This is a genomic window from Hydrogenophaga sp. T2, from assembly GCF_049843535.1.
Lineage (GTDB): Bacteria > Pseudomonadota > Gammaproteobacteria > Burkholderiales > Burkholderiaceae_C > Hydrogenophaga > Hydrogenophaga crocea.
In genome coordinates this window covers 223493-274886 of record NZ_JBBHZJ010000004.1, presented here as the reverse complement: position 1 = coordinate 274886, position 51394 = coordinate 223493, and the positions used below count along the sequence as shown (strand labels likewise).

The 51394-nt window shown below is 68.3% G+C and carries 73 protein-coding genes and 3 tRNA genes (2 of these 76 cut by a window edge); 54 read left to right on the top strand and 22 right to left on the bottom strand.

Going from position 1 to position 51394, the window contains the following annotated elements; genetic code table 11:
* The 8 genes from tig to WDZ95_RS11505 all read left to right on the top strand — a co-directional run.
* Positions 1 to 381: the final stretch of a trigger factor gene (gene tig / locus WDZ95_RS11540; RefSeq protein WP_166225527.1), read on the top strand. The gene continues 930 nt to the left of window position 1, outside the view; 381 of the gene's 1311 nt are visible here — the last part of the coding sequence; its start codon lies off the left edge, out of view; its stop codon occupies positions 379 to 381.
* A gap of 186 nt (positions 382 to 567) precedes the next feature.
* Positions 568 to 1185: an ATP-dependent Clp endopeptidase proteolytic subunit ClpP gene (gene clpP, locus WDZ95_RS11535; protein ID WP_166225530.1), complete on the top strand. Its 618-nt coding sequence runs from the start codon at positions 568 to 570 to the stop codon at positions 1183 to 1185.
* A gap of 107 nt (positions 1186 to 1292) precedes the next feature.
* Positions 1293 to 2558, top strand: a complete 1266-nt coding sequence (gene clpX, locus WDZ95_RS11530) for an ATP-dependent Clp protease ATP-binding subunit ClpX (protein WP_166225533.1) — start codon at positions 1293 to 1295, stop codon at positions 2556 to 2558.
* Between the two features lie 17 nt (positions 2559 to 2575).
* Positions 2576 to 5008, top strand: a complete 2433-nt coding sequence (gene lon, locus WDZ95_RS11525) for an endopeptidase La (RefSeq protein ID WP_425778518.1) — start codon at positions 2576 to 2578, stop codon at positions 5006 to 5008.
* 85 nt (positions 5009 to 5093) lie between these two features.
* Positions 5094 to 5169: transfer RNA gene (locus WDZ95_RS11520), tRNA-Gly, on the top strand.
* 51 nt (positions 5170 to 5220) lie between these two features.
* A tRNA-Cys gene (locus WDZ95_RS11515) sits at positions 5221 to 5294 on the top strand.
* Between the two features lie 76 nt (positions 5295 to 5370).
* Positions 5371 to 5463 (top strand) — tRNA-Leu (locus WDZ95_RS11510).
* Positions 5464 to 5605: 142 nt separating this feature from the next.
* The gene (locus WDZ95_RS11505; protein ID WP_425778516.1) at positions 5606 to 6586 is read left to right on the top strand and encodes a tyrosine-type recombinase/integrase; all 981 of its coding nucleotides are present in this window, start codon (positions 5606 to 5608) and stop codon (positions 6584 to 6586) included.
* Here the strand turns inward: WDZ95_RS11505 and WDZ95_RS11500 are convergent.
* The 20 genes from WDZ95_RS11500 to WDZ95_RS11405 all read right to left on the bottom strand — a co-directional run bounded on the left by WDZ95_RS11500 (position 6563) and on the right by WDZ95_RS11405 (position 17376).
* Entirely contained in the window at positions 6563 to 6814 is a 252-nt protein-coding gene (locus tag WDZ95_RS11500; RefSeq protein WP_425778514.1) for a helix-turn-helix transcriptional regulator, read from the bottom strand. The genes WDZ95_RS11505 and WDZ95_RS11500 overlap by 24 nt on opposite strands.
* Positions 6807 to 7103: a hypothetical protein gene (locus WDZ95_RS11495; RefSeq protein WP_425778512.1), complete on the bottom strand. Its 297-nt coding sequence runs from the start codon at positions 7101 to 7103 to the stop codon at positions 6807 to 6809. The genes WDZ95_RS11500 and WDZ95_RS11495 overlap by 8 nt, the downstream gene beginning before the upstream one ends.
* Positions 7100 to 7294: a hypothetical protein gene (locus WDZ95_RS11490; protein ID WP_425778510.1), complete on the bottom strand. Its 195-nt coding sequence runs from the start codon at positions 7292 to 7294 to the stop codon at positions 7100 to 7102. The genes WDZ95_RS11495 and WDZ95_RS11490 overlap by 4 nt, the downstream gene beginning before the upstream one ends.
* Positions 7291 to 7494, bottom strand: coding sequence for a hypothetical protein (locus WDZ95_RS11485; RefSeq protein WP_425778508.1), 204 nt, complete (start codon positions 7492 to 7494; stop codon positions 7291 to 7293). The genes WDZ95_RS11490 and WDZ95_RS11485 overlap by 4 nt, the downstream gene beginning before the upstream one ends.
* 79 nt (positions 7495 to 7573) lie before the next feature.
* Positions 7574 to 7912, bottom strand: a complete 339-nt coding sequence (locus WDZ95_RS11480; RefSeq protein WP_425778506.1) for a hypothetical protein — start codon at positions 7910 to 7912, stop codon at positions 7574 to 7576.
* Positions 7909 to 8268, bottom strand: a complete 360-nt coding sequence (locus tag WDZ95_RS11475) for a hypothetical protein (RefSeq protein ID WP_425778504.1) — start codon at positions 8266 to 8268, stop codon at positions 7909 to 7911. Before WDZ95_RS11475 ends, WDZ95_RS11480 begins: the two co-directional genes overlap by 4 nt.
* Positions 8261 to 8545, bottom strand: coding sequence for a hypothetical protein (locus tag WDZ95_RS11470; RefSeq protein WP_425778502.1), 285 nt, complete (start codon positions 8543 to 8545; stop codon positions 8261 to 8263). Before WDZ95_RS11470 ends, WDZ95_RS11475 begins: the two co-directional genes overlap by 8 nt.
* Entirely contained in the window at positions 8542 to 8895 is a 354-nt protein-coding gene (locus WDZ95_RS11465; RefSeq protein ID WP_425778500.1) for a hypothetical protein, read from the bottom strand. The genes WDZ95_RS11470 and WDZ95_RS11465 overlap by 4 nt, the downstream gene beginning before the upstream one ends.
* Complete coding sequence (locus WDZ95_RS11460; RefSeq protein WP_425778498.1) at positions 8892 to 9974, bottom strand: hypothetical protein; 1083 nt, start codon at positions 9972 to 9974, stop codon at positions 8892 to 8894. The genes WDZ95_RS11465 and WDZ95_RS11460 overlap by 4 nt, the downstream gene beginning before the upstream one ends.
* Positions 9971 to 10885, bottom strand: coding sequence for a DNA cytosine methyltransferase (locus tag WDZ95_RS11455; RefSeq protein ID WP_425778496.1), 915 nt, complete (start codon positions 10883 to 10885; stop codon positions 9971 to 9973). The genes WDZ95_RS11460 and WDZ95_RS11455 overlap by 4 nt, the downstream gene beginning before the upstream one ends.
* Positions 10886 to 10887: 2 nt before the next feature.
* Positions 10888 to 11481 (bottom strand): hypothetical protein, encoded by a 594-nt coding sequence (locus WDZ95_RS11450; RefSeq protein WP_425778494.1) that lies wholly within the window; start codon positions 11479 to 11481, stop codon positions 10888 to 10890.
* Between the two features lie 102 nt (positions 11482 to 11583).
* The gene (locus tag WDZ95_RS11445) at positions 11584 to 13281 is read right to left on the bottom strand and encodes a YqaJ viral recombinase family protein (protein WP_425778492.1); all 1698 of its coding nucleotides are present in this window, start codon (positions 13279 to 13281) and stop codon (positions 11584 to 11586) included.
* Positions 13282 to 13283: 2 nt separating this feature from the next.
* Entirely contained in the window at positions 13284 to 14075 is a 792-nt protein-coding gene (gene bet / locus WDZ95_RS11440; protein WP_425778490.1) for a phage recombination protein Bet, read from the bottom strand.
* Positions 14076 to 14097: 22 nt separating this feature from the next.
* A complete protein-coding gene (locus WDZ95_RS11435) occupies positions 14098 to 14412 on the bottom strand; it encodes a hypothetical protein (protein WP_425778488.1) in 315 nt (104 codons plus the stop codon).
* A 106-nt stretch (positions 14413 to 14518) separates the two neighbouring features.
* The gene (locus WDZ95_RS11430) at positions 14519 to 14878 is read right to left on the bottom strand and encodes a hypothetical protein (RefSeq protein ID WP_425778486.1); all 360 of its coding nucleotides are present in this window, start codon (positions 14876 to 14878) and stop codon (positions 14519 to 14521) included.
* A gap of 151 nt (positions 14879 to 15029) precedes the next feature.
* Complete coding sequence (locus WDZ95_RS11425; RefSeq protein WP_425778485.1) at positions 15030 to 15449, bottom strand: hypothetical protein; 420 nt, start codon at positions 15447 to 15449, stop codon at positions 15030 to 15032.
* Positions 15446 to 15760 carry a hypothetical protein gene (locus WDZ95_RS11420; protein ID WP_425778483.1) on the bottom strand — a complete coding sequence of 105 codons (315 nt, stop codon included), beginning with the start codon at positions 15758 to 15760 and terminating at the stop codon, positions 15446 to 15448. Before WDZ95_RS11420 ends, WDZ95_RS11425 begins: the two co-directional genes overlap by 4 nt.
* Before the next feature lie 2 nt (positions 15761 to 15762).
* Positions 15763 to 16200, bottom strand: a complete 438-nt coding sequence (locus WDZ95_RS11415; protein ID WP_425778481.1) for a thermonuclease family protein — start codon at positions 16198 to 16200, stop codon at positions 15763 to 15765.
* Positions 16197 to 16508 carry a Rap1a/Tai family immunity protein gene (locus WDZ95_RS11410; protein ID WP_425778479.1) on the bottom strand — a complete coding sequence of 104 codons (312 nt, stop codon included), beginning with the start codon at positions 16506 to 16508 and terminating at the stop codon, positions 16197 to 16199. Before WDZ95_RS11410 ends, WDZ95_RS11415 begins: the two co-directional genes overlap by 4 nt.
* A 76-nt stretch (positions 16509 to 16584) precedes the next feature.
* A complete protein-coding gene (locus WDZ95_RS11405; protein ID WP_425778477.1) occupies positions 16585 to 17376 on the bottom strand; it encodes a LexA family protein in 792 nt (263 codons plus the stop codon).
* A gap of 18 nt (positions 17377 to 17394) precedes the next feature.
* On the opposite strand from WDZ95_RS11405, the gene WDZ95_RS11400 reads away from it, so the two are divergent.
* The 46 genes from WDZ95_RS11400 (at position 17395) to WDZ95_RS11175 (ending at position 50425) form a co-directional block, all read left to right on the top strand.
* Complete coding sequence (locus WDZ95_RS11400) at positions 17395 to 17658, top strand: hypothetical protein (RefSeq protein ID WP_425778475.1); 264 nt, start codon at positions 17395 to 17397, stop codon at positions 17656 to 17658.
* A gap of 99 nt (positions 17659 to 17757) precedes the next feature.
* Positions 17758 to 18126, top strand: a complete 369-nt coding sequence (locus WDZ95_RS11395; protein WP_425778473.1) for a hypothetical protein — start codon at positions 17758 to 17760, stop codon at positions 18124 to 18126.
* Positions 18123 to 18398 (top strand): hypothetical protein, encoded by a 276-nt coding sequence (locus tag WDZ95_RS11390; protein ID WP_425778471.1) that lies wholly within the window; start codon positions 18123 to 18125, stop codon positions 18396 to 18398. The genes WDZ95_RS11395 and WDZ95_RS11390 overlap by 4 nt, the downstream gene beginning before the upstream one ends.
* Positions 18395 to 19243 carry a YdaU family protein gene (locus tag WDZ95_RS11385; protein ID WP_425778469.1) on the top strand — a complete coding sequence of 283 codons (849 nt, stop codon included), beginning with the start codon at positions 18395 to 18397 and terminating at the stop codon, positions 19241 to 19243. The genes WDZ95_RS11390 and WDZ95_RS11385 overlap by 4 nt, the downstream gene beginning before the upstream one ends.
* A complete protein-coding gene (dnaB, locus tag WDZ95_RS11380) occupies positions 19236 to 20645 on the top strand; it encodes a replicative DNA helicase (RefSeq protein WP_425778467.1) in 1410 nt (469 codons plus the stop codon). Before WDZ95_RS11385 ends, dnaB begins: the two co-directional genes overlap by 8 nt.
* Entirely contained in the window at positions 20642 to 21148 is a 507-nt protein-coding gene (locus tag WDZ95_RS11375; protein ID WP_425778465.1) for an endonuclease domain-containing protein, read from the top strand. The genes dnaB and WDZ95_RS11375 overlap by 4 nt, the downstream gene beginning before the upstream one ends.
* The gene (locus WDZ95_RS11370) at positions 21145 to 21663 is read left to right on the top strand and encodes a hypothetical protein (RefSeq protein ID WP_425778463.1); all 519 of its coding nucleotides are present in this window, start codon (positions 21145 to 21147) and stop codon (positions 21661 to 21663) included. Before WDZ95_RS11375 ends, WDZ95_RS11370 begins: the two co-directional genes overlap by 4 nt.
* 8 nt (positions 21664 to 21671) lie before the next feature.
* On the top strand, positions 21672 to 21869 hold the full coding sequence (locus tag WDZ95_RS11365) for a hypothetical protein (protein ID WP_425778461.1): 198 nt from the start codon (positions 21672 to 21674) through the stop codon (positions 21867 to 21869).
* Positions 21866 to 22144, top strand: coding sequence for a hypothetical protein (locus tag WDZ95_RS11360; RefSeq protein WP_425778459.1), 279 nt, complete (start codon positions 21866 to 21868; stop codon positions 22142 to 22144). Before WDZ95_RS11365 ends, WDZ95_RS11360 begins: the two co-directional genes overlap by 4 nt.
* Entirely contained in the window at positions 22141 to 22593 is a 453-nt protein-coding gene (locus tag WDZ95_RS11355; RefSeq protein ID WP_425778457.1) for a recombination protein NinB, read from the top strand. Before WDZ95_RS11360 ends, WDZ95_RS11355 begins: the two co-directional genes overlap by 4 nt.
* Positions 22590 to 22850, top strand: coding sequence for a hypothetical protein (locus WDZ95_RS11350; RefSeq protein WP_425778455.1), 261 nt, complete (start codon positions 22590 to 22592; stop codon positions 22848 to 22850). Before WDZ95_RS11355 ends, WDZ95_RS11350 begins: the two co-directional genes overlap by 4 nt.
* Positions 22847 to 23401 carry a hypothetical protein gene (locus WDZ95_RS11345; protein WP_425778453.1) on the top strand — a complete coding sequence of 185 codons (555 nt, stop codon included), beginning with the start codon at positions 22847 to 22849 and terminating at the stop codon, positions 23399 to 23401. Before WDZ95_RS11350 ends, WDZ95_RS11345 begins: the two co-directional genes overlap by 4 nt.
* Positions 23398 to 23658 carry a hypothetical protein gene (locus tag WDZ95_RS11340; RefSeq protein WP_425778452.1) on the top strand — a complete coding sequence of 87 codons (261 nt, stop codon included), beginning with the start codon at positions 23398 to 23400 and terminating at the stop codon, positions 23656 to 23658. Before WDZ95_RS11345 ends, WDZ95_RS11340 begins: the two co-directional genes overlap by 4 nt.
* Positions 23655 to 23942 carry a hypothetical protein gene (locus tag WDZ95_RS11335; protein ID WP_425778450.1) on the top strand — a complete coding sequence of 96 codons (288 nt, stop codon included), beginning with the start codon at positions 23655 to 23657 and terminating at the stop codon, positions 23940 to 23942. The genes WDZ95_RS11340 and WDZ95_RS11335 overlap by 4 nt, the downstream gene beginning before the upstream one ends.
* Positions 23932 to 24570 (top strand): hypothetical protein, encoded by a 639-nt coding sequence (locus WDZ95_RS11330; protein WP_425778448.1) that lies wholly within the window; start codon positions 23932 to 23934, stop codon positions 24568 to 24570. The genes WDZ95_RS11335 and WDZ95_RS11330 overlap by 11 nt, the downstream gene beginning before the upstream one ends.
* A 14-nt stretch (positions 24571 to 24584) precedes the next feature.
* A complete protein-coding gene (locus WDZ95_RS11325) occupies positions 24585 to 24803 on the top strand; it encodes a hypothetical protein (RefSeq protein WP_425778446.1) in 219 nt (72 codons plus the stop codon).
* Entirely contained in the window at positions 24800 to 26251 is a 1452-nt protein-coding gene (locus WDZ95_RS11320; RefSeq protein WP_425778444.1) for a terminase, read from the top strand. Before WDZ95_RS11325 ends, WDZ95_RS11320 begins: the two co-directional genes overlap by 4 nt.
* A gap of 68 nt (positions 26252 to 26319) precedes the next feature.
* On the top strand, positions 26320 to 28374 hold the full coding sequence (locus WDZ95_RS11315; protein ID WP_425778442.1) for a hypothetical protein: 2055 nt from the start codon (positions 26320 to 26322) through the stop codon (positions 28372 to 28374).
* A 26-nt stretch (positions 28375 to 28400) separates the two neighbouring features.
* On the top strand, positions 28401 to 29516 hold the full coding sequence (locus WDZ95_RS11310) for a hypothetical protein (RefSeq protein ID WP_425778440.1): 1116 nt from the start codon (positions 28401 to 28403) through the stop codon (positions 29514 to 29516).
* Positions 29517 to 29816: 300 nt separating this feature from the next.
* Positions 29817 to 30866, top strand: a complete 1050-nt coding sequence (locus WDZ95_RS11305) for a phage major capsid protein (RefSeq protein WP_425778438.1) — start codon at positions 29817 to 29819, stop codon at positions 30864 to 30866.
* A gap of 64 nt (positions 30867 to 30930) precedes the next feature.
* Entirely contained in the window at positions 30931 to 31356 is a 426-nt protein-coding gene (locus WDZ95_RS11300) for a hypothetical protein (protein WP_425778436.1), read from the top strand.
* A 29-nt stretch (positions 31357 to 31385) separates the two neighbouring features.
* Positions 31386 to 32573 carry a hypothetical protein gene (locus WDZ95_RS11295; RefSeq protein WP_425778434.1) on the top strand — a complete coding sequence of 396 codons (1188 nt, stop codon included), beginning with the start codon at positions 31386 to 31388 and terminating at the stop codon, positions 32571 to 32573.
* A gap of 7 nt (positions 32574 to 32580) precedes the next feature.
* Positions 32581 to 32955, top strand: coding sequence for a hypothetical protein (locus WDZ95_RS11290; RefSeq protein WP_425778432.1), 375 nt, complete (start codon positions 32581 to 32583; stop codon positions 32953 to 32955).
* Positions 32952 to 33647, top strand: coding sequence for a hypothetical protein (locus WDZ95_RS11285; protein WP_425778430.1), 696 nt, complete (start codon positions 32952 to 32954; stop codon positions 33645 to 33647). Before WDZ95_RS11290 ends, WDZ95_RS11285 begins: the two co-directional genes overlap by 4 nt.
* A complete protein-coding gene (locus tag WDZ95_RS11280) occupies positions 33647 to 34684 on the top strand; it encodes a hypothetical protein (RefSeq protein ID WP_425778428.1) in 1038 nt (345 codons plus the stop codon). The genes WDZ95_RS11285 and WDZ95_RS11280 overlap by 1 nt, the downstream gene beginning before the upstream one ends.
* Position 34685: 1 nt before the next feature.
* Positions 34686 to 35294: a hypothetical protein gene (locus WDZ95_RS11275; RefSeq protein WP_425778426.1), complete on the top strand. Its 609-nt coding sequence runs from the start codon at positions 34686 to 34688 to the stop codon at positions 35292 to 35294.
* A gap of 2 nt (positions 35295 to 35296) precedes the next feature.
* A complete protein-coding gene (locus WDZ95_RS11270) occupies positions 35297 to 35716 on the top strand; it encodes a hypothetical protein (RefSeq protein WP_425778424.1) in 420 nt (139 codons plus the stop codon).
* Positions 35710 to 36579 carry a hypothetical protein gene (locus WDZ95_RS11265; RefSeq protein ID WP_425778423.1) on the top strand — a complete coding sequence of 290 codons (870 nt, stop codon included), beginning with the start codon at positions 35710 to 35712 and terminating at the stop codon, positions 36577 to 36579. The genes WDZ95_RS11270 and WDZ95_RS11265 overlap by 7 nt, the downstream gene beginning before the upstream one ends.
* Positions 36580 to 36589: 10 nt before the next feature.
* A complete protein-coding gene (locus tag WDZ95_RS11260; RefSeq protein WP_425778421.1) occupies positions 36590 to 37264 on the top strand; it encodes a hypothetical protein in 675 nt (224 codons plus the stop codon).
* A gap of 10 nt (positions 37265 to 37274) precedes the next feature.
* Complete coding sequence (locus WDZ95_RS11255) at positions 37275 to 38693, top strand: hypothetical protein (RefSeq protein ID WP_425778419.1); 1419 nt, start codon at positions 37275 to 37277, stop codon at positions 38691 to 38693.
* A 3-nt stretch (positions 38694 to 38696) separates the two neighbouring features.
* The gene (locus WDZ95_RS11250; protein WP_425778417.1) at positions 38697 to 41108 is read left to right on the top strand and encodes a hypothetical protein; all 2412 of its coding nucleotides are present in this window, start codon (positions 38697 to 38699) and stop codon (positions 41106 to 41108) included.
* Positions 41109 to 41275: 167 nt separating this feature from the next.
* Positions 41276 to 41764, top strand: coding sequence for a hypothetical protein (locus tag WDZ95_RS11245; RefSeq protein ID WP_425778415.1), 489 nt, complete (start codon positions 41276 to 41278; stop codon positions 41762 to 41764).
* Entirely contained in the window at positions 41764 to 42132 is a 369-nt protein-coding gene (locus WDZ95_RS11240) for a hypothetical protein (protein WP_425778413.1), read from the top strand. Before WDZ95_RS11245 ends, WDZ95_RS11240 begins: the two co-directional genes overlap by 1 nt.
* 10 nt (positions 42133 to 42142) lie before the next feature.
* On the top strand, positions 42143 to 42424 hold the full coding sequence (locus WDZ95_RS11235) for a hypothetical protein (RefSeq protein ID WP_425778411.1): 282 nt from the start codon (positions 42143 to 42145) through the stop codon (positions 42422 to 42424).
* A gap of 2 nt (positions 42425 to 42426) precedes the next feature.
* Positions 42427 to 44205, top strand: a complete 1779-nt coding sequence (locus tag WDZ95_RS11230) for an SGNH/GDSL hydrolase family protein (RefSeq protein ID WP_425778409.1) — start codon at positions 42427 to 42429, stop codon at positions 44203 to 44205.
* 3 nt (positions 44206 to 44208) lie between these two features.
* On the top strand, positions 44209 to 45231 hold the full coding sequence (locus WDZ95_RS11225; RefSeq protein ID WP_425778407.1) for a hypothetical protein: 1023 nt from the start codon (positions 44209 to 44211) through the stop codon (positions 45229 to 45231).
* Positions 45232 to 45240: 9 nt separating this feature from the next.
* Positions 45241 to 45522: a hypothetical protein gene (locus WDZ95_RS11220; protein WP_425778405.1), complete on the top strand. Its 282-nt coding sequence runs from the start codon at positions 45241 to 45243 to the stop codon at positions 45520 to 45522.
* Between the two features lie 63 nt (positions 45523 to 45585).
* The gene (locus WDZ95_RS11215; RefSeq protein ID WP_425778403.1) at positions 45586 to 46017 is read left to right on the top strand and encodes a hypothetical protein; all 432 of its coding nucleotides are present in this window, start codon (positions 45586 to 45588) and stop codon (positions 46015 to 46017) included.
* Positions 46018 to 46028: 11 nt separating this feature from the next.
* Positions 46029 to 46232, top strand: a complete 204-nt coding sequence (locus WDZ95_RS11210) for a hypothetical protein (RefSeq protein ID WP_425778401.1) — start codon at positions 46029 to 46031, stop codon at positions 46230 to 46232.
* Positions 46229 to 46477, top strand: a complete 249-nt coding sequence (locus tag WDZ95_RS11205) for a hypothetical protein (RefSeq protein WP_425778399.1) — start codon at positions 46229 to 46231, stop codon at positions 46475 to 46477. Before WDZ95_RS11210 ends, WDZ95_RS11205 begins: the two co-directional genes overlap by 4 nt.
* Before the next feature lie 3 nt (positions 46478 to 46480).
* Positions 46481 to 46738, top strand: a complete 258-nt coding sequence (locus WDZ95_RS11200; RefSeq protein WP_425778397.1) for a hypothetical protein — start codon at positions 46481 to 46483, stop codon at positions 46736 to 46738.
* Positions 46735 to 47193: a hypothetical protein gene (locus WDZ95_RS11195; protein ID WP_425778395.1), complete on the top strand. Its 459-nt coding sequence runs from the start codon at positions 46735 to 46737 to the stop codon at positions 47191 to 47193. Before WDZ95_RS11200 ends, WDZ95_RS11195 begins: the two co-directional genes overlap by 4 nt.
* On the top strand, positions 47193 to 47651 hold the full coding sequence (locus tag WDZ95_RS11190; protein WP_425778393.1) for a D-Ala-D-Ala carboxypeptidase family metallohydrolase: 459 nt from the start codon (positions 47193 to 47195) through the stop codon (positions 47649 to 47651). Before WDZ95_RS11195 ends, WDZ95_RS11190 begins: the two co-directional genes overlap by 1 nt.
* On the top strand, positions 47648 to 48139 hold the full coding sequence (locus WDZ95_RS11185) for a hypothetical protein (protein ID WP_425778391.1): 492 nt from the start codon (positions 47648 to 47650) through the stop codon (positions 48137 to 48139). The genes WDZ95_RS11190 and WDZ95_RS11185 overlap by 4 nt, the downstream gene beginning before the upstream one ends.
* Positions 48140 to 48418: 279 nt before the next feature.
* Positions 48419 to 49042, top strand: coding sequence for a DUF6806 family protein (locus WDZ95_RS11180; RefSeq protein ID WP_166225701.1), 624 nt, complete (start codon positions 48419 to 48421; stop codon positions 49040 to 49042).
* Between the two features lie 78 nt (positions 49043 to 49120).
* Positions 49121 to 50425 carry an MFS transporter gene (locus WDZ95_RS11175; protein ID WP_425778389.1) on the top strand — a complete coding sequence of 435 codons (1305 nt, stop codon included), beginning with the start codon at positions 49121 to 49123 and terminating at the stop codon, positions 50423 to 50425.
* Between the two features lie 4 nt (positions 50426 to 50429).
* On the opposite strand, the gene murI is transcribed toward WDZ95_RS11175, so the two are convergent.
* Together murI and WDZ95_RS11165 are read right to left on the bottom strand one after the other, a co-directional pair.
* Complete coding sequence (gene murI / locus WDZ95_RS11170) at positions 50430 to 51239, bottom strand: glutamate racemase (protein ID WP_425778387.1); 810 nt, start codon at positions 51237 to 51239, stop codon at positions 50430 to 50432.
* Positions 51240 to 51250: 11 nt separating this feature from the next.
* Positions 51251 to 51394 carry the end of a fumarate hydratase gene (locus tag WDZ95_RS11165; RefSeq protein WP_425778385.1) on the bottom strand. The gene runs 1410 nt beyond the window's last position, so only the last 144 of its 1554 coding nucleotides appear in the window; the start codon falls outside the window, past its right edge — the gene reads right to left on this strand; the stop codon is at positions 51251 to 51253.

Sequence of the window (51394 nt, the reverse complement as noted above, 5' to 3'; positions counted from 1 at the left end):
TCCGAGCTCGACCGCCTGGTCGAAGGCGCGCGCGCCGACCTCAAGCAGCGCGGCATCAAGGACGCCGACAAGGCCCCGATCCCCGAGGAGCTGTTCCGCCCGCAGGCCGAGCGCCGCGTGCGCCTGGGCCTGGTGGTGGCCGAGCTCGTGAAGGCCAACGAACTGCACGCCAAGCCCGAGCAGATCAAGGCCCACATCGACGAACTCGCCGCTTCCTACGAGAAGCCCGCCGACGTGGTGCGCTGGTACCAGAGCGACAACCGCCGCATGGCCGAGGTCGAGGCCATCGTGATCGAGAACAACGTCACCGAGTTCGTGCTGTCCAAGGCCCAGGTCACGCCCAAGACCGTCGGCTTCGACGAGCTCATGGCCCAGGCCTGATCGGTCTGCCTCAACCCGGTCGAAGAGGGCGGAGCGATCCGCCCTTTTTTTCGCCCGCACCGCCCCCAATTTCCCCTGCGGACCGCACCGCCCGCGCCATGGCCCCACGCGCCATGGGTCTGTGTGGCGGTTGGTTACAGTAGAGCCACCTCACCCGCCGACGAAACGGCGCATCCGGAGAAACGCATGAGCGCAATGGACATCCAGGGCCTGGGCATGGTCCCCATGGTCATCGAACAATCGGGCCGCGGCGAGCGCGCCTACGACATCTATTCGCGCCTGCTCAAAGAGCGCGTGGTCTTTCTCGTGGGGCCGGTGAACGACCAGTCGGCCAACCTCGTGGTGGCGCAGCTGCTGTTCCTCGAGAGCGAGAACCCCGACAAGGACATTTCCTTCTACATCAACTCGCCGGGCGGCTCGGTGAGCGCGGGCATGGCGATCTTCGACACCATGAACTTCATCAAGCCCGACGTTTCCACGCTGTGCGTGGGCATGGCCGCGAGCATGGGCGCGTTCCTGCTGGCTGCGGGCGCCAAGGGCAAGCGCTTCGCGCTGCCGAACTCCAAGGTCATGATCCACCAGCCCCTGGGCGGCACGCAGGGCCAGGCCACCGAGATCGAGATCCACGCGCGCGAGATCCTCAAGACCCGCGAGCAGCTCAACAAGATCCTGGCCGAACGCACGGGCCAGCCGCTCGAGAAGATCGAGCGCGACACCGAGCGCGACTACTACCTGAGCGCGGCCGAATCGGCCGAGTACGGCCTGATCGACAAGGTCATCGAGCGCCGACCGACGGCCGGTTGATCCAGCGGAACAGGGCGGCGGATCGCGGGATTCGCCGCCCTTTTCCCGCGTTTGGCCCGGTCGACCCTTGAACTATCATTCAATACCGTTTTTCCCCCCTAGCGACCATGGCCGACAAGAAAGCCGCCTCCAGCGAGAAAGCGCTGTATTGCTCCTTCTGCGGCAAGAGCCAGCACGAGGTCAAAAAGCTGATCGCCGGCCCTTCGGTGTTCATCTGCGACGAGTGCATCGACCTGTGCAACGACATCATCCGTGACGAGTTGCCCGGTGTCGAAGCGGTCAAGGCCTCGGCCGACGACCTGCCCACCCCGGCCCAGCTCAAGGCCAACCTCGACAACTACGTGATCGGCCAGGACGCGGCCAAGCGCGCGCTCGCCGTGGCGGTCTACAACCACTACAAGCGCCTGCGCCACAAGCAGGGCGCGCGCAAGGACGACGTCGAACTCGCCAAGAGCAACATCCTGCTCATCGGGCCCACGGGCTCGGGCAAGACCCTGCTCGCGCAGACCATGGCGCGCATGCTCAACGTGCCCTTCGTGATGGCCGACGCCACCACGCTGACCGAGGCGGGCTATGTGGGCGAAGACGTCGAGAACATCGTCGCCAAGCTGCTGCAGAGCTGCAACTACGACATCGAGCGCGCCCAGCAGGGCATCGTCTACATCGACGAGATCGACAAGATCACGCGCAAGTCCGACAACCCCTCGATCACGCGCGACGTGTCGGGCGAGGGCGTGCAGCAGGCCCTGCTCAAGCTCATCGAAGGCACCATGGCCAGCGTGCCGCCGCAGGGCGGGCGCAAGCACCCCAACCAGGACTTCCTGCAGGTCGACACGACCAACATCCTGTTCATCTGCGGCGGCGCCTTCGCGGGCCTCGAGAAAATCATCGAGAACCGCACCGAGGCCTCGGGCATCGGCTTCTCGGCTGCGGTGCGCAGCAAGCAGCAGCGCAGCCTCACCGAGGTGTTCAAGGAAGTCGAGCCCGAAGACCTGATCAAGTTCGGCCTGATCCCCGAACTCGTGGGCCGCGTGCCCGTGATCGCCTCGCTGGCCGAGCTCAGCGAAGACGCGCTGGTGGACATCCTGACCCAGCCCAAGAACGCCGTGGTCAAACAGTTCGCGCGCCTGCTCGCCATGGAGGGCGCCGAACTCGAGGTGCGGCCCGCGGCGCTCAAGGCCATCGCCCGCAAGGCCCTGGCCCGCAAGACCGGCGCGCGCGGTTTGCGCTCCATCCTGGAAAACGCGCTGATCGACACCATGTTCGAACTGCCTGGCCTGAACAACGTCGAGAAAGTGGTGGTCGACGAGTCCACCATCGACGAAAGCAAGCCGCCGCTGCTGGTGTACCGCGAAGCAGCCAAACAGGCCTGATACCCATCGAGGTTCCTATGTCCGGTCAGACCCCCTTGCCCAGTACCCCCATCGAGCTGCCGCTGCTGCCGCTGCGCGACGTGGTGGTGTTCCCCCACATGGTCATCCCGCTGTTCGTGGGCCGGCCCAAGAGCATCAAGGCCCTCGAGGCCGCGATGGAGGGGGAGCGCCGCATCATGCTCGTGGCCCAGAAGGCCGCGGCCAAGGACGAACCCTCGGTGAGCGACATGTTCGAGATGGGCTGCGTGGCGTCCATCCTGCAGATGCTCAAGCTGCCCGACGGCACCGTGAAGGTGCTGGTCGAGGGCGTGCAGCGCGCCAAGGTGCTGTCGATCAAGGACGACGACTCGCACTTCGTGGCCAACGTGAACCCGATCGACCCGGCGCAGGAACGCGCCGAGGCCCCGGCCAACGAACTCGAAGCGCTGCGCCGCGCGGTGATGCAGCAGTTCGACCAGTACGTCAAGCTGAACAAGAAGATCCCGTCGGAGATCCTCACCTCGATCTCGAGCATCGACGACCCGGGCCGCCTGGCCGACACCATCGCCGCGCACCTGCCGCTCAAGCTCGAGAGCAAGCAGGTCGTGCTCGACCTCGACCCGGTGGTCAAGCGGCTCGAGAACCTGTTCGAGCAGCTCGAGCGCGAGGTCGACATCCTCAACGTCGACAAGAAGATCCGTGGCCGCGTGAAGCGCCAGATGGAGAAGAACCAGCGCGACTTCTATCTCAACGAGCAGGTCAAGGCGATCCAGAAGGAGCTCGGCGAGGGCGAAGAGGGCGCCGACATCGAGGAGATCGAGAAGAAGATCAAGGCGGCGCGCATGCCCGCCGACGCGCGCAAGAAGGCCGAGGGCGAGCTCAAGAAGCTCAAGCTCATGTCGCCCATGTCGGCCGAAGCCACCGTGGTGCGCAACTACATCGACGTGCTCGTGGGCCTGCCCTGGAGCAAGAAGACCAAGATCAAGCACGACCTGGCCTATGCCGAGGAAGTGCTCAACGCCGACCACTACGGGCTCGAGAAGGTCAAGGACCGCATCCTCGAGTACCTCGCGGTGCAGCAGCGCGTGGACAAGGTCAAGGCCCCCATCCTGTGCCTCGTGGGGCCGCCGGGCGTGGGCAAGACCTCGCTCGGCCAGTCCGTGGCCAAGGCCACGGGCCGCAAGTACGTGCGCATGGCGCTGGGCGGCATGCGCGACGAGGCCGAGATCCGCGGTCACCGCCGCACCTACATCGGCGCCATGCCGGGCAAGGTGCTGCAAAGCCTGAACAAGGTCGGCACGCGCAACCCGCTGTTCCTGCTCGACGAGATCGACAAGCTCGGCACCGATTTCCGCGGCGATCCGTCGAGCGCGCTGCTCGAGGTGCTCGACCCCGAGCAGAACCATACTTTCGGCGACCATTACGTCGAAGTCGATTTCGACCTGTCCGACGTGATGTTCGTTGCGACCTCGAATTCGATGAACATTCCGCCGGCCCTGCTGGACCGCATGGAGGTGATCCGCCTCTCGGGCTACACCGAGGACGAAAAGACCAACATCGCGATGCGCTATCTGCTGCCCAAGCAGATCAAGAACAACGGCATCAAGGACGGCGAGGTCGAGGTGCGCGAGGACGCGGTGCGCGACATCGTGCGCTACTACACCCGCGAAGCCGGTGTGCGTTCGCTCGAGCGCGAGCTCTCCAAGATCTGCCGCAAGGTGGTCAAGGGCCTGCTGCTCAAGAAGCTCACGCCGACCGTGGTGGTCACGGCCGACAACCTCAGCGAGTTCCTGGGTGTGCGCAAGTACAGCTATGGCCGCGCCGAGCAGCAGAACCAGGTGGGCCAGGTCGTGGGCCTGGCCTGGACCGAGGTGGGCGGTGACCTGCTCACCATCGAGGTGGCCATCATGCCCGGCAAGGGCGCAACCACGCGCACCGGTTCGCTCGGCGATGTGATGAAGGAATCCGTGGAGGCCGCGCGCACTGTGGTGCGCAGCCGTGCCCGCGTGCTCGGCATCAAGGACGAGATGTTCGACAAGCGCGACATCCACATCCACGTGCCCGACGGCGCCACGCCCAAGGACGGCCCGAGCGCGGGCATCGCGATGACGACTGCCCTGGTGTCGTCGCTCACGGGCATTCCCGTGCGCGCCGACGTCGCCATGACCGGCGAGATCACGCTGCGCGGCGAGGTCACGGCCATCGGCGGCCTGAAGGAAAAGCTGCTGGCCGCGCTGCGCGGTGGCATCAAGACCGTGGTCATTCCCGAAGAGAACGTGAAGGACCTGGCCGAGATCCCCGACAACGTGAAGCAGGGCCTCGAGATCATCCCGGTGAAGTGGATCGACAAGGTTCTGGCGATCGCGCTCGAGCGCCAGCCTGTGCCGCTCACCGACGAAGAAGTGGCGGCCCAGATCGCGGCGGCACAGGTGCGCCCGGCCGCGGCCGAAGGCGATGCGGTGAAACACTGAAAAATTTTTCGAGCGGCTTGAAAGTCTCCCTTTTTTGCCGCTATACTTCTAGCTTCTGCAGAACACAACAAGTTGTGCAGAAAACGCGGGAATAGCTCAGTTGGTAGAGCGCAACCTTGCCAAGGTTGAGGTCGCGAGTTCGAACCTCGTTTCCCGCTCCAGATTCGCAAAAAGGGAAGCTCTGCTTCCCTTTTTTGTCGGGTGTCCGCACCGGCGCGTTAGCAAAGCGGTTATGCAACGGATTGCAAATCCGTCTAGGGCGGTTCGACTCCGCCACGCGCCTCCAGATTGCCTGTCAGACCCCGCTCGCTCGCGCAGCGGGGTTTGTTTTTTTCACCTGCGACAATCCCCTGGCGGACTTGGCCTCGATGGTGAAATTGGTAGACACAGCGGACTTAAACTCCGCCGCTTTCCCGCAAGGGAGCGTACCGGTTCGACCCCGGTTCGAGGCACCACAGCACTGCGCAGGATTGAACGCCATAGGCACAAACCTGCCCCATTCAGAGGGGGCGGGCTGGGGTAGCGGGCCGGTATAGTGCAGCCGTTGCGCAATTCTGCGCTACGTCTCCCCCCGAAAATCCCCCGCACTTTCCCCCAATGGCCACGGCCAAGAAGACGCCCCAGGGCACCTGGCGCATCCAGATCGAGATTCGCGGCGTGCGCGAGTCGGGCACCTTCGACACGAAGCGCGAGGCCGACGCCTGGGCGGCTCGGCGCGCTACCGAGATCCGGGAACAGGCGCGGGGGAATGCCGGGTCGGTGAAGACCCTGCGTGACGCCTTGCGGCGCTACGCCGAGGAGGTCAGCCCGACGAAGCGCGGGGAGGCGAAGGAGCTGATCCGGCTCAAGGCCTTCGAGCGCCAGGCGCTGCCCTTGGGCAAGCTGATCGGCCAGCTCACCACGGCCGACCTCGCGGCGTGGCGGGACTCGAGGCTGGCGGTCAACGCCCGCGGCTCCGTGCTGCGCGACATGACCCTGCTCGGGTCGGTGCTCGAGGTGGCACGCAGGGAGTGGCAATGGATCCCCGCGAACCCGATGCGCGACGTGAAGCGCCCGGCCAACCCTGACCACCGCGAGCGGATCATCACCGGGCCAGAGATCCGGCGCATGCTGCGCGCGCTGGGGCATGGGCGGGGCAGGGTGGCCAGCGTGTCGCAAGCGGTCGCCATGTGCTTCCTGGTGGCTTTGGCGACGGGCATGCGGGCTGGGGAGCTGTGCGCGCTGCAGTGGCCGGACGTGAAAGGAGACCACGTGCGGCTGCACACCAGCAAGACCGGGCAGGGCCGGGACGTTCCGCTGTCGGCCTACGCGCGGCGGCTGATCACGCGCATGAAGGGCTGGGATGCGGTGTCGGTGTTCGGCCTGCAGTCGCAGACCCTGGACACGCTCTTTCGGCGAGCGCGGGACCGGGCGGGGTTGGCGGGCTTCACTTTCCACGACAGCCGCCACACCGCGGCCACGCGGATGGCGCAGAAGCTGCACGTGCTGGACCTGTGCCGGGTGTTCGGCTGGAAGCGCACCGACCAGGCCCTGACCTACTACAACACGAAGGCGTCAGACCTCGCCCGGCGCCTCTAGGCCGCGCTGCTGGGCTTCCCAGGCCACGATCTCGGCCAGCAGCCACTTGCCGTCGGCGCCCGGCCGTGGGAAGTGCCCGGCCTCGATGCGGCGGGTCAGGGTGTTGCGGCTCACGCCCAGGCGCTTGCACACCTGATCGCGGGACAGGTGGGGGCCGATGAACTGGCACAGCGTCAGGACGGTCTGGCGCAGGCTGCGCAGTTCGGCGACGACGGCTTGGTCAGTCATCCCCGAGCCTCGCTTTCAGTGCAGCGATGGCGGCGTGTGCGCGTTTGCCTTGCGGGCCGCCTGTGAATCCGGTGTCTGTCAAATCCTCCAACGCCTCCAGCGCCTGCCGCATGGCTGCGAGGTGGGCTTCGTTCTCTGCCTTGGCTTTGAGGTATTGCTGATCAGACGATTCAACGCAGCGCCCCAAGTAGGCTGCGTGGCTTTTCAACACCTCGATCTCTGCCCGTGCTTCATCCGCCCGCACGTATAGGAAGCCGTGCACGGTTTCGTCTCTGGTGTAGGTTTTCACTTCTCAGCCCCCCAAATCAGCAGGAACGCACCTTCATTGCGCACCTCGTTGGCCCGCATGGCGTCCATCTCAGATAGCCACTGCTCCCAATCTCCAGCCTCGTCGGCCATGTGCACGGAGCGCAGGCAGACGCGCACTTCCTTGCCGGGCGGGTGCTTGCTCAGTTCGGCGATCAGCTCGGATGCGGTCACTTCTCAGCCCTCCCACGGATGGCGGCGGCGATGGCTCCGTCTGGGGAATAGTCCATGTCGTCAGCGATTTGCGCGCATTGCTCCCTCTCATGGGCAGCGACGAGGGAGGCGAAGCGTTCAAGCTTGGCCTCCATGTAAAGCGATTGCGGCTTGAACCCCGCCTCTCTCGCCCACGCAATGATCTGGTCGCGGTCGGTCATGCGAGTCCCCAAAAGCGGCAGCAGAGCAGCGGTGTTCCAACCAGACCGCCCCAAAAACAAACGTGGTCGAGGATGGCGGTCATGGCATGGCCTTTCCGAGTTCAGCAGCAGCGCGGACGATGGCGCGGCGGGTGGCGGCGTAGGGGTCGCTTGGTTGAGGCTCCCGAATTTCTCCGACTTTGCTTGCCGTATGCAGACCAAAAATCACAAGAATTCTGTCTTCCATGTCAGGGTCAATCCGCAAGCCCAACTTCACCGCCAGCCGCAGCGCATCGCCATCGTCGGTCAGGGGGTTCCAATAGAGTTGGCTCGGCTCCATGTAAAAAACGACGTTTCCGCCGTGCCGACCATCACCAACACATCGCACGGTGTACCCCGCCGCCTTAGCAGCCAACTCCAGCAGTTCGCGGTCGGTCATTTCCCCTCTCCTTCCCCGATGTCAGGTGCAGCAGGGAGCGGCATCCAGTGGGTGGGATCTCGGTGCAGCCGCTCGGGCATGCCGTAGGGGCGCCACCACTTCGCCGATACCGTTTGCGGGTTGAATTGGGCGATGTGCGTTTGCCCCCCGATTCGCACCAGATACAGGCCGTGCTCGGTGGGCGCACTCTCAATCGGCAGCCATTGCGGCTTGCGTGCGGCTTGCCATGCCTGCCAAAGATCATGCGTCATGGGGTTCCAAAACACCCAACGGCTGCGCTCCGTGTCGTACGCATGCGCGGTGTCGTATCCCGCCTCACCTGCCCACGCCTCAAACGCTTTTCGCATGTCACACATGGCTTTCTCCTTCCCCGATGTGGTGGGCGCGCTCGGCGTGTCGAATCCCGTTGATGAAGTCGGCTCTTTCCTGCGGCGATGCCTCCGAGTACCCTGCATCTGCAATGATGTTTTTGACTTCGGCACGCGTCAGCGGCTTGCGCTCTAGGCGCTCAAGCTCGGCGGCGAGTTGGCGCAGGAGGTTTTCAATCTCATCTGCTTCCAAGAGGTCCAGAGCGTCTTGCTCGCAAAACTCGATGACCCGGCGCGCCTGCTCGATCAGTTGTTGTGTGCTCATGGCTGCTCTCCGGTGGCTTTGGCGATGGCGTCCTCGACCACCTGAAGCGCTACACCCGGGGCATCGGCCAGCAGCAGCCGCTGCGCCTCGCGCAGTGCGAACAGCAGCTCGTCGCGCTGGGCGCGCATGTCGGAGATCGTCTGCGCAAAGTTAGGCAGGCCGTGCTGTTCGAGGTGTTCGGTGCTGATGCCATCGCAGGCGTTCCAGCAGGCGGCGAGGCGGCGGGTGTCGGCTACTGCACGGGCGCTGCCATCCTTCCCGCAGGCAATGAAGTTTCCGCCCTGGTCGCGGATTTCCGGCGTTGCGTACAGGTTGAAGGCTTTGAGCCGCCCCGGCGTGTGCTTGCTCATGCCGCACCCCCAGCACGCCGTGCGGCGTCGATGGCGGCAAAGAGCTTGTTGATGAAGGCGTCACTGCAACGCTTGGCCTCCGCGCTGCTCATGCCGCTGCGGGCGTAGTAGGAAAACAGGATATCGCGCAGCGTCGGCTCGGGGCCGCAGTCTTCCGGCGCGATTTGGAATTGGGTGGACAGAGCCCAGAGCAGCGTGTCTCGGCAGTCGCATTCCTCCGCATCCACTGCCTTCGGCTGGCTGGCCTGGGTGGGTGGGTCTGCATAGACGGCAAGAGTGAAGTTGCCAGCTGGGGTTTTGCGCATGGGCATATAGACCCCACCCATTTCGTCCGGGTCTTTGATGAGCGGGAGCTGCTTCGGCGACAGGTATCCAAGCAGCACCGCCTCTGCCTGCGGCTGGCTGGCGAGGGCTGCGCGGGCCATCATCTTTTGACGAATCACGTCGGGCGTGTCGCGCAGAAAGTCGATGCTCGGGTGGGCTCGGTTGTCTTGCGCTTCGCCGTCGTCCATGTAGGCGCTCGCCCCTGCGTAGGCCACGCAGAGCATGCGGCGAATCTCCCGCTCGCTCGGCGCTTCGGCTTGCGTGGGCTGGGCGGCAGGCTGCGGAGGTTCCTCACCGATTGCCGCGAACACCTCGGGGATGTGATAGCCCAGCGGGTAGCCCGGAAAGCACTTGGCGCGGTGGGCGATCATGCGCAACAGGTCGGTGTGATCTGCCTGCGCTGGCGCTTCGGGGGCGGCGGCGAGCATGGCGGCTGCGTCATCAATGTTCGCTAGCGCGTCTGACAGTTGCAACACACCATCCCAGGCGCTGTGCTCCATTGCCAATCGAAGCGAATCAATCCACCCCTGCGGCACCTGCCCCCCTGCGGGCTGTGCTGCCAGTGCTGCACGGACTGCGGACAGCGCCCCCTGCAGTTCCTCCGGCGTGGCCTCCAGCGCGAGCTGCAGCGCTGCGCGGATCGGGTCTGCCGCCTGGTGCGGTACCGGCTCGTCGCGCATCTCGCGAACGGGCAGGCGGATCGGCTCGCGCGGGTCTTCGGCCTCGCGGTCGCTGGTGTCTAGGGAGTCGGTCATGCTGCGGCCCTCAGTGCGTTGATCACGTCACGCGCCACGGGCGGCACCACGGCATTGCCGAGCATGTGCATTGCATCCTTGTGGCGCGCGGGGAGTTGGTAGGTGTCGGGGAAGCCCATGGCCGCCCGGGCCTCGCCCGTGGTCAGCATGCGCATGCGCTCTCCGTCGATGACGGCCCAGCGGTCCCGGGTGGTCACGGTGCCCAGCGGGCGATCCAGGCTGCGCCCGGTCTCCCCGCTGCCGCTGCCGTAGTAGGGCGCCACGAACCGGTGGCCGAAGCGGCGCCGGCCGTTCTCGATGCGATGCAGCGTGGCGCGCGAGCGGCGGGCATGGTGCACCGGCGTCCATCGGCCAGTGGCGAAGTCGATCACGCTGGCGGCGGGCACGTGCGTGTGCTGCTGCATGCGCAGCTCGATCGGGTGCTTCGAGCGCGTGCCCACGATGAACAGCCGGCGGCGGTGCTGCGCCACGCCATGGTCGGCTGCGTCCAGCACCATAGGCGCGAGCGCGTAGCCCAGCGCATTCATCGCCGCGCACCAGGCCGGGTACAGGGTCCAGCGCGCGAACTCGGGCACGTTCTCCACCACGAAGGCCGCGGGCTGGTGGCACTCGGCCGCCGACACCACGGCCCACGCGGTGGCGCGCTGCGCGTCGTGGTGCGCCCGTTCCTTGCCCCGGGCCAAGCTGTGCCCCTGGCAGGCGGGCGAGGCCAGCAGCAGATCGTGCGAGGGCACCTGCGTCCAGTCGGCCTGCTGCAGGTCTTGGCACACGTGCAGGGTGTCCGGGTGGTTGTTCGCGTGCACCTGCACGGCAGCGGGCCAGTGGTTGGCCGCCCAGACCACCTGAACGCCCGCCATGGCCGCGCCAGTGCTGAAACCGCCAGCGCCCGCGAACAGGTCGATCGCCTTCACGCTCAGCCCCCCGCAGCCTTCTCGAGCGCCTTCGCCGGCGTGAGCTGCTTGTCGTCGGCGCCGTCGTCGAGCGTGCCCTGGTTCACGGGCTCGGCCGCGATGAGCTCGATGTCGCGGTCCAGGCTCTTGAGCACGCCCAGCGCGCCGATCGTGTCCTGGTCGACATCGGAGGTCCAGACCTGCAGGTGGTAGTCCACCGCGCCGCCTTCCTTCGGGTCGATCTTCACCTTGCGCACGGTGCAGTCGCCCAGGCTGATGTCCTGGTCGCCGGTCACGCCCTGGTAGATCTTGAGCGTGGCGCCGCTCTGCTCGCCGTCCCAGTTCAGCGCGCCCAGGGCCACGGCCAGGGGCGAGAGGGAAGGGTGGTCGGACACCACGGGCACGCCGTCGAGCACCTGCTGCTGGGAGTGGTCGAGGCCCTTCTGGTACAGGAAGCCCAGCAGGTTCTTGTCGAGCATCGCCAGCGTGCCGTTGGCCTGCGTGATCTTGAGATGCAGGCACACCGCGGGCTCGACGTCGGTCTGGCCGCGCTTGAGCGACTGGATGTCGATGTCGACGATGGTGGCCTTGGTCTTGCCGATGAACTGGACTCGCATGAGGGTCTTTCTGGTTGGTGGTGGGGAAGAAGAAAGGCCGCGGGCTGGCAAAGGTTCAGGGAGGGAGGAGGTGCACCAGCGCGATCGGCCAGGGGAAAGGGGTCAGGCAGCCTGCAGCGCTGCTGCCATGCGCACGCGCTCGACGATGGCCGCGCAGATCGCGGGGAAGTCGGCCTCGCGGTAGAGCTTGCTGGCGCGCTCGGTAGCCACGGGCTCGAAGCCCAGCTCGGCCAGGCCGTCGGCGTTGATGGACAGCGGGGCGATCCGGTCGTTGATCTGGCCCAGCTTGATGCGCGCGGCGCTGTCGCTCGTTGCGGCCGGGCGCTGAACCACTACCGGAGCGGCCTGCTGCGGCTGGGCAACGGGCGCAGCGGCAGGCGTTGCTGCGGCGGCGATGGCGGCCTGGGCTTGGCGCTGAGCTTCCGCATCTGCAGCCGCCTGGCGATCGCGGGCTTCGCGGTCTGCGCGGGCCTGTTCCTCGGCCCGGATGCGCTCGCGCTCGCGCTCAAGGCGCGCGGCTTCGGCGCGCTCGTGATCGGCGATGCGGCTGCTCACCAGGGCGCGCAGATCGTCCGGTGCTTTGAGCACGATGGTCGCGGCGTCGGCAAACAGGAAGGGGTGCTCGCCGGCCTTCTCGCGCAGGTGCTTGAGGTTGGCGTCGATGCGGTCGGCGATCTCGCTGGCGGCGATCTTGGCGCGGGCCAGCTCGCTGTCCACGGCGTCGCGCAGGCTGTCGATGGAGCGCTTGCCCTTGATCACGCCAGCGAAGTCCGCGGGCACGTTCGGCATGTAGGGCTTGCCCAGGCGGGCATTGATCGCGGCGATGTGGTCGCGCAGGCCGGCCACGCCGCCGGCGACGATCTCGCCGCGGATGGCTTCCTTGCGCGCCTTCACCAGCTTGTCCAGGTCCAAGCGGACCCGGCGCGCCTCGGCGCTCACGGCGTCGATGGTTCGGAACAGCTCGTCGATGCTGGCCGTCTGGCTCAGCGCGTGCTGCTTGGCAGCGGCGAGCCGGTCTTCGACATCCTGGCACCATTTCACCGTCTTCTCGGCGTCGGCGAACTGCTGGTCGGTGGAGAGCTCGCGGTTGATGCTGCTGAACACCGCCAGCGCGTGCTCGCGGTAGGCCTGCAGGTTGCTGGCGCGCACCTCACCGCTGATCTCGATGCGCAGCGCCGGCAGGTTGTCCGGCGTGCGGCCGGTGGGCTTCGGCTCCACAGGCTCGGCGGGCGTGTACGCGGCCAGGTCGGCCTCGAACTGTTCCCAGCCGCGCTCCAGCCGCTCGAACCACGTGTCATCGGGCTCGACCGTGGTGGTCAGGAACTTCTCGCGCGTCCCATTCGACACAGCGAAGATCACGCGCTGGGCGCCGGTCACGTACAGGATCTGCTGGCACTGCGCCATGTGGTGCTCGGGCACCTGGCCGTCGCTCACCTGGGCGGCGAGCTCGGCGTTCCACTGCTTGTGCTCGAATGCAGTCAGGCGATCCATCGTCAGGCCATCGCAGCTCGCGGACAGCTTGCCGCGCGAGCAGGTCACCGGGAACAGGTCGTCGCCGATGATCTCCTCGACGATCGGGCGCGCCAGCGCCTCGACCTCGTGCCCCTTGTCCAGCACGCGCTCCTGCACGAACTGGCTGAACTCACGCGGCAGGCCGGTGTGCTTGGCCTTGAGCAGCTCCGTGCGGCGCGTGGTGGGCGAGATGCCGAGCATTGCCGCGGCCTCGCTGGCGCCGTGGTGCTGCCGGCGGAACTGGTCCCACTCGGGGGAGCCTTGAACGAGTTGGTGGATCTGGAACATGCTCACTCCTGGTTGAGTTCGGCGAGGAACTGGTCGGTGGATTCCTGCTGTGCCGCGGAAGGAGCGGCCAGGGCGTTGATCTCGGCGAGCTGCTGGGGGCTCAGCGTGTACTTGCTCTGCAGCATGGCCAGGAGGTCGGACACCTTCCCGCCGTCCTCGACTTGCTTGCGCCAGGTCGGCAGCTTCTTGGCGAAGTTGTCGGCGGGGCAAAGGGGCAGAGCGGTGCGCGCGGTCGCCGCGGCCTGTTGAACGACCTCGCCGGTGGTGGCGTCGATCACCGTGCTGCTCTCGACGATGCGCTCGGCCTCGTCTTGGTCGTAGATGCCGCCGTAGCCGAAGGCAAGGCGCGCGCACTGGATCATTGCCTTGTGGCGCAGCATGCGGCGCGGGTGGGATTGCCACGGGCCCACGTTCGTGCGGCGGCACTCGGCCATGTACTCGGTCACCCGGATCGGGTGGCTGCGGTCCTTGCGGTAGATCACGCAAGTGCAGGACTGCTCGTCCTGCTCGAAGTCCATGCCGTCGAACTGCGGGTGCTGGTTGATGATCCGGCTCCAGCCATCGACCCCCACCACCGGCACGATGCCGTTGTTCTTGTCGGGGAACGCATAGATTTCCTTCGTCCAGGGGTTCAGGCCGTACTGGTTGGCCACCACCATCAGGGCGGTCATCTGGGCGTCGGAGACCTGGCCTTTGAAGGCGGTGGCCTTGAGGGTGTCGATCAGGCCAGTGCCGTCGCCCATCTCCAGGCGGGTGGCCAGCTTGCTGGTCAGGGTTGCGAGTGCGGTGCTCATGGATACCTCGGTTGGGGGTTGATCAGTTCGCCCGGCGGTAAGCCCGCCAGGCATTGCGGAATGACTCGCGCACGCCGCACCCGGCGCGGCGGTAGATGCGCCACGTGTTCAGCGCCAGCAGCGCGGGATTGATGGGCTCGGGGTCGTGCAGCACGTGCTGGCCGGGCCCGTAGGCCTCCTGCAGCGTGCGGGGGATGCGCTGCTCGATGCGGCCCTTGATCGCCACGACGTTGTTGCGCGGCATGAAGGCGGTGTTGACGCGGTGCATGCAGGCCCCGCTGCATTCGCCAGACGGGTAGCCGCAGCCGGTGCTGGTGTGGGGGCAGTGCGCGCTCAAAGCCCACCTCCCGGCAGCCACTCGCCCACGGCCATGACCGCAAAGCACAGGACCGCGATGGCCACAGACGCCGCCACCGGGCGGTCCTCGGCGTTGATCCAGCGGCTCATCGCGCTTCCCCCATGTAGGCGTCGATCTCGCCCTGGATGCAGCGCTGCGTGTACTCATCGGCCAGATACCGCGCACGCAGCTCGCGAACCGTCGCCAGGATGAGGCCGTCGTCCTCGGCCTGCAGCAGCAGCTTGATCAACTCGGCGTCCGCCGTCGCGCCGCAGATGCGCGGTTGCTTCACCTGCAGCGGCTTGCGCGTCCAGTCCACGGTGGCGACCCACTCGGAGAACGTCTCCAGGCAGTAGTCCTCGCCGTCGGTGAGCTTCTCGACGCCGTAGCGCTGCGCCGCTTCCGATGGGATGCGCACGCGGTCCACTCCGCTGCTCTCCCGCTTCTCCAAGGTATCGATCCACATCGGCTTTCCTCCATCGGTTGGTGATGCGATGGAGAAATTAAACGCCACGTTTAATCAGATGTCAACATGATGTTTAGTCTTTTGTTCAACATGGCGTTGAACAGACGCAAAAAAGCCCGCTCGGTGGCGGGCTTGTTCGGAGCAGTTGAGGCTACTTTGCGGGCGCTGGCTGCGGCGCAGCAGTGGGCGACGCCGCTACCGCTGGGGGAGGCACGTTGATGATGACGGGCGGCGGGTTAGGCGAAGTCGCTGCTCTGGGCGTGGCGTTGTTCAGCACGAAGGTCATAACGGTGATGCCTGCGACGCCAAGGCCGACGGCGGTGCCAACCACCCACTTCACCAGGCCGTTCATGGCCTCGGAGAGGTCCGCTTTGGTCGCAGTTTGGTCCAGACGAGTTTCGATCCGCGTGAGCCGATCTCGCGTGTCCTGGGCGAACTCTTCAAGCTTGACGACCCGAGCTTCCATGCCGCCATTATCAGGTGGTCCGCCATCAATGCCACTACCCTGGCGCACCTTTGCCGCCTCATTGGTGTAGGCCAACTTGAGTCCGGCTCTCTGTTCGTCGCTCACGATTTCGCCCTCCTGTCGGTCTGCCTTTGGCGTAGAGTCTGCACGTCATGAAGCCTCATGTAGCCGCAGTTCTTGCAGGTCACGGTGACCACCGGGAATGCATGAGATAGGTCGGCGGAGCCGTCTTCATGCGCGCCAACCAGACCTGGATAGTGATCTCGCACGCCCGTCGCCTCGAGCCGCGCGACGACCCCCCAGCCATGGTTGCCCCCGCACACCGGACAGATCGCGTTGGCGTTCACGCTCTCCAAGAACGCCACCACCTCATCGAACCCCATGGGTAGCGGATACCCCCCGTTCTCGTCGGTCATGCTCAGCCTCCTTTCAATCGGTGTTGACGCCATCCCCAGGGCGGCTCTGGATTTGGGGCGCTCCACAGCCCCACGCCCGCGGCGTGCGCTGCCTCCTCCTGCACCTTGACCTCGGGGTCGGTCAGGTACTTCATGTAGGCCCAAGCCAGCCCAGCGCGCACCTGCTCCAGGTTCGCGTCCTGGCCCTGGCACTCCACGCGCGCCACAGTGCGGCCGTAGCGGTCCCGGGCCGTCGCCCGGATGGTGGCCATCTGCCGGAAGCAGAGCTCGGCCAGGTGCTGCCTGCTGCGCTCGCCGAAGGGCTGGGCCTTCTCTGGCGCGTCGATCTCGGCCAAGCGGACCTTCACCTGCTCGTAGGCCCCGGGCTCGCCGCAGCGCGCGGTGAGGGTGTCGCCGTCGGCGATGGCCACGACAAGGCAAAGCAGGGCGGCGGCGCTCATTCACTGGCACAAGGCCATGCCGACACCAACGCTCGCCGTGTAATCACATAGAAGTCTTCATGGTTGCGTTCGGGGTAGGAAAGGAGAGCCTTTTCTACGATTGCAGCGCCCTGCACCGCACTTGCTCCTCGAGGGATGCACATTGGCCTGATGTAGCGATCTGCCCCGGCTGCTTTCGCAGCGTCGCTGTTGATTCGAACGGCCGTTTCTGAGTGCATTACTGCCAGGACGTAGATCCCAAGGTTCTGTCGAGCAGACTCGCTGCCAGTAAATGCTTGGATGGCGTCGTTGCCGGTCATCTGTGCCATCGCTGATGTTGCGAGCAGCGCGCAGGTGACCAGAAAAATTCGTGACTTCAAAGTGCCTCCCGTCAAACCCGAAGGATCAAAGCTTTCCCCGCATCTGGTACTCGACCACCTTACCGATTACCCTGATGTCAGGGTCGTCAATCTCCACGGTGGGGTAGGTTGGGTTGAGCGGTTTTAGAAACCACCGGCCGCCATCGGACACGAGCCTCTTGAAGGTGGCCTTCTGCGTGGCCACGTCTTTGGCAATGACGAAGTCTCCGGGTCCAGCGGAGCGGCCCGGGTCCACGATGATGATCGTCCCCTCTGGAAAGCTCCGATCGCCCGGGATCGGACTCGTCATGCTGTCCCCGGTAACGCGCAGGGCGAAGGCGTTGTCCCCTGGGCGAGTGTCGTAGGCCTCGGCCCACTCGTCGGCCTCGCCCGGGTGGTATTGATCCTCCACTGCTCCCCAAAGACCTGCACGCACCCACGAGATCAGGGGAACGCGTCGTTTGACCTGCACGTGCTCCACGTTGGATGGTTCGCGCGGTTGATTGAGCAGTTGGGGCGTTGCGCCGCTGGCGGTGAGGCTGCCCGCTCGCATATCGCCTGTGCCCTGGGTGATCCAGAGGGCGCTGCAGCCAATGACCTCTTCTGCCGTGAGCGCGCCAGTCTTCGAGACCCCGCGCCCCTCCCAATTCTTCACCGCCTGCGGCGATGCGTTGAGCAGGCGGGCCACGGCCGACTGCCCTGTGACCCCCTTGAGTTCTTTGGCTGCCTGGTAGAGGCGCGCCATCGAGGGGTGGATCTGTGGATCTTCCATCCCGGTGATTCTCCCGAGACTAAACACCCTGTTGTTAAACGGCATGTTTGACGTTTGTTTAAACATGACGTTTAATTCGGGGTCATGAACACCCCCGACACCCCCATCTCCGACGCCGAGCTCATCAAGTCGCTCGGTGGGCCCACCAAGCTGGCCGAGCTGCTGGGCTACGACAAGGCCTCTGGCGGCGTGCAGCGCGTTCAGAACTGGACCACGCGCGGCATTCCCGCGGCCGTGAAGCTGCAGCGCCCCGACCTGTTCATCCGCTCCGTCGTGACGGCAGAAGCCGCACCCGCGCGCATCACAGGCGGGGTGGCAGTCGAGGAAGAAGGCGCGCAAGCGCGCTGAGGGCGATGGGGTCTGCATGGCCCGCATCGTCTTTTTTTCGCCCACCGCCGAGACGGCAACAGACGGCAACACGGCTTGCCATCTCACCCGGGAGCCCCGATGAACCAACTCACCCTGAACTTGGAGCCCTCCACCGCGGAGCGCTTCCCCACTTTGCGCGCGTTCATCGCGCACCGCGCGGCCGTGACCTCGAAGCACCTCAAGGTGCAGGCGGCCGACCTGGACATGGCGCCCTCGACCCTGAGCCGCAAGCTCAACCCGGCCGACGGCGACACCCAGCGCTTCAACGTCGACGACCTCGAGGCCTGGCTGGCGAGCACTGGCGAGGCCGCGGCCGTCATCGAGTACCTGGCCAGCAAGTTCATGGACAGCGACGAAGCGCGCCGGGCCCGGGCTCTCTCGCGCGTCGAGCAGACCATGAAGGAACTGGCGGCGCTCATCCCCTCGCTGAAAGCAGGTGCGGCATGAGCAACTGGCCCTTCCCCAGCGACCGGCCCGGCTACTCGCCGGCACGTGCTCAGACCATGACGCCGCAGGCGGCCTGGGTGATCGACCACCCCGACCACACGCCCGAGCAGCTCGAGATGGCCATCAAGGCCCAGGGCGACCTGGTGGAGTTCCATGGCAACTACGGCCGCATGGAGCCCGCGCGCGAGGCGTTGAAGGTGGTGCGCCAGCTCCACGCCATGCGCACGCCCGAGACCGTGGCGCGGATGGAAGGCGAGCGGGGGCTGGCTTGAACTACTACCCGTTCCACCTGGGCGACTATGCCGCCCACACGGCCCACTTGGAGCCGCTGGAGGATCTGGCGTATCGCCGCATGCTGGACGCCTATTACCTTCGCGAGGGGCCGCTGCCTGCTGAGGTCGGCGAGGTTTCCCGCCTGATTCGCATGCGCAAGAACCCGGCCGAGGTCGAGGCCGTGCTGCGCGAGTTCTTCACCCTGCAGGACGACGGCTGGCACCAAGATCGCTGCGACGCCGAGCTCGACCGCATGCGCGAAAAACAGGCCAAGGCTCAAGCTTCCGCTCAACTTGCGGTGGCGGCACGTCGTGCGAAACGACAACCGGACGGTTCATCGGACGCTGACCGTTCGATTGACCAGACGATGACCGAACGGTCAACCGAACGGTTACCGAACGGTCAACCGAACGGTGAGCTACCAACACCAACACCAACACCAACACCAGAGAGAGAGAGCCGGTCGCAAGCGACGCGGCCCCCCTCTCGCGCCAAGTCCGAAGCGATCACGCTGTCGACCTACTTGGCAAACTGCAAGGCCAGCGGGCAGAAGCCGGTGCCGGACGGCCACGCTATCCGCCGCTGGTGCGCTGATGCCGGCATCGTGCCGGAAATGCTGCAGATCGCCTGGGTGCTGTTCCGCGAGCGGTACACCGAGGGCGAGAAGGGCAAGGCGAAGCGGTACAAGGACTGGCCCGGGCACTTCGCCACCGCGGTGAAGGACAACTGGGCCGGGCTGTGGTTCATGGGCGATGACGGGAAGCCGGCATGGTCGTCCAAGGGCCTGACGCACAAGGCGGTGCTGGACGCTCGCATGGGCCAGCGGGAGACGACGCATGGATGACTTCGAGGCCTTCCCCGAGTCGGCTCAACTCCGCGTGCCGCCGCACTCCATCGAGTCCGAGCAGGCAGTGCTGGGCGCGCTCCTGCTGGACAACGAAGCCTGGGACCGCGTGTGCGATCTGCTCACGGTGGACGACTTCTACCGGCACGAGAACCGGCTGGTCTTCGCCGCGCTCGCGTCGATGATCAACGCCAACCGCAGCGCCGACGTGGTGACAGTGTTCGAACACCTGCAGCGCCAGGGCAAGGACGAAGAGGCCGGCGGCCTGCTGTACCTGAACCAGCTCGCGCAGTACCTGCCCAGCGCGGCCAGCATCCGGCGCTACGGCGAAATCGTGCGCGAGCGCGCGGTGCTGCGCCGCTTGGTGGCCACGAGCGACGAGATCGCCACGGACGCATTCAACCCGGGTGACCGCACGGTGGCCGAGCTGGTGAACGATGCCCAGCAGAAGCTGTTTGACATCGCGGTCTCGCGCGGAAGCCAGCAGGTGGTGGCCATCGGTGAAGCGCTCACCGGCTTCATGGACAGGATCAGCGACCTCGCCGATGGCAGTGTCGCGCCGGGCGTGAAGACCAAGATCCCGAGCCTGGACTGGCGCCTCGGGGGTGGGCTCAAGCCGGGCAAGCTCATCGTGATTGCCGCGCGCCCGAGCGTCGGCAAGACGGCGCTGGCCCTGCAGATCGCTCGCGCATTCGCCGAGGAGAACCACGGCGTAGGAGTGTTCTCGATGGAGATGGAGCGCCAGGAGCTGGTGGAGCGCTTCGTCGCTCAGGTGGGCGAGATCGACCTGGGTCACCTGGTCACGGGAAAGCTGACGAACGATGAATGGCCGGCGCTGACCGAGGCGGTGCCCACGGTCACAGCGCTGCCGATCTACGTGGACGACCAGCCCAGCCTCTCGGCGAGCGAGCTGCAGGCCAAGGCCAGGAAGCTCAAGCGCAGCCATGGCATCGGCCTTGTGGTGGTGGACTACCTGCAGCTCATGTCCGCCAGCGCGCAGAAGGCCAAGGACAGCCGGCACCACCAGATCGAGGAGATCAGCCGCGGCTTGAAGACCCTGGCGAAGCAGCTCGGCGTGCCGCTCATCCTGCTGAGCCAGCTCAGCCGAGAGGTGGAGAAGCGCACCAACAAGCGCGCCACTCTGGCCGACCTCAAGGAGTCGGGCGCCATTGAGGAAGACGCCGACATCGTGGTGCTGCTCAGCGACGACGCCGAGGAGTTGTCGACCGGCGCCAAGGTTATCCACGCCGAGATCGCGAAGAACCGCGGCGGGCAGAAGGGCTGGTTCAAGTTGGCATTCGAGGGCCGCTACCAGCGCTTCAAGGAGCTGGCGCGCAACACTGATTCCCCGATCAAACCGGCCGCACCGACGCGGCGATACGCGGAGGACTTTGACTCATGAGCACGCCCAACTGGTACGCGATCCGAGACCACTACAAGCACTTCGAAGCCAAGATCCTGGCAGAGCGCGCAGACGAGTGGGCCCTTGACCCCTACGCATGGAGCCAGTACCTGACGCTGACCCCCATCGAAGACTGGTTGTGGGTGCACATCCGAGACGCGAACGCGATCTTCTATCCCCAGTACCCCGTTGGGCGCTTCTTCGTGGATTTCGCCAACCCCAGAGCGAAGGTGGCCATCGAGTGCGACGGTGCGCAGTACCACAAGGACAAGGCCAAGGATCAGCGCCGCGACGATGAGTTGTCCGCCATGGGGTGGCGGGTGTATCGAGTCCCGGGCTACCTGTGCGTCCGCGACAACGACCACGACACCGGCCGGATCAGGGAGGCAGCCCGCTTCGTGTACCGCATCGTGCTTGAGCATGGCTTGAGCCGGAATCAAAGCATGAACGACATGATGCAGCAGGCGCTCATGGGCTTCGAAGGTCAGGGTGGTGGCGAATGATCGTCCTGTCCGTGGACCCTGGCCTCACGGGCGCATGCGCGGTGCTTAGCAGCGCGGGCCTGCGCGCCGTCTTCGACCTCCCCACGATGCCGATCCCCGGCGTCGGACCCAAGGCGCTGGTGCAGCGCAAGGTGGACGGCTACGCGCTGCGCCGCCAGATCCTCGACGCCTGCCCGGCCGACGAGCCGATCGCCGCGGTGGTGGAGGCCGTGGGCGTCATGGGCGGCAAGAACAACAGCGTGCAGACGCAGGGCTCGCTGCTGCGCACGCTGGGCGCTGTCGAGGCGGTGCTGGAGTGCTTGCGCCTGCAGGTGGAGTACGCCGCGCCGCAGACCTGGAAGCGCTTCTACGGCTTGATCGACGCGCAGCTATCGCCCACGGAGCGGAAGGCCAAGGCCCTGCAGGTGGCGCGCGAGCTGTACCCGGCGTGCACGGACATCGCCCGGGCCAAGGATCACAACCGGGCCGAGGCCATCCTGATGGCGCACTGGCACCTGCGGAGGGCGCTCTCGTGAGGTGTGTGATGTGCAACCGCTTCATCCTGCGCGCAGCGGTCGAGGTCGACTTGGGCGGCGACCGTCCGCTGCGCCCCTACGGTCCCAAGTGCGCGGTGAAGGCCGGACTGATCCCGGCCGGCAAGCGCCGCGAGGCACCGATTCACGCTTTCCGCCGGGTGACGCGCGACAAGCGCACGGCGGACCTGTTCGCGGAGGCCTCATGAATTGCAAACCGGGCGACCTCGCCGTGATCGTTCGCGCCAGTGACAGATTCGAGCATGCATGGGTGGGGCGTGTTATCAGGGTCACGCACCTTTCCGGCGTTGGTCTGACTGGCCTACCTTGTTGGGCGTACGAGGGACCGCGGCTCCATCACCGGCTTTTCGGCGATGCCACCGCGATCGCCGATGAGGTACTGCGGCCGCTCCGTGATCCGGGCGACGACGCCGTGGACGAGGTGCTGCGGCGCATCGGCTCGCCGAACGAGGTCACGGCATGAATGCCCAGCGCCTGACCATCGAGCTCTACAACCGCCCGCAGGCCTGGGCGGCCATCAAGGGCCAGCTGTTCCCCTTCCTCGCCGGCGTGATGCAGGGCGGGGCCACCTGGGTGCTGGAGATCAAGCGCAAGAAGCGCACGGCCGCGCAGAACCGCCGGTACTGGGGCCGCGGTGTGCTCGCGCAGATCGCCGAGCAGGCCACGGTGAACGGCCAGCGCTTCTCGGCCGAGATCTGGCACGAGCAGTTCAAGCGCCAGTTCATCGGCGTGATCGAACTCCCCAACGGCCAAGTGGTGGGCATGAGCAGCGCCGACCTGGACACGGCCGAGTTCTGCATCTTCTGCGACCAGGTGGAGGCCTACGCGGCGACCGAGCTGGGCGTGCGGTTCGTCGACCTCGAGCCCCACGCAAGCACGGCCCCCGCGCGCCAAGAGGCGGTCCCGGCATGAACAACAAGCTGACCGACCGCGAGCGCCGCCACCTGCAGCGCGTGAAAGAGCTGGACTGCTCGGTGTGCGACGCGCCCGGGCCCAGCGAAGCCCACCACATCCGCCAGGGCGACCAGTACACGGCCATCGCCCTGTGCCCCGAATGCCACCGCGGCCCGTCCATGGGCTGGCACGGCGGCCGCATCGCCTGGCGCGTCCGAAAGATGGACGAGCTACAGGCGCTCAACGTCACCCTGAAACGACTGCTGAACCCATGAGCTCCCCGAAAGCCTACCTTCCGAGCCCTGCTGCTGGCGCGCTGATTGACGTGCTGGCCAAGATCCGCGCGCGCTGCAAGCTCTGCCCCGCGTGCGTGACCCCTTGGCTCTGGAGCGGCAACCACCAGGACGCGATCTGGCATGCCCAGATCCAGCTGGAAGGCACGCGCTACAACGTCCGCAAGACCGTGCACGCCGCCCATGCGACCAAGCCGCTCGGGCCCGGCGAGGTCGTGACGACGCGTTGCGAGTGTCCCAATTGCCTGAACCCTGAACTGCTGGTGACGGAGACGAAGGGCGACGTGGTCCGCCGCCAGACAGCCCAGGGCCTCCACCACCACGCCCAGCACCGCGCCGCCATCGATCGCGCTCGCCGCGAGAAGCGCGAGACGAAGCTCGACATGCAGAAGGCGCGCGAGATCCGCGCATCCGAGGCGCCCCTGCGTGAGCTCGCCCAGCGCTACGGCGTCAGCGCCGAAGCCGTACGGCGGGTGCGGGCGAACCTGAACTGGCGCGAGACGACGCCGTTCTCTGGCCTGGGTGCCCGATGAAGAAGGGCTTCGAGCGCGTGGGCCGCGACATCCCCGTCGACCGGGCGGTGCGCGGCTGCTTCGACAAGAAGGTCTTCGACAGCAAGAACCAGGCGCGCGACTGGGCCGCGGGCAGCAAGAAGCGCTACGGCGAGGCCTCCCGCGGCACCGAGCCCTACCACTGCCACGTCTGCGGCAAGTGGCACCTCACGAAGCTGAGCAAGGAAGGCCAAAGCGCCGCGCGCGCTCGCAACTGGAAGGGGGCAGCACCGCCATGACCGCCGCCATCAACACCAAGCCGCCGATCGGCCACCTGCGCATCCACAACAGGCCGCGCGACGCCGACGAGATCCCCATCGGCACCAAGGTCCGGACACCAACCGGCGCGCTCGCGGTCGTCGAGGGGTACCGTGGCGGCCGCCGTGTCGGAGGGGGCGACAAGGACAACCACGAGCGGCTCGTCTGCCGCTACCTGAACCCGACCAACCGCCGCTGGGGCTACGTGCTGCTGCGCGCCGAGCTGGTCGAGGTCATCACCGAGGAAGCGAACCATGGGCCGTAAGGCAGCCACGAAATCCACATCGGAAAAAGACCTGCAGGACGCCGCCATGCTGTTGTTTCTGTCGGCGCTGTCCGATGGGGCGACCATCGGCGAGGCCGCGCACGAGGCGGGCGTTGACCGCACCACCGTCTACCACTGGAAGGAACGCGACGCCGACTTCGCCCGGGCCTGGGATGAGGCGCTTGAGGAGGGCACCGAGCGCCTGGAGCGCGAAGCAGTACGCCGCGCCATGGTGGGCGTCGAGGAGCCGGTGATCTACCAGGGCCAGCTCACGCCCGTGTGGGAGACGAACCCCGATGGCACGCCCAAGCTGGTCGAGGTCGAGGAGGTCGGCGACAGCGGCGCGCCCGTGAAGGTGCGCAAGCCCGTGCAGGCGCGCAACCCGGACGGCTCGCTCAAGTACCTGACGGTGAACCGCCCGAGCGACACGCTGATGATCTTCCTGCTGAAGGCGCGTCGGCCGAACACCTACCGGGAGCGCGGCAGCCTGCAGCTCACTGGCGCGGGGGACAAGCCCCTGGCCCCGGCTGTGGCCGCGGGCGGCGTGCTGGTGGTGCCGGGGATGATGGCCGACCCGGTGGCCTGGGCCGAGGCGGTGAAAAAGGCGACGCCAGGGGATGCTGAATGAGAAACGAGCTCTCCATGCTGGGGGTCAAGGTGGTGGTTTCACCGGACCTCCCGAAGATGGTCCTCTCCCAGGATGTTCCGGTCACCGATGAATTCCGGCGCGAGATCGATGCCTGGATGCTGGACTTCTTCGGCACGTGGAACATGCTGCCCGACGGCGAGTGCTACACGGCGGGTGCAGTCGTCTACATGAACCCGCGGACCTTCGCGCGGCTGCGCGCGGCTTCGCTGTGATCCTCCCGCCCGGCACGCCCATCGCCTGGAAGCCCCACCCCGGCAGCCAGACGCTGTTCCTCGCCTGCCCGGTGTTTGAGTGCCTGTACGAGGGCACCCGCGGCCCGGGCAAGACCGACGCCCTGCTGATGTCCTTCGCCCAGTTCGTCGGCCGCGGGTTCGGCCCCGAGTGGCGCGGCATCCTGTTCCGCGAGACCTACAAGCAGCTCGCCGACGTGGTGAAGAAGTCCAAGCGCTGGTTCCGCAAGTTCTTCCCCAACGCCCGCTTCCTGGAGAGCCACGCCGATTTCAAGTGGATCTTCCCCAGCGGCGAGGAGCTGCTGCTGCGCGTGGGCGTGACCGAGGACGACTACTGGGACTACCACGGCCACGAATACCCGTGGATCGGCTTCGAGGAGCTCACGAACTGGCGCGACCTGACCTTCTTCGAGATGATGCAGTCGTGCTGCCGCTCCAGCGTGCCGGGCATGCCCCGCATGGTGCGCGCGACCTGCAACCCCTACGGCCGCGGCCACGCCGCGGTGAAGGAGCGCTACAAGCTCGGCCGCGCCGGTGTGCCTCCCGGCACCATCATCAAGGACGAGAGCGGGCGCGAGCGCACCTACGTGCACGGCGACATCCGCGAGAACACCACGCTCCTGGCCAACGACCCCGAGTACATGGCCACGCTGGAGGGCACCAAGGATCCGAACCGCCGCAAGGCCTGGCTGTTCGGCGACTGGGACATCCACATCGGCGCATTCCTCGAAGGGGCCTGGGATCCGGAGCGCCACGTGGTGAAGCCCTTCCCGATCCCCGCGCACTGGAAGCTCTGGCAGGCCATGGACTGGGGTTATGCCAAGCCGTACGCCGTGGGCTGGTTCGCCAAGGACCCCGAGGGTAAGACCTACCTCTGGCGCGAGCTGTACGGCATCGCCAAGGACGATCGCGGCCGCGTGCAGCCCAACGTGGGCACGAAGGAGACGCCCGACCAGGTGGCCAAGCGCATCCTGGCGCGCGAGGCGCATGACGAGCGCCTGGGCTACGAGATCGGCCTGCGCTTGACCGGGCCCGACCTGTTCGCCCGCGGCGGCGCGCAGTACGGCGCCCAGAACACCCACGCCCAGACCTTTCGCCGCGCCGGGCTCAACTTCCGGCCGTGGTGGGCGGGGCCGGGGAGCCGCAAGGCCGGCGCGCTGCTGGTGAAGCAGGCGCTGGAGCTCGACGAACTGGCCATCTTCTCGACCTGCGAGCACACCATTCGCACCGTGCCCGCGCTGGAGCCGGATCCTGACGATCCGGATGACGTCGATACCGAGGCCGAAGACCACTGCTTCGACATGCTCAAGGCGGGGCTCATGCGGCGCACCAGCACGCCGGCCGAAGCGCCTGGGGCCGACAGCCCGGACCCGGGCAGCGCCGCGGCCGCGCGGGTGCTGGAAGACGGCCGCCACCTCGTGCCGCGCTGATCACTTTCCGGCCTCGGCCCAGGGGCGTCGGCAGACATTGCGCCGTCTGCTGAAACCACCGACCGACCATGCCGCAAGAACTCGACGGGCCCGCGCCCAGCATCAACACCGCCGTGATGTCCGCGCCGAACGCCGGAGCGAGCGAGCCCCAGGCCGATCCGCTGGTGAAGACGTGGCAGGCGCGCGCGAAGGCCAGCGAGAAGCACTGGTCTCGGTTCCACCGCCGCGTGGCGCACAACCGCGCGGTGGTGCAGGGCATCGACAAGGATGCCGAGCCGAACACGGCGGCCTACAACAAGCACCGCGCCAACCTGATCGCCTCGACCATCTCGGTGGTGCTCTCCAAGGTCTACGCCAAGAACCCGGAGATGTCGGGCGAGCCCACGAACAAGGCCCGGCCGCTGCGCCTGTTCGCCGACACGGTGAGCACGGTGACCCAGACCATGCTCGAGGACGCCAAGCTCAAGCAGAAGGCCAAGCGCGCGGTGAAGGCGGCCATGACCTGCAGCTTCGGCGTGGTGAAGGTGCAGTGGCAGCGCGACATCCGCGTCGACCCGGTGGTCAAGCAGCGCATTGAGGACACGCAGGACAACCTGCTGCGCATCGAGGCGCTGATCGCCGAGCTCGAAGACCCCCAGCGCCGCGCCGACGAGGAGTCGAAGAAGCGCGAGCTCGAGCAGGCGCTGGCCGGTCTGGAGGCGCAGCGCGAGGTGGTGGCGGCCGAGGGCCTGACCATCGACATGGTGCGCACCGAGCGCCTGCTGCCCGACCCCACCGTCGAGGACATCTGGGACTACGCGAGCGGCGACTACCTGATCGAGAAGATCCCGATGCGACGCTCGAAGGCGCGCGCGCTGTTCCCCGACCTGGCCAAGCAGGACGGCACGAACCTGCTGGATCACGCCACGTGCTTCAAGGTCGGCGCCGACATGAGCGACGAGAAGCCCCGCCGCGGCATGCTCGCTGGCGTGGGGCAGGGCGGCGACGATGACCCGCTGGTGCTGGTGTACGAGGCGTGGAGCAAGCTCGACAACACCATCTACACCTTCGTCGAAGGCATCAACGACCGCTTCGCGCGCAAGCCCTACCAGCCCGAGCGCCTGGGCGAGCGCTGGTATCCCTACTTCGTGCTGCCCTTCCAGTCGGTTGACGGCGAGTTCGTCTCGCAGAGCCTGGTCGACGTGCTGGAGAAGCTGCAGAACGAGCACAACGAGACGCGCGACAAGTTCGCCGAGGTGCGCCGCAACATCCGCCCGCACCATATCGCCTCGGCCGACGTGAAGGACTCGCACATCAAGGTGCGCACGCACCCCGAGATCGGCGAGATCGTGACCGTGGACACTGGCGGCGGGCGGCTCGAAGACGTCATCAAGCAGGCCAACCAGCTCACCATCGACCCTGCGGTCTACGACACCAGCCCGATCCGCAACGACTGGGAGATGGTCTCCGGCCTGCAGGACGCCGCGCGCTCGGTGGTGGTGCAGCCCAAGACGGCGACCGAAGCCGCGATCAGCGACCAGAGCCTGGCCGCGCGCGTGTCCGAGTTCCGCGACCAGATCGAAGACTGGCTGACCGAGATCGCGCAGTTCGCCAGCGAGGTGTGCCTGCTCTCGATGACGCCCCCGATGGTCGAGACGATCATGGGCGCGCCCGAGCCGGTCGAGCCGCAGATGGTGCCCACGCCCATGGGCCCCGTGCCCGTGCCCGGCCCTGAGCCCGCGCCCACCTACGAGTGGCCCGAGCAGCGCACGCCCGAGACGGTGTTCAACCTGATCAACATCAAGATCCGGGCCGGCTCCACCGCTGCGCCCAACAAGCTGCAAGCCCAGGAGACCTGGACGCGCGCGCTCCCGCTGATCCGCGAGATGGTGATGGTCATCCGCCAGATCGACGCCAGCGGCGGCGACAGCACGCCCGAGCGCGAGCTGGTGCGCGAGACGGCCGCGCGCTTCGACGAGACCATCGACGTCGACCGCTTCCTGCCGCCCAAGCCCCCCGCACCCATGCCCCAGCCGCCCGCGCTGCCGGGCATGGACGCCCCGCTTCCCCAGATTCCCGGCGCCGAGCCGGGCATGCCGATGCCAGGCGGCCCAGCCCTGGCAGCCCCACCCGCTCTGCAGTGAGCGGGCCTCGACCCTGACGAGTGACCATGCTGATCCACAAGCTCATCCGACGACTCTTCAACGACGAACCCGGCGCGGCCGGCGGCGGCTCTCCTGCACCCGCGCCTGCATCTGAACCCAGTGCCGCGCCCGCGGCCGAAGCGCCCGCGCCGGCTGCAGCCGAGCCCGCTGCTGCGCCTGCCGAGCAGCCCGAGACCTTCGGCGGCCTGAGCGACCTGCTCGACCAGGTGGGCGCCGAGGGCGGCGGTGCACCCGCGGCTCCCGCACCTGCTCCGGCTGCCCAGGCGCCCGCTCCCGCACCCGCCCCGACCCCGGCCGCCGCACCCGCCGCGCCGAAGCCTCCAGCGGCCGACGACCTCACGCCGCCCGAAGGCCTGAGCGAGCGCGCCGCTGCGCGTTTCGCCGACCTCAGCGCGCGCGTGAAGTCCATCCCCGAGCTGGAGCGCCGCGCCACCGAGGCCGAGCAGCAGCTGGTCAGCGTGCGCCAGATGGTGGCCAACAGCGGCTTGGCGCCCGAGGAATTCAACGACGTGCTCACCCTGGGCCGGCAGGTGAAGTCGGCCAACCCGCAGGACCTGCAGCAGGCCCTGCAGCGCATCGACTCGATCCGGGCCGACATCGCCACGCGCCTGGGCGCCGAGGTTCCGGGCGTGGACCTGCTGAGCCAGCACCCGGACCTCAAGGCCCAGGTGGAGGGCCTGACGCTCTCGCGCGAGCACGCGCTGGAGATGGTCCGCCTGCGCACGCAGAACCAGGCGGCGCAGCGCACCCAGCAGCAGACGGTCGAGTTCCAACAGTTCCAGGCGACCGTGCAACAGGCCGCGCAGCGCATGGACGCCACGCTGGCGCAGCGCGCGCACACGCCGGGCCACGAGGCGAAGGTCGCCTTTATCCGGTCGCAGCTGCAGGATCCGCAGCGCCTGCAGGCCTTCGTCACCACCTACCAGCCGCACCAGTGGGAGGCGGCCGTGCTGATGATGTACGACGCCTACACGCCGCCCGCGCCGGCTCCCGCGCCCGCGCCGGCCGCGCCGCAGCCGCTGCGCCCGGGCATGGTGGGCGCTGGCGCGCGTGTGCCCACGGCTCCGCGCAACGCCATGGACGCTGTGCAGAGCGCGTTCCAGGCCCACGGCCTGGGCTGAGGTCTCAGGCGGCCCGATCACTTTCCGGCCGGGCCGCTTGACGCGGGGCAAACACTGCGCCCCGCAGAAGCCGAGAAGGTCACGTCGTAAGCCGGTGTCGCGCCCGGCAGCCCTCTCGCTTCGCACACGCCGGGAATGTCGCATGTACGAGGGGTTCGCGTCCCTCAGCACCTTGCAGGTGCCGCCCCACAGGTCGTGAGCCGGGTTCACCGTCGGCAGGGCAGCGCAGGCAGAAGGCCTCTCACCACTGGTGCGGTGGATGGCGTGCAGAGCTCATCAACTTTGCACAGGAGAGGCACCATGCCCATTTCCGCACCCGACCTCGCAACGGTCACCGTCGCCGCGCTCGACAACTACATGCGCAACCGCCCGGTCGACCAGATCGGCACCGAACGCCCGCTCATCAAGATGCTGATGGGCAAGAAGAAGACGCTGATGCCCGCGCGCCAGTTCTCGGTGGAGACCGTGCGCGAGACCTACGGCTCGAACTTCGCCTGGTCGTTCGGCGAGACCGCCCGCACCTTCAACAAGCGTTCCACCGCCGCGCAAGCCCAGTTCCCCTGGCGCGTGGCCCTGGACGGCCTGTACCTCGACTGGGACATGCTGTTCGCCGCGGGCATCCGCGTCGATCCGGATCCGGCCACGAAGGGCAAGCTGGTGCTGGCCGAGAACGAGAAGGTCATCCTCTACAACATCCTGAGCGAGCACATGGAAGCGCTCGAGCTCGGCTTCATCGAGAAGCTCGACGTCGAGCTGCACCGTGACGGCACGGCCAGCGCGGACGCGGTGGTGGGCCTGGACGCTCTGATCTCGCGCACCCCCGCCGTGGGCACGGTCGGTGGCCTCAACGCCGCGACGAAGACCTACTGGCGCAACTACTTCGCCGGCGCGGTGGCCACGGGCAACCTGCGCGCGACGATGGAAGCGGCCTGGCGCAACTGCATCCGCAACGGTGGCGCGCCGGACTTCATCCTGGCCGGCTCGACCTTCATCGACGCCTACGCCAGCGCGTTGACGCTGACCCAGAACACCGAGGCGGGCAAGCCCAAGACGGTGGACATCGCCACCGGCCAGGGCGCGCGCACCGGCCTCTATTTCAAGGGCGTCGAGATCATCTGGGATCCGGTGTTCAGCGTGCTCGACGCGCTGGAGGCGCCCGTGGCGGCCAACCTCTGGGAGAAGCGCTGCTACTTCATCAACAGCAAGCACCTCAAGTACGAGGACGACGAGATGGCGGTCTACAACCCGACCCCTCCTCACAACGTCCGCGCGACCTACGCGTCGCTCGACCTGCGGTGCGCGATGAAGACCAACCGCCGCAACGCCCACGCGGTGATCGTCGCCGCGTGATGACGGAGAGGCCCGGCCGCGCGCTGGGCCTCTTTCCCTGACCCCCTCATCCCTGGAGAACCTCATGACCCGCCTCATCCCCCTGGTCGCGCTGATGATCACCCGCGACCCCATGACCATCCTGCCCCGCGAAGTGCCCGAGCACGAACTGCCCATCGTGCAGGCCGTCTTCGGCGAGGACAACGTCGAAGTGCAGGGCGCCGTCGAAGGCGCGAGCGTCGAGCTCGACCCTTCGCAGGAAGCCGAGCGCTTGGCCGGCAAGTACGGAACCGATGCGCTGGAGAAGGCCTACGGCGCCAACTTCAAGGGCGCCATCACCAAGGCCTGCGCCGGGCTGGGCACCGAGGTCAAGGCCGAAGACGAAGGCGAGAAGCCGCTCGACGCCATGAGCAAGGCCGAGCTGCTTGCGCATGCCGAAGCCAACGGCATCACGGTCGACCCGGCCGCGACGAAGGCCAAGATCCTCGAAGCCATCAGGGCCGCGGCCTGATCCCGAAGCCCACACCCCGCTGACGAACCATGCCGCACGTCATCGCCGACCGGGTGCTGGAAGCCAGCACGTCTTCTGGCACCGGTCCTTTCGCGCTTGCCGGCGCGGTGCTGGGCTATCGCGCCTTCTCCGCCGTGTGCGCCCTCACGGACACGGTTCCCTACTACATCGAGGCCGTCGACGCCGCGGGCCGCCCCACGGGCGACTGGGAGTTCGGCCTGGGCACCTACTCGGCGGCCAACCAGCTCACGCGCACCACCATCCGCGGCTCGTCGAACGGCGGTCTGGCGGTGAGCTTCCCGGCCGGCTCGAAGCTGGTGGGCCTGGGCGTCCCCGCGCCGAACAGCCCCACCACGCGCGCGGAATGGCGCGCGGCCCTTGGCCTCAGCCCCCTCGGGGACTCGATCGTCACGGCACCGAACGCCGCCGCGGTGCGCGCGCTGATCGGCGGCTACAAGGAGATTCAGGACGTCTCGGCCTCGGTCGCGGGCAACGCCCTGACGCTCACCCTGAGCCCGACGGTGCTGGACTTCCGGCATCCCACCCTCAACAACGGCACCAGCAACACGCGCGAGGTGGCGGCGCCGGTCACGCTCACGATCAGCAACGGGTCGACGCTGGGCACCACCAACGGCGTGCTGGCCCGCCTGCTCCTGCTCGCCATCGACAACGGCGGCGTCGTGGAGCTGGCCGTCGTCAACCAGGCTGGCGTGCCCACGCTCAACGAAACGCAGCTCATCTCGACAACGGCCGAGGGCGGCGCGGGCGCGGCCGACAGCGCCACGACTATCTACAGCGCCGTGGCGCGCGCGAACGTCCCATTCCGCGTGGTCGGGTTCGTGGACATCACGCAGGCCACCGCGGGCCAGTGGGCGACGGATCCCTCGCAGGTTCAGGGCGCCGGCGGCGGCTCGTCGCTGTTGGGCGCCGCGCAGTTCGGCGTGGGCCAGACCGTGCAGAGCGTGACGCGCACGGCCGGCGTCACCTACTACAACCTCACCGGCCGGCCCATCTACCTGGGCAGCAACATCAACGGCGCATCCGCTTCTGCTAGCACCTCGATCCAGATCAACGGCGGCCCGGCGTTCACCTATGTCAACGCCGCCGCGGGCACTGGCCCTGTCTCGTCCTTCGGTGGCATCCCGATCCCGTTGGGCGCGAGCTACGTGCTGAGCGACCTGGGCGTTTCTGCGCGCTCGAACTTCGAACTCCGCTGAGGCCGCCATGAGCTTCTTCAAGTCCCCCGACAACCGCGTGCACGACATCGAGCCGCAGTACGCCTTCCTTCTGCCGCCGGGCAGCGTGCCGATCACCGAAGCCGAGGCGGAGGATCTCCTGCGCGCGCTGGCGCCGCCGCCCGCGGTCCCGCTGGTGGTCTCTCGGGCGCAGGGCGAGATCGCGCTGCACCGGGCCGGCCTGCTGCCGCAGGTCGAGGCCTACATCGCCTCCGCCACCGATCCCGAGGTGCGGATCTGGTGGCAGCGCGCTCAAGACTTCCGCCGCGACAGTGCGATCCTGCTCCGCGTGGCAGAAGCGCTGGGCTGGTCGCAGCAGCAGATCGACGAGCTCTTCATCCTCGCCGCGGGAATCCAGGCATGAGCACGCTGCCCACCGTCCAGACCTACGCGACGATGCTGCAGAAGCTGCGCACGCGCTGCGGCCTGCACCCCACCATCGGCAACGCCAGCGCGCTGGAAGACATCCTCACGAGCGCCAACGACTACGTGTTCGCGCAGCTCGACGAGGGCCTGCCCATCACCTCCACGCTGATGCTGGCGGCCGACACCCCCGAATACCCCTGGATCTCCGATGAAGGGGAGACGATTGCCCGGGGCAGCGTGCAGTCGGTCTGGGTCGAGCAGGGCGACACAGAACGGGTGCCGTTGCCCCAGGGCATCCACCACGCGATGCGCGCCGACCAGTCCCTGCGCGCCATCCCCGAGCGTTACGACAGCCGCTACATCGACGGCGAGTGGTCCCTGGAGGTCTGGCCGGTGCCTGACCAGCCGTACCGGCTGTTCATCGACCACAACCGCGTGCTCACGCGCTTCGAGCAGCCCACCGACAAGCCGAGCGCGCCCGCGCGCCTGGTGCTCGAATACGCCATCGCCATGGGCAAGGCCCACTACGGCAAGGCGGACGCCGACGTCGTGGGCCAGTCGTTCCGGACCATGCTCTACAAGGAGAAGGTGGCGCAGAAGGAGAACCGACGCTTCATCCCGCCCTCGGCGGCATGCCCGTCGCGCCCGCGCGTGGTGGCCACGGCCAACGGCTTCCGCCAGGTGGGCTGATGCCGAGCGTCACCTTCGATCGCTTCGACGGCGGCCTGCTGCTCGCTCGCCCGTCGAGCGTTGCGCCCGCGAACAGCCTGCGCAAGCTGATCAACATGGACGTGCAGCCCGGCGGCTGGCTGCGCAGCCGCGCGAAGTGGCGCCGCACCGTGGGCGGCTTCGAGCTCGGCCCGCAGTGGAAGGGCCTGGAGTCCAACGCCGGCTACCTGTGGACCTTCTCGTGCTGGAACGTGGCCAGCACGGGCAAGATCAGCGACGTGGTCGACCTCGACACGGGCGACCGCATTGTCTACGCCCACATCTCGAGCGGCACGGGCGGCAACTTCGCCGAGGCCTCGCGCACGCGCCTGCTGGGCGTCACGCGCTGGAACAACGGCTTCCTGGCGGTGCTCTCTCCCGACGAGGGCGCGACCTTCTACCGCTCGCTGTTCTCGGTGAACACGGTCACGCACACGGCCACGGGCGTGGCGGTGGCGGACGCGAACATGCCCAACACGGGCATCATGGCCACGGCCGGCGGGCGCATCTTCGCGGCGTCGAACGACGGCCAGACGGTGCGCTTTTGCAAGGTGGGCGACCCGACCGACTGGACCGCCGCAGGCAATGCGGGCTTCCTGCCCGTCTCGCAGCACTTTGGCAGCGGCCAGCGCGTGTACGGCCTGGGCCAGTACCAGGGCAAGCTCGCGGTGTTCACCGACCAGTCGATCCAGCTCTGGGTGATCGACCCGGACCCCACGGCCATGGCGCTGGAGCGCGTGGTGGACGGCGTGGGCACGCGTCACCACGGCTCGATCGTCTCGCTGTACGGCGACCTGCTGTTCCTGTCCGAGACCGGCGTGCGCTCGCTCACCACGCTGGCCAACGCGCTGTTCCCCACCGATGTGGACGTGGGCCTTCCGATCAAGCCCTTCACCAAGTCGCCCGAGCAGCTGGTGCGCTTCGTCAACGGAGGGCAGGTGCCGGCCGTGACCGGCATCGCCGCGGGCCCGTTCTCGCAGTACTGGCTCAGCGCGCCCGGCCGCTGGGCGGAGGGCTGAGATGTTCAGCGCCTTCGGCTTCTGCAGCCGCCCATTCTCGGCCAGCCAGATCCCCGAGCGCGGGATCGCCGTCTACGCGCGCGCGGGCGAGTTCGGCTGGGCGGCCTGGACCTACAGCCGCCAGGCCAAGCTGAACGCCTGGGCGTGGCACGGCCTGGGAGATTCGGGGACCTCGAACATCAACGCCTGGGCCCAGCTCGGCAACAGCATGTACCTGCGCCGCGAGAACAGCGTGGCCCTGTACTCCATGCGCCCTGACGTGTTCTTCGGCGACGACGAGGAAAACGACGAGAGCACGGCCGTGGTGGCCGAAACCCAGTGGCTCGACTTCAAGGCGCCGGGCAACCTCAAGGCGCTCACCGGCATGGACTTCGATGGCATGAACATCGTGTCGGTCGAGATCTATGTTTCGGTGAACGGCGGCCGCGACGGCACGCTGGCCGACACCGTGGCCGTGGGCAGTGCGAACGCGGGCTGGACCTACAGCGGTGAGGTGTTGCCCGTCCAGGCCAGCGGAACCGAGTTCAAGCTGCGCTTCGTGGGCGACCCCAAGCGCGAGGTGCAGGTCAACCGGCTCACGCTCTACTGGGACGACCTGGGCGTCGCCTGACCATGCGCGATGTCCTGTTCCTCAACACGCCCGACCTGATCGCCCGGCACTGGCCCACGGCGCGCGCGCTGCTTGAGCCGGTGGTCTCGCATGCGGCGCGAGGCGAGTTCACGGCCGACGACCTGCAGGAGATGGTGGCCTCCGGCCGCGCCCACGCCGCGGTGATCTCCCGCGACGGCTGCGCGCACCTGGCCATGGTCTTCGAATTCCGCCTGTACCCGCGCAAGCAAGTGCTCAACGTGATGGCCCTGGGCGGCTCCGATCTGGCTGGCGCCGCGGTGTCTTTCTGGCCGCAGTTCGTGGCCTGGGCCAAAGAATCCGGCGTCGATGAGATCGAGGCCTGCACGGCGCCGGCCATGACCCGGGTGCTGCGCCACCTGGGTTTCGCGCACACCTACGACATCGTGAGGCTCCCATGCTGATCTACCCCAAGACCGACCCCCGCCGCTTCGACACCCGACTGCACAAGGGTGGCGACGGCGGCGCCGCGCAGATGCGCGCCGACGAGGAGGAGCGCCAGCGCCGCGTGCAGGCCGCGACCGACACGATCAACTCCTATTTCGGCAAGGGCGGCATGAGCGCGGCGCCGACGCGCGAGCAGTTCGAGCGTACGACCTGGACCCCGAACGCGACCCGTCTCCCTGGTGGTGCTGAGAACGGTGCCAACTTCATGCCGAGCCGCACCTTTGACGAGGCGGGCTACACCGCCGCCATGGACGCGTGGAAAGCGCAGCAGCAGCGTGCCAGCGGCGCGGGCGCGGCGCGCGAGGCGATGTACGCGGACATCTCCAACGCCACCCGCGATGTGGCCGTTCGCGACCTCGATCGGCAGTTCACGCAGGCCAGCAACCAGAACCTGTTCGGGCTGGCGCGCGCGGGCCTGCTCGGTGGCTCGGTCGATGCCGAGTCCGGTGCCGACCTGGCGACCCGCTACGGCGAGGGCCAGATCCGCGCCACCGCGGCCGGCCAGGGCGCCGCGGCTGACCTGCGCTCGGTCGATGAAAAGACCCGTGCGAACCTGATCTCGCTTGCCCAGTCGGGGCTTGACACCGGCACCGCGGCGGCCATGGCATCGGGCCAGATGGCAGCAGCGACCGACGCGGCGCGCAGCCAGGCGAACGCGGCCACGGTCGGCCGCCTGTTCGACGACATGGGCCAGGCCTACCTGCAGAACCAGGTGCTGCGCGCACGCACCGCACCCACCACGGCCAACGGCAGCACGCCGGGCCAGTACACCAGCAACCTGTTCACGGGCAACCAGTACGGCGGCACCGTGCGCCGCTGAGGGGGAAACCATGGATCCGATCACCATTGGCCTGATGCTGGCCGGCGCGGCGGTCACGGCCTACGGCCAGAACCAGGCGCTTGAGCGCCAGAAGAAGATCCAGCTGGCCAGCCAGCAGGAGCAGCTGCGTGCGCGCAACATGGCCACCGATGTGGCGATGAAGAAGGCGCTGGAGTTCCAGGCCGAAGACCGCAACGCCGCGCAGGACCAGATCGCGCAGAAGCTCGAGGCCGAGTACCAGCCGGCGTTGCAGGGCACGCCCATCACCGCGCAGGGTGTTCAGGTGGGAAGCACCATCCCGACCTCGGCGGCGTCGAGCGACTACCTCGCCGCCACGGCGCGCGAGAAGGCCAAGACCACCGAGTCGCTGCGCCAGCTGGCCGGGCTCATGGGCCGCATCGGCTCGGCGGGCCAGCTCCGGCAGAACGAGGCCATCGGTTTGGGCGACACCGCGGGCGAGATCGCCCGTATTCAAGGCAACGCCGGGAACATGGCCGAGATCGAGAACATCCGCGCCAGCGCGGTCACGCCGAGCCTGGGCACGCAACTGGGCGGCGCGGCGCTGAGCGCGTACGGCGCGGGCCGGCTGGCTACCAGCGGCCTGGGCGGCGCGGCGAAGGCGGCGTCCTACGGCAGCCCGAACCTGCGCATGGTCGATTCCACCGGCGCGCTGCGCTGGAACTGAGGAGGGCACGATGCGATTCCGACTTGCAACCAGCGGCGCCGGCGGCGGTGGCCAGGAGCTCGCCGGCGGCGTGGGCAACCTGTTCCGCTCGATCGCGATGGCCCCGGCGCTGGCCGCGCAGGCTCAGCAGGAGGCCATGGACGCGCAGGCGGTGCGCGACCTGCGCGGCGCCCAGATGCGCGCGGCCGATGCCCAGGCCGCGAAGGCCGGGCAGGAGGTGCTGGACATGCAGGACCAGCGGGAGCGGGGCTCGATCGGTTCGCTTTTCATGAACGCGGCCCGGGTCCACGGCGTCGCGCCGGCGCAGCAGGGCGACCTGGTGTCGTACCTGCAGACCGGCCAGATGCCCGGCCAGTACACCCCGGCGCCCGACGGTATGGGCCCGGTATTGCCCACTCCGGCCATGTTCACCGACGGCACGGCCCAGAAGGTGATGCGCACCGCGGGCATCGCGAACCAGGCGCTCGCCCAGGGCGACAAGAACGTCGAAAACCTGTGGAAGGCGCTGGGCCTGCAGCGCGGCATGGACCTGGGCGACGCAGTGCTGAGCGGCCAGCGCGACGCGGCGTCCGTGGGTCAGGCCCAGGCGGCCATGGAGGGCAAGAAGCTGGTGGACGCCATCGGCAACACGGGCATGGGCTACAACCTGTTCACGGGCCAGGGCCAGCAGGTTGACCCTGGCCTGCGCGCCATCTTCGGGGACGAGGCCGCGGCGAAGATCGAGGCCGACAAGGCCCGGGCCGGGGCATCGCGCGCGTCGGCGGCAAGCAGCTACGCGAGCGCGGCGAAGACGCGCGCGGAGATGGAGCTGGGCAGCAAGGGGTCGCTGCAGCAGACCGACCAGGGGCTTCTTCTGGTTGACCCCAGGACTGCCCAAGCGCGCCCGGTCATCGGCCCAGATGGGAAGCCTGCGGGAGCCAAGCCTTCCGCAGGAGCGAACAACATCAGCGAGGGAGAACGTAAAGCCGCAACGCTGTTGGCGCGGCTGCGCGGCTCGCAAGCGCAGCTGCAGGCCGCGCTCGAAGAGAGCCCATCGGCCGCCAAGCCGGGCATGGCGGCAGAAGCGGTGCGTGCTGTCCCATGGATCGGGGGCGACACCCCCGCCAACATGATCACCGGCGAAACTCGCCAGCGGATTGAGGCTGCCCAACTCGACATGCTCGACGCAGCGCTCACGCTGGGCACTGGAGCGGCGTACACCAAGGAGCAACTGCGCGGCTACGCGAAGTCGTTTTTTCCGCAGATCGGCGACGGCCCGAAGACCGTGGAGGACAAGAAGGAGCGCCTCGCGAACGTGATCCGGTCGGCCGAGATCGCGGCGGGGCGCGCAGAGCCTCAGGTGCAGAAGCCGGTGATGCGTCCAACGAAGGGCGGCGCATCCAGCAGCTGGGGTGATGACGCCGGCTGGTCCATTCAGCGTGTGGAGTGACCCATGCCCAAGTACCGCATCACCGGCCCGGACGGCGCCACCTACGAGATCAACGCGCCTGATGGTGCAAGCGAGCAGGACGTGCTCGCCTACGCCAAGCAGAACTTCGCCCCGCCGGCTGCTGCTGCGCCCGCGGCGCCGGCCGCGCCTACTGCCCCGAAGGTGGAAGCGCCCACGAGCGGCCTGGCGATGGGCCTGCGCGACCCCGTGGACGCGGGCGCGCAGCTCCTGCGCCGCGTGGTGCCTGAAAGCGTGGGCCGGGCCGTCGACAACTTCGGCAACTGGCTCGCCGACAAAGGCCTGCCGGTCGCACGCTCCAGCGGCGTCGAGGGAGTCGATGCCATCGTGAAGGGCGTGAACAAGGGCTACGACCAGCAGCGCGCGGCAGCAGACCCGAACGCGGGCTTCGACTGGGCTCGCCTGGGCGGCAACCTCGCGAACCCGGCCAACTACGTGGGCGGCGGCATGGTGAAGGGCGCCACCACGGTGGGCAAGCTCGCCCTGGGCGGTGCTGGCGCCGGCGCGGTCTCGGCGCTCATGCAGCCTGTGGTGGACAACACCGAGAACTTCTGGGGCGCCAAGGCTGGCCAGGCCGCCATGGGTGCGACTGCGGGCGCAGTGCTCACCCCTGCGATGGCCAAGGGCACCGAGGCCGTAGCCAAGGGCGTGCAGTCGATCACCCAGCGCGGCGCGCGCGCGGTTCCCGTGACGCCGGAGGGCATCACCATCCGCGTGAACAACGCGCTGCAGTCGCAGGGCATGAACCCCAGCGAAGTGCCCGACACCATCCTGCAGTCGGTGCGCCGCCAGGTCGAGGAGGCGACCACGGCCGGCGCGCGCATGGATCCGGCCGCCATGGTGCGCCGCGCCCAGTTCGAGGCCGTGGGCCTGACGAACGACGCCGCGCCGACCTTGGGCCAGATGACGCGCGACCCGATGCAGTTCGCAAACGAGAAGAACCTCTCTGGCGTGCGCCTCGATCGCGGCGCGCGCGGCATCGGCAACGACCTGGCCGACCGCTTCCAGCTGCAGAACCAGCGGCTCGGCGAGATCTTCGACACCCTCGGCGCCACGCAAGCCACCGACAGCGTGACGGCTGGCCAGACCCTCATGAACGCGCTGCGCGCCGCCGACGAGCCAGTGCGCGCCAACGTGGACCAGCTCTACACGACCGCCCGCGGCATGAGCGCGGGCCGGGCCGCGGACCTGGAGCGCGCCACGTTCAGCCAGAACGCAAACCGCGCGCTGGACGAGGGCATGTTCGGCGCCTTCCTTCCGGCCGACGTGCGCACGCTGCTGAACCAGATCAGCGAGGGCAAGACGCCTTTCAACGTCGACGCCGCGGTGCAGATCGACACGCTGCTGTCGCAGGCCCAGCGCCGGGCCGAGCGTGGCGGCGATGCTGCAGCGGCGCGCGCCGTGGGCGTGGTCCGCGATGCGCTGCACGGCACCCCTCTGGCCGCGCGCGCGCCGGCCGCCGCGGGTATGACCGACAACGTGGCGCGGGCCGCGGGCGACGTATTCGACGAGGGCGTGACCGACGCGGCCTTCCGCGAGGCCTCGCGCACGGCGCTGCCCGGCCAAGGTGCACTGCCAGCGCCCGGCTCGCGCGCGCTGGCGCCGGACGTCGAATTCCCGCTGCCGCGCCAGGGCACCGCGTTGGGCCCGGCCATTCCGCCCGGCGCCGCGCCGATCGACGAGGGGGCGGCCGCACGCGAAGCCTTCGACCAGGCGCGCCGCGCCGCGCGCGACCGCTTCGCCACCATCGAGGCCACTCCCGCGCTCAAGGCCGCGCTGGACAGCGAGGCGCCCGACAGCTTCGTGCGCAGCTTCATCCTGAACGCCGATGTGCGCGACGTGCAGGCGATGCGCAACATCCTGCAGAACAGCCCCGAGGCGCTGGGCCAGGCGCGCGCGCAGATCGCCGACCACCTCAAGCGCGCTGCCTTCGGCGCGAACGCGAGTGGCGACAAGGCCTTCACCGCCGAGCGCTACCTGAACACGCTGCGCGCGCTGGGCCCGGAGAAGCTGCAGGTGTTCTTCACGCCCGCCGAGATCCTGCGCCTGAACCTCGCTGGCAAGGTGGCCAGCGACATCAACAGCATCCCCGCGGGCGCGAAGTACGGCACCAACTCGAGCGGCACGGGCGCCGCTGTGATGAACCTGCTGTCGAACCTGGGGAGCCGTACGCTGGACAAGATCCCGGTGGTGGGTCAGGTGGCGGGCTTGATCGCCGACAAGACCGGCGCGATGCGCACGGAGCGCGCGATCAACGAAGCGCTGTCACCCGCGGCCCAGCAGGCGGCGCAGTCCGCGCGCGAGCTCTCGCCCGAGATGATGCGCGCGCTGCAGGCGCTGTTCCCGGCGGGCGGCGTCGCGGGCGGCGTACTTGGCGGCGCGGCGGTCAACCAGTAAGCGCACCGGCGCCCACACGAGGGGCGCCAGGGCGGCGGCGAGGATGACGCGCAGGGTGTCGTTGTCCATCCGGAAATTCTAGGCCCAGGGATCACTTTCCGGCCTTGCGGCAGACCCGCGGACAGACCATCCGCGGCGTCTGAACTCCCCCGCTCTGGAGCACCGCAATGCCCGCAACTGTCCAAATCGTCGAGAAGAACGGTGCCGGCGGCACCACCACCGACAAGACCAGCGGCAACGTCCGCATGAAGAAGGCCGACAACAGCACGGTCGACCTGAACAACCCGCTGGTCAAGCCGGGCTCCGGCTCGGACTGGTCCTTCGAGAAGTTCCTGCGTCTGCTGGTCGGCGGCACCTACACGCAGATCACGAACATCCGCGCCTACACCGACGGCTCGAGCGGGCTTGGCACCGGCGTGAACCTGTGGGCCAAGGCCCAGGCGGCGTACACCACGCCGGCCCAGGGCACGGCCAGCACGGGCTACGTCAACGCCTTCACGCTGACCTCGGGCGCACCGCTGAGCCTGGGCGCTGGCCCCTTCACCGGTGCCGGCGAGAAGGGCGACCACCTCGTGCTGCTGGCCGAGGTGACCGCGGCGGCAGCGGGTGGCCTCACCCCGAGCGAATCGATCACCTTCGCCTGGGACGAGATCTGATGAGCGCGCCGACACCCTTCACCATCGTGCGCAACGAGGGGCAGCCCGTCGTCGCGAGCAACGGCGCGCTGCGTCTGGCCTGCCTGGAAGCAGACGGCGAGGTGAAGCTGCGCCGCGGCATTCGTGGCGCGCTGGGTGGCCCGCTGGCCGAGCGCATGCTGCCCCAACTGAACGCGCTGGCGAGCGACCTGCTGACGCGCCAGGACATGCCGCCCGAGGAGCTGGCCGCGCGCCTGCACGTGCTGCAGCTCGCCTGCCAGCCCAAGCCGGTGGAGCACATCGAGTGGGCCTTCGTGAAGCTCGATGGCGTCTACGTGTTCACCGACGGCCAGTCGGTGATCGTGACCCGGCAGGACATGCAGGTCTGAGGAGGTGCACATGGACCTGTCCGGAATCCATTTCCACACCGCGGCCGAGCTGCAGGCCCTGGACGCCGAGCACCTGAACGCTGAGGTCGAGAGCGCCAACGAGGCGATGCGCACGATCAGCGAGTACCGCGAGCAGATCCGCGCAGAGGTCGACCGCCGGATTGCGGCCGAGCGCGAGAAGCTGATCGCCCGCCAGCAGGGTGAGATCGTGCAGAGTGCCTTCCGCGGCGCCGCGCCGCTCACCGTCGCTGCGCTGCGCGACTTCCACGCCGAGCAGGCGAAAGGGGCCTGAGCGTGCCCGAGATCGTTCTGCGGTCGCAGAAGGGGGCGGCCCTGACCTACGCGGAGTTGGACGCGAACTTCGCGCGCCTGCACCGAACCGCGCAGGCCATCATCATGGGCGCCGTCGGCTCCATGAACAGCAACGCCCGCACCAAGGGCATCGCGCAAGACCAGCCGACGATCACCGTGGGCGGCACGGGCGCAGCACCCTCGGGCTATGAGCCCGACGCCTACACGCAGTACGTGTTCGGCGCCACCGGTGCGCCCTTCGTCTACGGCGGCGGCGAGCCGGTCACGGTGTCCGGTGCGACCACGTTCCCCGTGGTCCGGACCAGTGGGAGCACGCGAGACGGCATTCACTGGCAGGTCGAGTTCGTGCTGGACGGCGACGGCGTGGCGCTGCTGCTCGACAGCGTGACCTCCAACGGCTACCGCTTCAAGGTTGGTGGACAGTACGTCAGCAAGGTTGGAACGACATCTGCCGCAGGCGGCGCACGCTGGTACACCCTGGAATTTCCGACTCGAGACCGCCGGCTCATCACGGTCGAGGGGCAGAACGGCATGGCCTTCCGCCGTGCCTCGGTGAAGGTGGGCGATGCGATCATCACGCCCAGCCGCACGCAGCTGCCGCCGATATACGTGGTGGGCGACAGCAACCTGATGTCCTCGGGCAACGCCTACAAGGGCGACGGCAAGGCGGCGGTGATTGCCGACCACCTGGGCATCCTGGATGTGCGCGCGGGCGGCGCGTTCGGCACCGGTTTCATCGCGACGGACGGGGGCACCAAGAACACCTATGCGGCGCGGCGCGCTGACTGGACGGCGCTGCCCGAGGTCGGGATGCTGATCTTCTGGCTGTCGGTCAACGACTATCAGCTTGCGCCGTCGACGGCGACCTACAAGGCCGCGGTCGCCCTGGAGCTCGCGCAGGCGCGCGCGGCGCTGGGCAAGTACGTGCCGATCTTGATCTTCGGCGAGGAACTGAACCCGGCAGAATCGTTGGCCGAGGCCGGTGTCCTGACGCTCGTGCAGGGATACGAAACGGCGGTGCAGGAGGCTGTTACCGAGGCCAACGACCCCTTCATCCGGTTCGTCCCTGCGGTCAACAGCGGCGGCCCCGGGCCCGTGCACGGCACGTCCACGTCGAACAACTTCGGGACGTACAACAACGGGTCGAACCATTTCAATGCCGACGGCTACGCCTTTATCGGCCGCTGGTGGGCCGCCAAGATCCTCGAGGCGCTGTCGGCCATGTTCGGCATCGTGGTGCCGCAGTTCGCGCCCGCGCCGCCCTCCGACATCAACGCCTGGTCCGAGCGCCGCCTGACCGCGGATGAGGCGCGCACGAACGACACCAGCACGCAGACCTGGTTCGCGTCGGCAGGCAGCCTGCCGCTGCTGCCGAACTCGACCTACGAGTTTGAGGGCGAGCTCTACGTGACCCAGGGCACGACGAGCGCGGGCCTGAACCAGCTTTTCGCGGCGCTGTCCGGCGCGTCGATCCGCTGGTCGTTCGTGGGCGCGAAGGCCAACGACACCACGCAGGCCACGGCGCTGCGCATGGGCTTTTCGAACACCTTCAACACGGCCCGCAACGTCACGACGGCCAGCACGGTGACGGGCAGCGTCGTGAAGGTCCGCGGCGTGGTACGAACGACGACGGCGGGCAACCTCACGCCTCAGTTCTCGCAGACGGCGGCGTCCGGCGCGTGCACGGTCCTCGCTGGCTCGTTCTTCAAGGCGCGCCGCGTCGGCTCCAACAACTTCATGAACAGCGGCGACTGGGTGTAAGCCATGGCATACGTCGCCAGCGGCTACTGGGTTGACGGCTACGTCGATGAGGGCGGTGCAGCGCCGGTCACTGCGTCCCTGACCCTCACGGCTGCAGTTCAGGTGTTGCGCGCCGCGAGCGCGAGCACGGCCCTGGCGGTGCAGGATTCGCGCACCGCGAGCACCAGCCTGGCCGCGGCGCTCCAGACCGCGCGAACCTCGCAGGCCGACCTCACCGCGGCCGTGCAGCAGGCGCGCGCCGCGGCCGCGCTGGTCACCCTTGGCGTGCAGGATCTGCGCTCGGCCGGCGCCGTGGCTGACGCAGTGGTGCAGCGCGCGCTCAGCGCGGCCGCCACGCTCGATCTGGCCGTGCAGCGCGCGTTGAGCGCTTCGACCGACGTGAGCCTGCAGGTGCAGTCCGCGGGCACGCTCTCGGCGAGCGTGAGCCTCATGGTCCAGACCTCGGCAAGCGCAGCTTCACAGGTCACCTCGCTTGCGCTGGCCGTGCAGGAGGCCAAGGCCGCGGCCGCCGCTGTGGCTGCTGCCGTGATGGAGGTGCGCCAGGCATCGGCCGCCGTGGCTGTCGCCGTCAGCACGCCCGCGCAGGCCTCGACGGCCGCGACCCTCGCCGTGCAGGAGGCCCGCAGCGCGGGCGCGTCGGCCCAGGTGGCGGTGCGCGAGGCACGCAGCGCAGCGGTGATGCTGGACAGCGCCGTGCAGTTCGCGCGCACCGCTGCGGCGAGCGTGGCCATGGCCGTGGCAGCCATGGGCAGCGCCAGCACGTCCGTGGCGGCGGCGGTCAGCATGGCCAGCAGCGTGAGCTCGGCTGTGGCTGCTGCAGTTGTCGCGCTCGCCTCGGCGCCGACCAGCGTCTCGCTCTATGTGGCCGACCTGGGCGCGCTGAGCACCGATCCGTCGCTGTACGTGGCCGCCGTGCCCGCGCCGGAGATCACCGCCATCGTGCCCGCCGAGAACTTCACCGCCTACGTGCCAGCCGACGAGACCACCGTGGCCGTCCCAGCGGGCGCCTTCACCGTAACCGTCTGAGGCCACACCATGCCCATCCTCGAGCGCTTCACGAAGCAGCCTGCCGACGTGCAGGACTACGACATCGACTTCACCCAGTACCTGGACGCGCTGACCGACACCGCGGCCAGCGCCGTCGTCACGCCCGAGGCGGGCATCACGCTGGTCAACAGCCTGGTGCTGGGCAAGAAGGTGAAGGTCTGGATGTCGGGCGGCACCACCGGGCAGAAGTACAAGGTGACGATCCAGCTGACCACCACGGGCGGCCGCACCAAGGAAGTCGAGATCCTGATCATCGTGCGCGAAACCTGATCGCGACGCGCGGCGATCACTTTCCGGCTGCGCGCGCCGCGCCCGCGCCGAGCATCGCCGGCCATGGACACCGACCTGCTCAGCCTGATCACACAGGCACTGCCGCTCACCTCGACCATCGTCAAGGACGCCATCGCGTTGCTGTGGCTCATCCCCGCGGGCCCGCGCATCGCGCTGCTGCTGTGGTTGCTGTGGATCTTCTACCTCGCGGTGATGAACCTCAAGCGCGCGCGCAATGCCGGCACGCTCAGCCGCGCGGCCCTGGTGCTCGGCGCGCCCGCGCTGCTCGTGGGCTACGTGCTCGACGTGCTGGCCAACGTGGTGGTGTTCACCGTGCTGCTGCTCGAGCCGCCCAGGTGGGGCGAGTGGACGGTCTCGGCCCGTCTGGAGCGCCACCACGCCGGCACCAGCTGGCGCGCGCGCATCGCGCAGTGGTTCGAAAGCGACCTGCTCGGGCCCTACGACCCGGCCGGCTACCACGTCGGCAAACCGTGATGGTGGGTGACATGACCGATTCCAATTGGGGCCAGCTCACCGACGAGCAGATCGAGCGCATTGCCGAGCGCGCCGCTGAAAAAGCGGTCGCCAAGCTGACCGACCAGGTTTACCGCGAGGTGGGCAGGGGGGTGGTCTCGAAGTTCATGTGGATCGTCGGCGCCTTGGCCGTCGGTCTGTTCATCTGGGCCAAGTCTCAGGGGTACGTCAAATGAACATCGAACTGGTCCCCAACTGGGCCCGGGTGCTGCGCCGCGCCTGGACCGTCTGGCTGGCGGTGCTCTCTGCGCTGCTGGCCTCCGCCGAGATCTACCACGCCGAGCTGGTTCAGTTGCTGCCGCTGCTGCAGGGCTATCTCGAGCCGGGAACGGCGATCAAGCTGAACCTGCTGCTCGCGGTCGCCATGCCGGTGGTGCGGATCATCCGCCAGGCCAAGCTGGACGCCGACCAAGCGGCCTGAGGCATGGGCACTCCCGAACTGACCTACCGCGCGGCGCGCTCGCTTGATGCGCGCTTCGCCAGCGTCGAGCTGATCGCGGAGAGGTCATGGTCGAACATCGAGATCGCCCGCGCGGTCCGTGAGCTGCGCGAAGGCTTCCGCGCGTACTGCGAGATCTGCAGCGGCCCGGGAACGCCGGCGCCGATGCTGGAGTGGGCACAGATGCCCGCGCTGAAAGAGAAGCCGCCACACCCCGCCACCTACCTGGAGACCACCCAGTGAAACGCCTGATCTTCTTCCTCGCGCTGATCGCGCCCCTGTTCGCACATGCCCAGGCCTCGCCACCGATGTGCATCCCCATGGTCAACGGCTACCCCCAGGGCTTGCCAGTGGTCAGTGAGTCCACCAGGTACTGCCACGCCTACTGGCTGTGCAATTCGAAGTCGGGCGACATGGGGCTGGTCGAGGGTGTGTCCTGGCCCAAGCGGGTATCGGCCTGCGGCGCCGACGCCGTGCTGCGCGCTGTGTGGCCGAAGGCCATGGAAGTGCAGGCCGCCAGCGCCACGGTAGGCACGGCTCATCGGCTCTGGCGCGAGAACGTCGCCATCGACTGCTACGACAGGGCCGCGCTGGTGAAGGCCAGCACCGACACGCGCCGCATGTGCGTGGAGCGCCACGCGCGGCTCAAGGCCAACAAGCGCGCCTGGTGGCCGACCGTCACCGACTGGGAGAAGTGATGAAGCTCACCCCGCACTTCACCCTGGCCGAGCTCACGCGCAGCACCACGGCCGAGCGCCTGCGCTTGGACAACACGCCGCCCGCGGACGTCATCCGGGCCCTGCAGACCACGGCCGAGATGCTCGAGCGCATCCGGGACACCCTGGGCGCGCCGGTGATCGTGACCAGCGGCTACCGCTCGCCCGAGGTCAACCGAGCCGTGGGAGGCGCCACCAGCTCGGACCACATGGCCGGCCAGGCCGCCGACATCCTGGCGCCGAGCTTTGGCACGCCCTACCTGATCGCCTCGACCCTGGCGCCCCTGGTGAGCACGCTGCGCATCGAGCAGCTCATCCTTGAGGGGGTGAAGGGCAAGCAGTGGGTGCACGTGAGCACCCGCCGGCCGGCCAAGGTGATCAACCGGATCATCACGATCACGGACGCGGGTGCCCGGGCGGGCATCCACGCGCTGGCATGAAGGCTATCTTCGGCTTGCTCGACATCATCCCCGGCTGGGTCTGGGCGGCCATCTGCGCCGGCGCGATCGCCACCTCGTGCACGCATGCCGTGCGCCTGGACCGCGAGAAAGCCGCCCACGCACAGACCCGAGCTGTGCACGCCGAGCAGGAAAGCGAGCGCCTGCGCGAAACCCTGCGGGAAGTCTCCCGCCTCACCGTCGCCGTCAAAGGAGCCCAGGATGCTTACCAACAAGAGCGGGGCCAGGTGCTGGCCCTGCGCAATCGCCTGCGTGATGCTGGCCAGCGGCTGCGCGACCAGCAAGCCGACACCGACGCCCGAATCGCGGCCGCCAGTGCCGACGGTGTCCGTCGATATGCCCAGGCCGTCAGCGGAGATCTTGCGCGATGTCGAGTTGACGTTGAGCGATTTGGAGTCGAGGCGGCAGCGTGCTCTGCAGCAGCTCACGCCCTGAAGCGCAACCTGGACAGCCTGACCAAGCCGCCCTGACCACCCAGTCGTCTCCTCCTACCCGCAGTTGCCACTCGGTAGGTTCGCCCCCAGGCCTTCGGGCTTGGGGGCTTTTTTCGTTTCTTGAGCGGGTTTTGATCGGCCTCTGACCCCTGTGGGACAATTGGGCAACCGGGGGAACGCGGCCGCGCGTCATCCCCCATCCAATCCCCCGAATCCGGCCAAAAGCCGCGATTCATGCGGCCTGCAGGTGCTGGTTCGAGGCACCAACGCCAGGTCACTGCAGGTCTATGCCGGCCATGCCGGTGGAGTGAGTTCATGAGCAGCCGATACGACGCCCCTTTCGAGATCCACGTGCATGGTGACGTGCCGCTGCGCGAGGATGTGGTGTTCGAGCAGATCCAGGAGGCGCTCAAGGCCTTGTGGCAGTACGCGGGCGGCCGCTCGCTCGCGGCGGTGGCCGAGAGCAGTTACGAAGACGAACCCGGCATCCGCTTCGACGCCGACAGCCACACGCTGCAGATCTGCTGGACCGTGCCGGGCGACGAGGATTTCCGCCAGGCCATCGAAGACGCCTGCATGGGCCTCAACGAGATCGCATCGGCCGGCGCGCCGCTCGAGGTGTCCTTCTACGACACCGAGTACGACGAAGAAGACGAAGAGAACACCGAAGAGGCGCGCGACGATTTCCTGATGTGCTTCGTGGGCCCCACGCCCGCGGCCATCATGCAGGTGCAGCGCGACTTGCTGGTGCAGGACGTGGTGCAGGTGATGGAGCGTCACTTCGATGCGTCCGAACTCGGCGAGGTCGTGGCCTCGATCGACAAGCTCTTCACCCAGCGCTTCGACGCGCTCGTGAATTCCATGCAGCTGGGCAAGCCGCCGCGCGGCCACGGCCCCTCGGGCCACGGCGGCCCGCGCAAGCCGCGCCACCTGCACTGACGGCCAAGCACCTCCGCCACGCGGCCCGACTAGACTCGCGGGCATCGCGCGATGCGTCGCGCTGCTGCCGGAGTCCGCATGGCTTTCTTTTCCACCGACGCCCTCAACCCTGGCGTGCGCAAGCGCGAGGTGTTCGGCTGGGCGATGTACGACTTCGCGAACTCGGGCTACACCACGGTGGTGCTCACCGCGGTGTTCGCGGCCTACTTCGTCGGCGCGGTGGCCGACGGGGCCGACTGGGCCACCTTCGCGTGGACCGCGGCGCTCAGCGTGTCGCACCTGATCGTGATGTTCACCATGCCCGCGCTCGGCGCCTGGGCCGACCGCAACGCGGCCAAGAAGCGCCTGCTCATGCTCACCACCGTGGGCTGCGTGGCCTGCACGGCGGGGCTGGCGCTGGTGCAGCCCGGCGCGGTCGCGCTGGGTGTGCTGCTCATCATCGCCTCCAACGTGTGTTTCGCCTGGGGCGAGTCGCTGGTGGCGGCCTTTCTGCCCGAGCTCGCACGGCCGCAGGCGATGGGCCGTGTGAGCGGCTGGGGCTGGAGCCTGGGCTATGTGGGCGGCATGCTCACGCTGGGCCTGTGCCTGGGCTATGTGCTGTGGGCGCAGGCGCAGGGGCAGAAGGGGGCGCAGTTCGTGCCCGTCACCATGATCGTCACGGCCGCGATGTTCGGCCTGGCCTCGCTGTTCACGCTCGGCCTGCTGCGTGAGCGCGCCGAGCCCCAGCCGGGCCGCGAAGGCGGCTGGCGCGCGTCGCTGCGGCAGTTGCTCGTCACCTTCCGCCAGGCGCGCCACTACCGCGACTTCATGTGGCTGCTGGCCTGCACCGCGGCCTACCAGGGCGGCGTGGCGGTGGCGGTGGCGCTGGCCGCGATCTACGCCGAGCAGGTGATCGGTTTCGCGCAGCAGGAAACCATGATGCTGATCTTCGTGCTCAACCTCGCGGCCATGGCCGGTGCGTTCGCCTTCGGCTACGGCCAGGACCGCCTGGGCCACAAGCTCGCGCTGAGCCTCACGCTGCTGGGCTGGATCGCCACCTGCATCATCGCGGCCCTCAGCACCACCAAGGGCCAGTTCTGGTGGGCCGCGGCCATCGCCGGCCTGTGCATGGGCTCCAGCCAGTCGGCCGGCCGCGCGATGGCGGGCATGCTGGCGCCGCCCGCGCAGCTCGCGGAGTTCTTCGGCCTCTGGACCTTTGCCACGCGCGTGGCGAGCATCGTGGGCCCGCTGAGCTATGGGGCCATCACCTGGATGACCGGGGGCAACCAGCGGCTGGCGATCGTGTCGACGGCGCTGATGTTCGTGGTCGGTCTGGCGCTGCTGCTGCCGATCGATATGCGGCGCGGCCGCGACGCGGCGCTCACGGCGCCGCCCGCGCGCTGAGCGCTCAGACCGCGAAGCCCGGCGGCGCCACCGCCGCTTCCAGCCCGAGCCAGTGGTGTGCAGCCTGGGCCAAGGGCTCGGGGCGGCCGGTGGCGTGCCACACCAGGCCGCCCTGGCCTGCGTCGGCGCGCGGGCCCAGCAACTGCCGCGCGCGGCGGGCCACGGCCTCGGCCGGGTCTATCCATTGCAGCGGGTGCGGCTGTGCGGCCTGCCAGGCGGGCAGGGCAAGCGGGTAGTGGGTGCAGCCCAGCACCACGGTGTCGATGTCCGGCGCTTCGTCGAGCAGGGCCTGCAGGTGGCTGCGGCACAGCGCCTGCACCTGGGCCTCGTCGCCGCGTTCGATGGCCGCGGCCAGACCGTCGGCGGGCCGGTCGTGCACGCGCAGGCCGGGCGCGGCAGCGGCCAGCGTGGTCTGGCGCAGGGCCTGGTAGCGCGCGCTCTGCAGCGTGGCGCGCGTGGCCAGCACGCCGACCGCGCCGCTGCGCGTGAGCGCCAGGGCCGGGCGCACGGCGGGCTCGATGCCCACGATGGGCAGCCCGGGGTGCTCGTGGCGCAGCGCGTCGATGGCGACCGCGGTGGCGGTGTTGCAGGCGAGCACGAGCAGGTCGAGCGCACCCTGCGCGCGCCAGCCGCGCACCAGGGCCGCGACGCGTTCGCGCAGCGCGTCGGCGGGACGCTCGCCGTAGGGCGCCCAGGCGTTGTCGGCGAGGTAGTCGAAGCGCGCTTGCGGCAGGGCCTCGCGCAGCGCACGGAGCACGCTCAGGCCGCCGATGCCGCTGTCGAAGACGCCGACCGCGGGGCCCCGGGGGTTCACGGTGCCGGGGCTCAGGCGCCCGCGACCGCAATGCCCTTGAACTCGCCTGCGGCGATGCGCTGGCTCCATTCGGCCGGGCCGGTCACGTGGGCGCTGGTGCCGCCCGCGTCGACCGCAACCGTCACGGGCATGTCGACCACGTCGAACTCGTAGAT

What these genes read in the sequence shown, in the direction of transcription:
- clpP (WP_166225530.1), top strand. Translation starts at nt 568, where the DNA reads ATGAGCGCAATGGACATCCAGGGCCTGGGCATGGTCCCCATGGTCATC.
- clpX (WP_166225533.1), top strand. Translation starts at nt 1,293, where the DNA reads ATGGCCGACAAGAAAGCCGCCTCCAGCGAGAAAGCGCTGTATTGCTCC.
- lon (WP_425778518.1), top strand. Translation starts at nt 2,576, where the DNA reads ATGTCCGGTCAGACCCCCTTGCCCAGTACCCCCATCGAGCTGCCGCTG.
- WDZ95_RS11505 (WP_425778516.1), top strand. Translation starts at nt 5,606, where the DNA reads ATGGCCACGGCCAAGAAGACGCCCCAGGGCACCTGGCGCATCCAGATC.
- WDZ95_RS11500 (WP_425778514.1), bottom strand. Translation starts at nt 6,814, where the DNA reads ATGACTGACCAAGCCGTCGTCGCCGAACTGCGCAGCCTGCGCCAGACC.
- WDZ95_RS11485 (WP_425778508.1), bottom strand. Translation starts at nt 7,494, where the DNA reads ATGACCGACCGCGACCAGATCATTGCGTGGGCGAGAGAGGCGGGGTTC.
- WDZ95_RS11480 (WP_425778506.1), bottom strand. Translation starts at nt 7,912, where the DNA reads ATGACCGACCGCGAACTGCTGGAGTTGGCTGCTAAGGCGGCGGGGTAC.
- WDZ95_RS11475 (WP_425778504.1), bottom strand. Translation starts at nt 8,268, where the DNA reads ATGTGTGACATGCGAAAAGCGTTTGAGGCGTGGGCAGGTGAGGCGGGA.
- WDZ95_RS11470 (WP_425778502.1), bottom strand. Translation starts at nt 8,545, where the DNA reads ATGAGCACACAACAACTGATCGAGCAGGCGCGCCGGGTCATCGAGTTT.
- WDZ95_RS11465 (WP_425778500.1), bottom strand. Translation starts at nt 8,895, where the DNA reads ATGAGCAAGCACACGCCGGGGCGGCTCAAAGCCTTCAACCTGTACGCA.
- WDZ95_RS11460 (WP_425778498.1), bottom strand. Translation starts at nt 9,974, where the DNA reads ATGACCGACTCCCTAGACACCAGCGACCGCGAGGCCGAAGACCCGCGC.
- WDZ95_RS11450 (WP_425778494.1), bottom strand. Translation starts at nt 11,481, where the DNA reads ATGCGAGTCCAGTTCATCGGCAAGACCAAGGCCACCATCGTCGACATC.
- WDZ95_RS11445 (WP_425778492.1), bottom strand. Translation starts at nt 13,281, where the DNA reads ATGTTCCAGATCCACCAACTCGTTCAAGGCTCCCCCGAGTGGGACCAG.
- bet (WP_425778490.1), bottom strand. Translation starts at nt 14,075, where the DNA reads ATGAGCACCGCACTCGCAACCCTGACCAGCAAGCTGGCCACCCGCCTG.
- WDZ95_RS11430 (WP_425778486.1), bottom strand. Translation starts at nt 14,878, where the DNA reads ATGTGGATCGATACCTTGGAGAAGCGGGAGAGCAGCGGAGTGGACCGC.
- WDZ95_RS11420 (WP_425778483.1), bottom strand. Translation starts at nt 15,760, where the DNA reads ATGACCGACGAGAACGGGGGGTATCCGCTACCCATGGGGTTCGATGAG.
- WDZ95_RS11415 (WP_425778481.1), bottom strand. Translation starts at nt 16,200, where the DNA reads ATGAGCGCCGCCGCCCTGCTTTGCCTTGTCGTGGCCATCGCCGACGGC.
- WDZ95_RS11410 (WP_425778479.1), bottom strand. Translation starts at nt 16,508, where the DNA reads ATGGCACAGATGACCGGCAACGACGCCATCCAAGCATTTACTGGCAGC.
- WDZ95_RS11405 (WP_425778477.1), bottom strand. Translation starts at nt 17,376, where the DNA reads ATGTTTAAACAAACGTCAAACATGCCGTTTAACAACAGGGTGTTTAGT.
- WDZ95_RS11400 (WP_425778475.1), top strand. Translation starts at nt 17,395, where the DNA reads ATGAACACCCCCGACACCCCCATCTCCGACGCCGAGCTCATCAAGTCG.
- WDZ95_RS11395 (WP_425778473.1), top strand. Translation starts at nt 17,758, where the DNA reads ATGAACCAACTCACCCTGAACTTGGAGCCCTCCACCGCGGAGCGCTTC.
- WDZ95_RS11390 (WP_425778471.1), top strand. Translation starts at nt 18,123, where the DNA reads ATGAGCAACTGGCCCTTCCCCAGCGACCGGCCCGGCTACTCGCCGGCA.
- dnaB (WP_425778467.1), top strand. Translation starts at nt 19,236, where the DNA reads ATGGATGACTTCGAGGCCTTCCCCGAGTCGGCTCAACTCCGCGTGCCG.
- WDZ95_RS11375 (WP_425778465.1), top strand. Translation starts at nt 20,642, where the DNA reads ATGAGCACGCCCAACTGGTACGCGATCCGAGACCACTACAAGCACTTC.
- WDZ95_RS11370 (WP_425778463.1), top strand. Translation starts at nt 21,145, where the DNA reads ATGATCGTCCTGTCCGTGGACCCTGGCCTCACGGGCGCATGCGCGGTG.
- WDZ95_RS11365 (WP_425778461.1), top strand. Translation starts at nt 21,672, where the DNA reads ATGTGCAACCGCTTCATCCTGCGCGCAGCGGTCGAGGTCGACTTGGGC.
- WDZ95_RS11360 (WP_425778459.1), top strand. Translation starts at nt 21,866, where the DNA reads ATGAATTGCAAACCGGGCGACCTCGCCGTGATCGTTCGCGCCAGTGAC.
- WDZ95_RS11355 (WP_425778457.1), top strand. Translation starts at nt 22,141, where the DNA reads ATGAATGCCCAGCGCCTGACCATCGAGCTCTACAACCGCCCGCAGGCC.
- WDZ95_RS11350 (WP_425778455.1), top strand. Translation starts at nt 22,590, where the DNA reads ATGAACAACAAGCTGACCGACCGCGAGCGCCGCCACCTGCAGCGCGTG.
- WDZ95_RS11345 (WP_425778453.1), top strand. Translation starts at nt 22,847, where the DNA reads ATGAGCTCCCCGAAAGCCTACCTTCCGAGCCCTGCTGCTGGCGCGCTG.
- WDZ95_RS11340 (WP_425778452.1), top strand. Translation starts at nt 23,398, where the DNA reads ATGAAGAAGGGCTTCGAGCGCGTGGGCCGCGACATCCCCGTCGACCGG.
- WDZ95_RS11335 (WP_425778450.1), top strand. Translation starts at nt 23,655, where the DNA reads ATGACCGCCGCCATCAACACCAAGCCGCCGATCGGCCACCTGCGCATC.
- WDZ95_RS11330 (WP_425778448.1), top strand. Translation starts at nt 23,932, where the DNA reads ATGGGCCGTAAGGCAGCCACGAAATCCACATCGGAAAAAGACCTGCAG.
- WDZ95_RS11325 (WP_425778446.1), top strand. Translation starts at nt 24,585, where the DNA reads ATGCTGGGGGTCAAGGTGGTGGTTTCACCGGACCTCCCGAAGATGGTC.
- WDZ95_RS11315 (WP_425778442.1), top strand. Translation starts at nt 26,320, where the DNA reads ATGCCGCAAGAACTCGACGGGCCCGCGCCCAGCATCAACACCGCCGTG.
- WDZ95_RS11310 (WP_425778440.1), top strand. Translation starts at nt 28,401, where the DNA reads ATGCTGATCCACAAGCTCATCCGACGACTCTTCAACGACGAACCCGGC.
- WDZ95_RS11305 (WP_425778438.1), top strand. Translation starts at nt 29,817, where the DNA reads ATGCCCATTTCCGCACCCGACCTCGCAACGGTCACCGTCGCCGCGCTC.
- WDZ95_RS11300 (WP_425778436.1), top strand. Translation starts at nt 30,931, where the DNA reads ATGACCCGCCTCATCCCCCTGGTCGCGCTGATGATCACCCGCGACCCC.
- WDZ95_RS11295 (WP_425778434.1), top strand. Translation starts at nt 31,386, where the DNA reads ATGCCGCACGTCATCGCCGACCGGGTGCTGGAAGCCAGCACGTCTTCT.
- WDZ95_RS11290 (WP_425778432.1), top strand. Translation starts at nt 32,581, where the DNA reads ATGAGCTTCTTCAAGTCCCCCGACAACCGCGTGCACGACATCGAGCCG.
- WDZ95_RS11285 (WP_425778430.1), top strand. Translation starts at nt 32,952, where the DNA reads ATGAGCACGCTGCCCACCGTCCAGACCTACGCGACGATGCTGCAGAAG.
- WDZ95_RS11280 (WP_425778428.1), top strand. Translation starts at nt 33,647, where the DNA reads ATGCCGAGCGTCACCTTCGATCGCTTCGACGGCGGCCTGCTGCTCGCT.
- WDZ95_RS11275 (WP_425778426.1), top strand. Translation starts at nt 34,686, where the DNA reads ATGTTCAGCGCCTTCGGCTTCTGCAGCCGCCCATTCTCGGCCAGCCAG.
- WDZ95_RS11270 (WP_425778424.1), top strand. Translation starts at nt 35,297, where the DNA reads ATGCGCGATGTCCTGTTCCTCAACACGCCCGACCTGATCGCCCGGCAC.
- WDZ95_RS11265 (WP_425778423.1), top strand. Translation starts at nt 35,710, where the DNA reads ATGCTGATCTACCCCAAGACCGACCCCCGCCGCTTCGACACCCGACTG.
- WDZ95_RS11260 (WP_425778421.1), top strand. Translation starts at nt 36,590, where the DNA reads ATGGATCCGATCACCATTGGCCTGATGCTGGCCGGCGCGGCGGTCACG.
- WDZ95_RS11255 (WP_425778419.1), top strand. Translation starts at nt 37,275, where the DNA reads ATGCGATTCCGACTTGCAACCAGCGGCGCCGGCGGCGGTGGCCAGGAG.
- WDZ95_RS11250 (WP_425778417.1), top strand. Translation starts at nt 38,697, where the DNA reads ATGCCCAAGTACCGCATCACCGGCCCGGACGGCGCCACCTACGAGATC.
- WDZ95_RS11245 (WP_425778415.1), top strand. Translation starts at nt 41,276, where the DNA reads ATGCCCGCAACTGTCCAAATCGTCGAGAAGAACGGTGCCGGCGGCACC.
- WDZ95_RS11240 (WP_425778413.1), top strand. Translation starts at nt 41,764, where the DNA reads ATGAGCGCGCCGACACCCTTCACCATCGTGCGCAACGAGGGGCAGCCC.
- WDZ95_RS11235 (WP_425778411.1), top strand. Translation starts at nt 42,143, where the DNA reads ATGGACCTGTCCGGAATCCATTTCCACACCGCGGCCGAGCTGCAGGCC.
- WDZ95_RS11225 (WP_425778407.1), top strand. Translation starts at nt 44,209, where the DNA reads ATGGCATACGTCGCCAGCGGCTACTGGGTTGACGGCTACGTCGATGAG.
- WDZ95_RS11220 (WP_425778405.1), top strand. Translation starts at nt 45,241, where the DNA reads ATGCCCATCCTCGAGCGCTTCACGAAGCAGCCTGCCGACGTGCAGGAC.
- WDZ95_RS11215 (WP_425778403.1), top strand. Translation starts at nt 45,586, where the DNA reads ATGGACACCGACCTGCTCAGCCTGATCACACAGGCACTGCCGCTCACC.
- WDZ95_RS11210 (WP_425778401.1), top strand. Translation starts at nt 46,029, where the DNA reads ATGACCGATTCCAATTGGGGCCAGCTCACCGACGAGCAGATCGAGCGC.
- WDZ95_RS11205 (WP_425778399.1), top strand. Translation starts at nt 46,229, where the DNA reads ATGAACATCGAACTGGTCCCCAACTGGGCCCGGGTGCTGCGCCGCGCC.
- WDZ95_RS11200 (WP_425778397.1), top strand. Translation starts at nt 46,481, where the DNA reads ATGGGCACTCCCGAACTGACCTACCGCGCGGCGCGCTCGCTTGATGCG.
- WDZ95_RS11190 (WP_425778393.1), top strand. Translation starts at nt 47,193, where the DNA reads ATGAAGCTCACCCCGCACTTCACCCTGGCCGAGCTCACGCGCAGCACC.
- WDZ95_RS11185 (WP_425778391.1), top strand. Translation starts at nt 47,648, where the DNA reads ATGAAGGCTATCTTCGGCTTGCTCGACATCATCCCCGGCTGGGTCTGG.
- WDZ95_RS11180 (WP_166225701.1), top strand. Translation starts at nt 48,419, where the DNA reads ATGAGCAGCCGATACGACGCCCCTTTCGAGATCCACGTGCATGGTGAC.
- WDZ95_RS11175 (WP_425778389.1), top strand. Translation starts at nt 49,121, where the DNA reads ATGGCTTTCTTTTCCACCGACGCCCTCAACCCTGGCGTGCGCAAGCGC.